The 42,626-nt window shown below is 34.5% G+C and carries 35 protein-coding genes (1 of these 35 cut by a window edge); 17 read left to right on the forward strand and 18 right to left on the reverse strand.

Going from position 1 to position 42,626, the window contains the following annotated elements:
- The 14 genes in view from BKH43_RS03660 to pdxA are tightly spaced (at most 19 nt apart) and all read left to right on the forward strand, a layout consistent with a single transcriptional unit that may run on beyond the window.
- Positions 1-678, forward strand: partial view of an NADH-quinone oxidoreductase subunit C gene (locus tag BKH43_RS03660; protein ID WP_095228680.1) — the 3' portion only. It extends 126 nt beyond the left edge of the window; only the last 678 of its 804 coding nucleotides appear in the window; the start codon falls outside the window, past its left edge; the stop codon is at positions 676-678.
- 9 nt (positions 679-687) lie between these two features.
- Positions 688-1,917: an NADH dehydrogenase (quinone) subunit D gene (gene nuoD / locus BKH43_RS03665; protein WP_095228682.1), complete on the forward strand. Its 1,230-nt coding sequence runs from the start codon at positions 688-690 to the stop codon at positions 1,915-1,917.
- A 19-nt stretch (positions 1,918-1,936) separates the two neighbouring features.
- Positions 1,937-2,164 carry an NADH-ubiquinone oxidoreductase subunit E family protein gene (locus BKH43_RS03670; RefSeq protein WP_095228684.1) on the forward strand — a complete coding sequence of 76 codons (228 nt, stop codon included), beginning with the start codon at positions 1,937-1,939 and terminating at the stop codon, positions 2,162-2,164.
- Positions 2,165-2,174: 10 nt separating this feature from the next.
- Positions 2,175-4,349, forward strand: a complete 2,175-nt coding sequence (locus BKH43_RS03675) for an FAD-dependent oxidoreductase (protein ID WP_095228686.1) — start codon at positions 2,175-2,177, stop codon at positions 4,347-4,349.
- Between the two features lie 16 nt (positions 4,350-4,365).
- Positions 4,366-6,717 carry a 2Fe-2S iron-sulfur cluster-binding protein gene (locus BKH43_RS03680; RefSeq protein ID WP_172402300.1) on the forward strand — a complete coding sequence of 784 codons (2,352 nt, stop codon included), beginning with the start codon at positions 4,366-4,368 and terminating at the stop codon, positions 6,715-6,717.
- On the forward strand, positions 6,714-9,068 hold the full coding sequence (locus BKH43_RS03685; RefSeq protein WP_095228690.1) for a 2Fe-2S iron-sulfur cluster-binding protein: 2,355 nt from the start codon (positions 6,714-6,716) through the stop codon (positions 9,066-9,068). The genes BKH43_RS03680 and BKH43_RS03685 overlap by 4 nt, the downstream gene beginning before the upstream one ends.
- Positions 9,065-10,051, forward strand: a complete 987-nt coding sequence (gene nuoH / locus BKH43_RS03690) for an NADH-quinone oxidoreductase subunit NuoH (RefSeq protein WP_095228692.1) — start codon at positions 9,065-9,067, stop codon at positions 10,049-10,051. Before BKH43_RS03685 ends, nuoH begins: the two co-directional genes overlap by 4 nt.
- Positions 10,052-10,063: 12 nt before the next feature.
- Positions 10,064-10,660 carry an NADH-quinone oxidoreductase subunit NuoI gene (nuoI, locus tag BKH43_RS03695; protein ID WP_095228694.1) on the forward strand — a complete coding sequence of 199 codons (597 nt, stop codon included), beginning with the start codon at positions 10,064-10,066 and terminating at the stop codon, positions 10,658-10,660.
- A 15-nt stretch (positions 10,661-10,675) separates the two neighbouring features.
- Positions 10,676-11,230 carry an NADH-quinone oxidoreductase subunit J gene (locus tag BKH43_RS03700; RefSeq protein WP_095228696.1) on the forward strand — a complete coding sequence of 185 codons (555 nt, stop codon included), beginning with the start codon at positions 10,676-10,678 and terminating at the stop codon, positions 11,228-11,230.
- Complete coding sequence (nuoK, locus tag BKH43_RS03705) at positions 11,227-11,529, forward strand: NADH-quinone oxidoreductase subunit NuoK (protein ID WP_095228698.1); 303 nt, start codon at positions 11,227-11,229, stop codon at positions 11,527-11,529. Before BKH43_RS03700 ends, nuoK begins: the two co-directional genes overlap by 4 nt.
- 9 nt (positions 11,530-11,538) lie before the next feature.
- Positions 11,539-13,428 carry an NADH-quinone oxidoreductase subunit L gene (gene nuoL, locus BKH43_RS03710; protein WP_095228752.1) on the forward strand — a complete coding sequence of 630 codons (1,890 nt, stop codon included), beginning with the start codon at positions 11,539-11,541 and terminating at the stop codon, positions 13,426-13,428.
- A 12-nt stretch (positions 13,429-13,440) separates the two neighbouring features.
- Complete coding sequence (locus BKH43_RS03715) at positions 13,441-15,051, forward strand: NADH-quinone oxidoreductase subunit M (RefSeq protein ID WP_095228700.1); 1,611 nt, start codon at positions 13,441-13,443, stop codon at positions 15,049-15,051.
- Complete coding sequence (gene nuoN / locus BKH43_RS03720; protein ID WP_095228702.1) at positions 15,044-16,540, forward strand: NADH-quinone oxidoreductase subunit NuoN; 1,497 nt, start codon at positions 15,044-15,046, stop codon at positions 16,538-16,540. Before BKH43_RS03715 ends, nuoN begins: the two co-directional genes overlap by 8 nt.
- Before the next feature lie 18 nt (positions 16,541-16,558).
- Complete coding sequence (gene pdxA, locus BKH43_RS03725) at positions 16,559-17,470, forward strand: 4-hydroxythreonine-4-phosphate dehydrogenase (RefSeq protein WP_095228704.1); 912 nt, start codon at positions 16,559-16,561, stop codon at positions 17,468-17,470.
- A gap of 497 nt (positions 17,471-17,967) precedes the next feature.
- On the opposite strand, the gene putP is transcribed toward pdxA, so the two are convergent.
- From putP to folK, 3 genes are all read right to left on the reverse strand, one after another.
- Complete coding sequence (putP, locus tag BKH43_RS03730) at positions 17,968-19,470, reverse strand: sodium/proline symporter PutP (RefSeq protein ID WP_095228706.1); 1,503 nt, start codon at positions 19,468-19,470, stop codon at positions 17,968-17,970.
- A 211-nt stretch (positions 19,471-19,681) separates the two neighbouring features.
- Complete coding sequence (flhF, locus tag BKH43_RS03735; protein ID WP_095228708.1) at positions 19,682-21,157, reverse strand: flagellar biosynthesis protein FlhF; 1,476 nt, start codon at positions 21,155-21,157, stop codon at positions 19,682-19,684.
- Entirely contained in the window at positions 21,157-21,624 is a 468-nt protein-coding gene (gene folK, locus BKH43_RS03740) for a 2-amino-4-hydroxy-6-hydroxymethyldihydropteridine diphosphokinase (protein WP_095228710.1), read from the reverse strand. The genes flhF and folK overlap by 1 nt, the downstream gene beginning before the upstream one ends.
- A 300-nt stretch (positions 21,625-21,924) precedes the next feature.
- Here folK and BKH43_RS08710 point away from each other — a divergent pair, with 300 nt between their 5' ends.
- Positions 21,925-23,214: a methyl-accepting chemotaxis protein gene (locus BKH43_RS08710; protein ID WP_216358489.1), complete on the forward strand. Its 1,290-nt coding sequence runs from the start codon at positions 21,925-21,927 to the stop codon at positions 23,212-23,214.
- A gap of 64 nt (positions 23,215-23,278) precedes the next feature.
- Here BKH43_RS08710 and BKH43_RS03750 read toward each other — a convergent pair whose 3' ends face one another.
- From BKH43_RS03750 to BKH43_RS03815, 14 genes are read right to left on the reverse strand one after another with little or no spacing between them, the layout of a single operon-like run.
- The gene (locus BKH43_RS03750) at positions 23,279-26,353 is read right to left on the reverse strand and encodes a helicase-related protein (protein WP_095228714.1); all 3,075 of its coding nucleotides are present in this window, start codon (positions 26,351-26,353) and stop codon (positions 23,279-23,281) included.
- An 11-nt stretch (positions 26,354-26,364) separates the two neighbouring features.
- A complete protein-coding gene (locus BKH43_RS03755; protein WP_095228716.1) occupies positions 26,365-26,787 on the reverse strand; it encodes a polymer-forming cytoskeletal protein in 423 nt (140 codons plus the stop codon).
- The gene (locus BKH43_RS03760; RefSeq protein ID WP_095228718.1) at positions 26,721-27,665 is read right to left on the reverse strand and encodes a M23 family metallopeptidase; all 945 of its coding nucleotides are present in this window, start codon (positions 27,663-27,665) and stop codon (positions 26,721-26,723) included. The genes BKH43_RS03755 and BKH43_RS03760 overlap by 67 nt, the downstream gene beginning before the upstream one ends.
- On the reverse strand, positions 27,666-28,697 hold the full coding sequence (locus BKH43_RS03765) for a M23 family metallopeptidase (protein WP_095228720.1): 1,032 nt from the start codon (positions 28,695-28,697) through the stop codon (positions 27,666-27,668). It abuts the gene before it with no gap.
- Positions 28,698-28,705: 8 nt separating this feature from the next.
- Complete coding sequence (locus BKH43_RS03770; RefSeq protein WP_095228722.1) at positions 28,706-29,203, reverse strand: acyltransferase; 498 nt, start codon at positions 29,201-29,203, stop codon at positions 28,706-28,708.
- Positions 29,204-29,230: 27 nt separating this feature from the next.
- Positions 29,231-30,346, reverse strand: a complete 1,116-nt coding sequence (locus tag BKH43_RS03775; protein ID WP_095228724.1) for a homoserine O-acetyltransferase — start codon at positions 30,344-30,346, stop codon at positions 29,231-29,233.
- Positions 30,346-30,960: a hypothetical protein gene (locus tag BKH43_RS03780; RefSeq protein ID WP_095228726.1), complete on the reverse strand. Its 615-nt coding sequence runs from the start codon at positions 30,958-30,960 to the stop codon at positions 30,346-30,348. Before BKH43_RS03780 ends, BKH43_RS03775 begins: the two co-directional genes overlap by 1 nt.
- Positions 30,935-31,693: a response regulator gene (locus tag BKH43_RS03785; protein WP_095228728.1), complete on the reverse strand. Its 759-nt coding sequence runs from the start codon at positions 31,691-31,693 to the stop codon at positions 30,935-30,937. The genes BKH43_RS03780 and BKH43_RS03785 overlap by 26 nt, the downstream gene beginning before the upstream one ends.
- A gap of 17 nt (positions 31,694-31,710) precedes the next feature.
- Positions 31,711-32,289: a ferric reductase-like transmembrane domain-containing protein gene (locus BKH43_RS03790; RefSeq protein ID WP_095228730.1), complete on the reverse strand. Its 579-nt coding sequence runs from the start codon at positions 32,287-32,289 to the stop codon at positions 31,711-31,713.
- Entirely contained in the window at positions 32,286-32,624 is a 339-nt protein-coding gene (locus BKH43_RS03795; RefSeq protein ID WP_095228732.1) for a YraN family protein, read from the reverse strand. Before BKH43_RS03795 ends, BKH43_RS03790 begins: the two co-directional genes overlap by 4 nt.
- A 2-nt stretch (positions 32,625-32,626) precedes the next feature.
- Complete coding sequence (gene lnt / locus BKH43_RS03800; RefSeq protein ID WP_095228734.1) at positions 32,627-34,093, reverse strand: apolipoprotein N-acyltransferase; 1,467 nt, start codon at positions 34,091-34,093, stop codon at positions 32,627-32,629.
- 46 nt (positions 34,094-34,139) lie between these two features.
- The gene (locus BKH43_RS03805; protein WP_095228736.1) at positions 34,140-36,167 is read right to left on the reverse strand and encodes a hypothetical protein; all 2,028 of its coding nucleotides are present in this window, start codon (positions 36,165-36,167) and stop codon (positions 34,140-34,142) included.
- Positions 36,164-38,428 carry a hypothetical protein gene (locus tag BKH43_RS03810; protein WP_095228738.1) on the reverse strand — a complete coding sequence of 755 codons (2,265 nt, stop codon included), beginning with the start codon at positions 38,426-38,428 and terminating at the stop codon, positions 36,164-36,166. Before BKH43_RS03810 ends, BKH43_RS03805 begins: the two co-directional genes overlap by 4 nt.
- Before the next feature lie 7 nt (positions 38,429-38,435).
- Positions 38,436-39,578 carry an MFS transporter gene (locus BKH43_RS03815; protein ID WP_095228740.1) on the reverse strand — a complete coding sequence of 381 codons (1,143 nt, stop codon included), beginning with the start codon at positions 39,576-39,578 and terminating at the stop codon, positions 38,436-38,438.
- 180 nt (positions 39,579-39,758) lie between these two features.
- On the opposite strand from BKH43_RS03815, the gene BKH43_RS03820 reads away from it, so the two are divergent.
- Together BKH43_RS03820 and BKH43_RS03825 are read left to right on the forward strand one after the other, a co-directional pair.
- Positions 39,759-40,331 (forward strand): ribonuclease HII, encoded by a 573-nt coding sequence (locus tag BKH43_RS03820; RefSeq protein ID WP_253248037.1) that lies wholly within the window; start codon positions 39,759-39,761, stop codon positions 40,329-40,331.
- Positions 40,332-40,437: 106 nt separating this feature from the next.
- Positions 40,438-41,676: a hypothetical protein gene (locus BKH43_RS03825; protein ID WP_095228742.1), complete on the forward strand. Its 1,239-nt coding sequence runs from the start codon at positions 40,438-40,440 to the stop codon at positions 41,674-41,676.
- 417 nt (positions 41,677-42,093) lie between these two features.
- Here BKH43_RS03825 and BKH43_RS03830 read toward each other — a convergent pair.
- Positions 42,094-42,626, reverse strand: a 533-nt coding sequence (locus BKH43_RS03830) for a methyl-accepting chemotaxis protein (RefSeq protein ID WP_253248038.1), incomplete at its 5' end; no start/stop codon positions are given.

Genomic DNA, 42,626 nt, shown 5'->3' on the forward strand with positions numbered 1-42,626 from the left:
GCCTTAAAGCAAAAAGTAGAAGTAGAAGGTTATGTAGAGCTTAATCAAGCTGTTTTTTATGTAAGCAAAGATGAACTAAGAGAGACTTTAGTAACCTTAAAGTCACTAGGTTATGATGTATTAAGTGAGCTTAGTGCTATAGATAATTTAGCAATTAATAATACCTTAGAGATGTTTTATCAAATACTTTCACTTGATGAAAAAAATAAAGGCAGAAAAAGACTAAGAGTTAAGTGTTCACTTAGTGAAGGCGAAGATATGCCTAGTGTTAGTGATATATATAAGTGTGCTAACTGGAGTGAGAGAGAGTGCTATGATATGCTAGGTATTAGGTTTGAAGGTCATCCTTTTATGAAAAGAATCTTAATGCCAACTGACTGGGTAGGTCACCCTCTAAGAAAAAGTTATCCCTTACAAGGTGATGAAGCTGCTAGTTGGTATGAAGTAGATAAAGTTTTTGGTAGGGAGTATAGAGATATCATAGGACCTGAGCAAAGAGATAGTGCAAGGATAGATAGGGAAGATACAGTGCATTTTGCACGTATAGGCAAGGAAGTCCCAAGAGGTGAAAAGCCAAGCGAGCTAACTACAGAAGTAACTTATCAAGAAGCACATAAGCCTTTAGTTGTAAAAAAACTTAGTCCTAAAAAGACCAAAAAACTAGATAAGAGAAAGTAAGGAGAGGTAGTGGCACAGTTTTATAATAAGCTTCAAACGCAGTTTGAAAACGTTATGTTTGAACAAGATGATAGCCATATGGTCTTAAACTTTGGCCCACAACACCCTAGCGCACACGGTCAGCTAAGACTAGTGCTAGAACTTGATGGAGAAAAAGTTAAAAGAGCACTTCCTGATATAGGCTACCTTCATAGAGGTGTAGAAAAGCTAGCAGAAAATATGATTTATAATGAGTTTATGCCTACTACTGATAGGATGGACTATACAGCAGCAAGTTCTAATAACTTCGCCTTTGCTCATGGTGTTGAAACTTTACTTGGTATAGAAGTACCAAGACGTGCGCACGTTATAAGAGTGTTAATACTTGAGATAAATAGAATCATGTCTCACTTCCTTTTTATAGCAACACATGCACTAGATGTTGGTGCTATGTCAGTTTTCTTATACGCTTTTAAAGGTAGGGAATATCTACTAGACTTGATGGAAGACTACTGTGGGGCTAGGCTTACTCACCATGCCATTAGGATAGGGGGAGTGCCACTAGATATAGATGATAAGTGGATAGATGATGCAAGAGATTGCATGAAGCAAGTTATAGATTCCACTAATCTTGTAAGAGGTCTTTTAGATAAAAACAGAATCTGGCGTTTAAGACTAGAAAACGTGGCAAAGTTTAGCGCTGCTGAAGCTAAAGAGTGGGGACTAAGTGGAGTTATGCTAAGAAGTACTGGCATAAAGCATGATATAAGAAGAGAAGAGCCTTATGCTGTTTATGATGAGTTAGAGTTTGATGTGCCTTATACTAATAGTGGTGATTCTTATGGTAGATATCTACTTTATATGGAAGAGATATATCAGTCTATTAGTATCATAGAACAAGCCCTAAGGCTTTATAAGTACACAGATACACCACTTATGGCACATGCACCAAATTATATATCTTCGCCAAAAGAACAAATCATGACTCAAAACTACTCTTTGATGCAGCACTTTGTTTTAGTAACTCAAGGTATGCGTCCTCCAAAAGGAGAAGTTTACGCACCTACAGAAAGTCCAAAAGGAGAGCTAGGCTTTTTTATAAGTTCACTTGGAGAAGCCTATCCTCATAGGGTTAAAGTAAAAGCACCTAGCTTTTACCATCTTCAGTCTTTGGAACAAAAGCTAGTTGGCCATTACTTAGCAGATGTTGTAACTGCTATAGGTTCATCAAATGTCATCTTTGGTGAGATAGATAGATAACAAGGGAAGGTTTGAGCTAATGAAAAGATATGATTTAAGACATTTGAAGAGTGATTTTTATGGGAAGTTAGAAGAGCTTATGGAAAGTGGCTTAGAGCGTGAAGAAGTTGGAATCTTTTTGTTTGAAAGGGGCGCTTATGAAAACATACAAAAAAGCGCAGACTTTGTAAAAGAAAGAGGCTATATTTTAATGAATTCTTTACAGTTTAACCACGTAGACTGGACCATAGTGGTTAAAAAGCCCTAAGGTAGTAGCTATGATGAAAGATAACCCAAAACTACCTTATAGTGTAAAGGACTTCCCAAAAACCCTTCCTACACTAAAGTACTTTAATACACAAGAACCTAAAAATATTAAAGCTTTTATAGGATGGGATGGGCTAGTTGTATTAGATGAAAGCATAGACTTGTTAGATGCTTTAAAGATGTATGCTAAGCAGTATCAACTTTATGCACAAAGCTGTGGAAGATGTACTCCTGGAAAGTATGGCGGTCGTGTTTTATATGAGATGCTTAATAAGATACAAAACAGCCCTGAAGCAAGTGTAGATGACTTAGCCAAGCTAAAAGAGATATGTAATCTTATGCATAAGACTGCAAAGTGTGAGATAGGCAAAACTACACCTAAGCCTATACTTCAAGCACTAGATACTCATATAGATGTATTTACTAGAAATATAAGTAAAAATAAGCAAAAGCTTAATAAGTCTAATATCATAAAGTATAAAACTCCAAAAGAAGAAGAGGACTTTAAGCTAGAAGGTGAGGCTTCAGATGGAAGCCAAGTCTACTACAAGGCTAATACTTTTGCTAAAGAGATACAATCTCATAATATTAACCCAGACATGCATGATGCTTTTAATGTTTTAGAACGTTTTAAGCTAGCAGTACACTCTCACTCTCATAATCAAACTTATATATCTAAAATAACTGCACCTTGCACTGATATGTGTCCAAGCCATGTAGATATACCCGGATATATAGAAGGTGTTAGGGATAAGCGCTTTTTAGATTCTTTAAGTGCTACAAGAGGGTCCATGCCTCTAGCACAAGTTTGTGGTCGCGTGTGCCCTCACCCTTGTGAGCACGCTTGTAGAAGGGCTATACTTGATGAGCCTATAAGTATTATGGAGTTAAAAAGAGTTGGGGCAAGCTATGAGATGGAGTACAACACTCCTTATATGCACCCAAATTTTATAGAAGCACAAGAAGACTTGAAGAATAAGAAAGTTTGCGTAGTTGGTGCGGGACCTGGAGGTTTAAGTGCGTCTTATTACATGGCATTACAAGGTATAAAAGTAGATGTTTATGAAGCCTTGCCTGTGCTTGGTGGGGCTGTAGCTACTGGCGTTCCTAACTACCGTATGCCTATAGTTGCTTATAACCATGATATAGATATGCTAAAAACTTTAGGTGTTACTTTTCATACTAACTATCCTATAACCAAAGAAAACTTCTTAGATATAGAATCTAAATATGATGCAACAGTGCTTGCAGTTGGCACTAGACTTTCTAAAAAACTAGGCTGCATTAATGAAGACTTTAGCTTAGAAGGCTATCTTCCTGCTATAAAGTTTATGGATCATGTAAACCTAGCTGAAAAGTTTGGCTTAGAAAGTATTCCTGATTTAACTGGGAAAAATGTAGTCTGCATAGGCGGAGGCTTTACTAGTATGGATGTAGTGAGGTGTTGTATAAGATTAAATGCCAAATCTGTCATCATGCTTTATAGAAGAGATGAAGCAACTATTATAAAAAACACTAGTAGTGAAGAGTATCATGAAGCAGTAGAAGAAGGCGTAAAGTTTGATTTTTTAAGTGCTGTCCATGAGATAGTCTCAGAAAATGGAAAAGTAAGGTCTTTAAAAGTAGATAAGTTTGAGCTTAAAAAAGTTGAAGGCTCACCAAAAGGCGAGTTAGTGCCACTTGAAGGTGGTGGTTATACCTTAGAGTGTGACATAGTTATACCTGCTGTTAGTCAAGAGTTAGATGCTAGCTTTTTAGATGAAAGCTTTGGTATAGGGCTAACTAAGCGTCATACTATAGATGCTGATCCTCATAGTTTTTCTACTCCAAGAAAGGGAGTTTTTGCTTGTGGGGATTGTGTAAGTGGTCCTCTAACTATAGTTAATGCAGTAGGGCAAGGCCGCAGGGTTGCAAACGTAGTAAAAAGATATCTACTAGATGGACAGATAAGCTTAAGTGATGATGAGAAAATGGAAGATTTACTAAAAGATGTTGGAGTTTATGATAGCAGTAGAGAGGTTATAGGTTGGATGAAGGGTGATAAGAGAGCCCATAGTGACAAGCTAGAGCCTAGTTTTAGGGCTAAAAACTTTGAAGAAGTAAACTTTGGATTAGATAGGAAAGATGCTATAAAAGAAGCCCAAAGATGCATGAGATGCTATTATATTAGCATGTGTGTTGTGTAGTATGGGAGGTAGAGTTATGGAATCTTTTAACATTAAGATAGATGGTAAAACCTGCCTAGCTTTTGAAGGTGAAAGCATACTAAGCGTAGCAAGAAGAAATCATATCTATATACCCACACTTTGCGATCTTCCTAAGCTTGATCCAGTTGGAGCTTGTAGGATGTGTGTAGTAGAAGAAAGTGATGGTAACGTTATAGCAAGCTGTAAAAGCCTAGCACACAAAGATACAGTAGTTCAAACTAATACTAAAAAACTTCAAGACTATAGAACTGATATCATGCGCTTTTTATGCATTAACCATCCATTAGAATGTGGGGTTTGTGATAAAAGTGGAGAGTGTGAGCTTCAAGATAAAGTCTTTGAGATGAAAGTAGACTTACAGCCTTACTTTTCTCATCAAAAAGAAACTGACTTTGTGCACTTTACTAATAAGATCTATGATGAAAGTCTTTGTATAGTTTGTGAAAGGTGCGCTAGAACTTGTAATGAATACGTGGGTAATAGCGTCTTAAGCGTCTTAAGTGGGGGTTTTGGCTCTAAGATAGGAGTAGACTTTAGTGCCTACTGTGAAGACTGTGATGAGTGTGTGAGTGTGTGTCCAACAGGCGCTATGATATCTACTAGATTCCTTTATACTACTAATGCTTGGGAGTTAGCTAAAAAGCCCTCAGTTTGCACTCAGTGTTCTAGTAACTGTGATATAAACTATGAAGTTAAGACTAACAAAGATGGTATAAAAAAGATTTACAGGGCTAATACTAACTTTCATACCTCCCAACTTTGCCATGCTGGACGACATCGCTACTATGATAATAATATCTCTTTAAAAACTAACGCCTCTTATTTAAATAAGGCCCTTAGTGCTTTTAAAAATGCAAAAGCCTTAAGGCTTTCTACTAAGTCTAGTAATGAAGAAGCACTAATTTTAAGTCTTTTAAGTGAGAAGTTTGGCTTTAAGCTACATTGCGATGAAGCTTACTACTATAAAAGATTTTTAGATTCCACAAACTCTACTTTAGTAAGCGTTGATGAGAGCTTAAAAAATGCAAAAGTAGCTATAGTCTTTGGATCTTATATATATGATGAGTTTCCTAATGTAAGATCTAATCTAGCTAAACATGTCATTAAAAATGATCTAAAAACTATATTTATAAACCCTATCTCTGAAAAAAGATTCCAAAGTGTTTTAGAGCTTAAGTATGAAGTAGATCATGAGCTTTCAGTCGCACTTTTGCTGCTTCAAGCACTTGATTTTAAACATATCCATGAAGAGTACTTTGCTAACTTAGATATGGGAGAAGTTATAGCTGAAAGCAACATTAGCGATCATGAGTTAGAAAGCCTAAAGCGTATATGTTTTAAAGCCCTTTTTAGTAGTGCACATAAAGAGCACAAAGAAGAATCTAGTAAAGATTCTATAGTTATACTGGTAGGACCTGATATCTATACTCACAAAGATGCAAGTACTTTAGCTTATATCTTCAAGCTTTTAAAAGAGATGCTTGATATTACCGTGATACCTCTTCCTTATAACAATACACTAGGTATATTAGGAAGTTGCAAGTTAGAAAAAGATGAGTTTTTGCAAGATTGTATTATAGGTTATAGGAGTGAAGGAAGTTTTATTTTAGATGATGTTATGAGTGTTTTAAGACATGACTTTTTACTTCCTAGTTTTAATCATATAGAATCTACTTTTATAAACTTAAATCTAGAGCTAGTTAAAGCAAGCCCAGCACTTGAGTATGTAGATAGTGAGGGTGAAGACTTATTAGACTTAGCAGATATAGCAAGAGAGCTTTTAGATAATGACAAAGATTATCTAGTTGAGTACACTAAACTTTTAAGTTTTAATAAAACTTCTTATGATGCCCTAGCTAGGAGAACTAAGATAGCACTAAGCCTAAAACCTAGTCTAAGTAATGCAAGTGATTTGACTAAAGACTTACTTCCTTTAGAGTTAGAAGCTAGTGAAGGCAGTGGCAGTTATATCTACCATGCAGGCCAAAGTGGTAATATTAACACTTTTGCGCCTTTTACCTTACTGGTATCTAAACAGTTTTGTATAGCCCATGGCTTAAAAGATAAAGATGAGATAGAGCTAAAACTACAAAGACCTTTTAGTAAGACTAGAGATGAAGAATGTGGCTGCTTTGAAGATGACCAACAAGAAATTAACAAAGATGCCAGTCAAGTTTCTAACAAAGAGGAGTCTATGGAGGATTTGGGGAAAAAGCCTTTACCAAAAAGCGGAGTTTGTGTAAAAGTACAAGTTGAAGGCTATCTAACAGGTATGGTAGCAGTACTAAAAGCTCCTTTAGCTTCATCAAAAAAATATTTTGACTTTGTTAGGATGAGTGATAAATGATAAAGATAACTATAGATTCCATAGAGTTAGAGTGTGAAGAGGGCGAGACAGTATTAGAGATCGCAAGAAAGAACAATATACAGATTCCAAGTATATGTTACTTATCTGAGTGTTCGCCAACTTTAGCTTGTAAGATGTGTATGGTAGAAATTGATGGTAAAAGAACTTATAGCTGTAATGCAAAAGCAAAAGATGGTATGAATATACTAAGCAATACAGAAGAGATAATAAAAGATAGAACTGCCATCATGCAAACTTACTGCGTTAACCACCCACTTGAATGTGGAGTATGTGATAAAAGTGGAGAGTGTGAGCTTCAAGACTTTACACTTTATACTAAAGTACCTACCCAGGAGTATGGCTTAAAAGAAAGCGATAAAAGAGGCTATCGTTTTGCTCAAAGCACTTATGATCCTAATCTTTGCATAATGTGTGAAAGATGTGCTACTACTTGTAAGGATAATATAGGTTATAGCAACCTAAAAGCAGGCAAGGCTAAGCTTTTTACACCTGAGGACTACAAAGAAAGCATGCCTAAAGATCCTTATAGTGTTTGGTCTAAGAGACAAAAGGGCTTAATAGAGTTTGTGGGGACAAGTGAGTGCAAGGACTGTGGGGAGTGCATAAGTGCTTGTCCAGTTGGTGCTATGACTTATACTGGCTTTACTTATACTAGTAATGCCTGGGAGTTAGAAAAGATACCTTCAGCTTGTACCCATTGCCCAAGTGGCTGCTTTATAAGCTATAACATGAAGATTAATAACGCTGAGCGTCATCTAATCTATAGAGTGCAAAATGACTATCATTATAATCCAATCTGCGGGGCAGGGCGCTTTAGTTATGACACTAGTTTTTATGCTACTGCTATGCCAGAAGTTATAGATATAGCACTAGAGCGCTTACAAAAGGCCACTAGTTTGCATATAGGAAGTGATGTTACTAATGAAGAAGCCTATCTTTTTAGCAAGATCGCTACTAGGTTGAATGTGCCTTTATTTAATACTGAAGCTTTTAGGCTTAAAAAAGTTTTAGATTCTATAGAATCTAGTCACTTTGCAAGCTTTGCTGACTTTAAAACTGCTACTTCATTTATAAGTATAAACTCACTTTTTAAGTATGTTAACCCAAGTATAAAATTTAGGATTAACAACAACTTAAAACTAAAAAAGACTACTAAACTTTTAAGCTTTGCACCTTTTATAGATAAGCACCTAGCCACCCTTGGAAAGGGTGTAAAACAAGTTGTAAGTAACTTAGAAGATACTCTATCTATCTTGCTTGCACTTTGTAATGAAAATGGACTTCAATATGCTAATAAAGAAGCTTTGCAAACACTTAGTTTTGAAGGCTTTGGAGAGCTTCCTTTAGAAGAGCTAAAGTTAGAGCCTAAAGGAATCTTACTTTTAGGAGATCATAGCCTAGCTAGTTTGGATGATAAAGCCCTAAGTTTTATGGGCTACCTTTTAAATCTTTTATGTGCTAAGTTGGATTTAAAAGTTATGATTTCAACACTAGGAAGTAACACTTTAGGAGTTGCAAATCTTTGTGATCTTACTAAAGAATCTGAAGTCAAAAAAGACTATGTAGTAGGGCTTAGGGCTAGCGGGGATTATGAGTTTAAGTCTTTAGCTTTAAGAAGCCTAGATAAAGAGCCTAACTTAGAAGCTATTTTCCCACTGCCTTTTAGCACTCAAGTTGATGGAAGCTTTACTAACGTAGAACATAGAGTTTTAAGGCTAAATCCAGGAAGCTACTATGAAGATAGCACTCTTAAAGAAGGCATCTATCTTGATACTATAGCTAATGCCTTTGATATTAAGTGTGATAGTTTAAGTGATCTAACTAGTAAGCTTCACACTTTAAATAAGGCTTATAAAGACTTAGATTACAAAGACTTTAAGCTAGAGATAACAAAGAGCGGGGAAGATGTTAGAGGCTACTTCTTAGATCATAAATCTGTAGATTCTATAAATTTAGAAGTAGATATAACCCTTCCAGAAAAAAAAGCATTTAACGCCCTTTTATTAAATCCAAAAGAGCAGTTTAATATACAAACTAAATATAGCGCCATCCTACAAACTAAGGCAGGAGTTTACATAAGCCCTGAGTTTGCAGCTAAGTTAGAGTTAAAAGAAGGTAAAGAAGTGGTATTTAACATGCAAGTTGATACTCAAAAACTATCTTTTAAAACTAAGGTTTATATAGATTATGACTTAGAAGGTGAGATATTTTTAGTATCACCGCTAATAGATGGTATAGAATCTATTTTTAAACCTAGCCTATTAGCAACCCTAGCTTTAGAACAAGATATGAGCATTAAAGAACAAAAATTAGAAGAGGTACAAGCATGAGTGCATTTATAATAGAAACTATCATAAAAGTATTAATTGTAGTTATAGTATTTGCAGCCTTAGGAGCCTTTGCTACGTATCTTGAAAGAAAGGTTTTAGGGATCTTTCAACGAAGGATAGGCCCTAGTTTTGTAGGACCTTATGGGCTATTACAGCTTGTGGCTGATGCTATAAAGCTTTTTTCTAAAGAAGATGTTATGCCTAAAGGGGCTAATAAGATAATCTTTTCCATAGCCCCAGTTGTAGCCATAGTAACTGCACTTACTTCTATGGCAGCTATCCCTTTCTTTCCAGACTTTCATCTTTTTGGATATGAGATAAAGCCTATCATCTCAGATATAAACGTAGGGCTTTTATATTTTATAGCAGTTGGTGCAGTTGGAATCTATGCGCCTATACTAGCTGGTCTTGGTAGTGGGTCTAAGTGGTCTTTATTAGGGGGAGCTAGGGCTTGTATGCAGATTATTAGCTTTGAAGTAGTTGGAGCTTTATCAATCTTAGGCCCTATTATGATAGTTGGGTCTTTGTCACTAGTTGATATGAATGCTTATCAAGCAGGTGGTATATCACACTGGCTAGTTTGGAAGCAGCCAGTTGCTTTTATAGTTTTTATGATAGCTAGTTATGCTGAGCTTAATAGAACTCCTTTTGACTTACTAGAAGCAGAAGGTGAGATGGTAGCTGGTTTTTGTACTGAGTATAGTGGCCTTAAATGGGGACTTTTCTTTATAGGAGAGTATGCTCATATGTTTGCTTTTGCCTTTGTTATAAGCCTACTTTTCTTAGGTGGATTTAATGATTTTTATTTCATTCCAGGTTGGTTAGCCATCATCATTAAGGTCATAGTATTTATATTCTTCTTTATGTGGGTTAGGGCAACTTACCCTCACGTAAGGCCTGATCAGATGATGTCTATGTGTTGGAAGTTTTTAATGCCTTTAATGCTTATAAGCATAGTAATTACTGGTTTAGTTTTATTATAAGGATAAAAGATAATGCAAAATGATAAAAAAGAAAAAGTATATAGATTTGTAGAAGCTACATCTACACCCCAAAATAACGCAGAGATTTTTTCACGAAGTATAAGAAGAGCTATAGGCATGGATATGTTTGTAGGTCTTTGGTTAACTTTAAAGGAGTTTTTTTCCAAACCAGTTACGGTTAACTACCCTTTAGAGTTTCAGCCTTTAAGTCCTAGATATAGAGCAGTGCACAATCTCCAGCGCATGCTTGAATCTGGAAGTGAACGCTGCATAGGTTGTGGTCTTTGTGAAAAGATATGCACATCAAACTGCATAAGGATAACAACTAGTGTTGGACAAGATGATAGAAAAAAGATAGATGACTACACTATTAATCTAGGGCGCTGTATTTACTGTGGGCTTTGTGCTGAAGTGTGCCCAGAGTTAGCCATAGTTATGGGAACTAGGTTTGAAAACGTAAGTGAGCAAAGAGCACATTTTGGGCTAAAGCAAGATTTCTTAAAAGATATAGAAGATGCTAAGTTTCATAGGCAAAGTGAGTTTGCAGGTTTTGGTTCTATAAGTCCTAATGCTGATAAGCTTATTAAAAAAACACCACTTGAATATTAAGTTAAAGGCAAAGATATGTTTGAAAGTATTGCGTTTTATGTATTTTCTGTTTTAACGCTAGTTTCATTTTGGGTAGTTGTTAGAACTAATAATATTTTGTACGCCCTTGGAGCCTTAGCCTTAGGGATGATATTAATCTCTGGCTTTTTCTTTTTACTAGATGCTGAGTTTTTAGGTGTTGTGCAAATAATGGTTTATACCGGGGCTATAGTTGTGCTTTATGCCTTTGGTATGATGTTTTTTGATATGCAAAAAGATGTTATTGAGCGCTATCAGCATAAGGCCATACTTTGGTTTTTATGCATAGTTGTAGTCATAGTCTTAGTAGTCACTTTAGGTAATCAACAAATACCAGTTTTTGTAGGAAGTCTTGCTAGCAGTTCTGTAGTACCAGATACTAAGCAGCTTGCACATGCCTTATTTAGAGACTACATAGTAGCCTTTGAAGCAGCAGCTATCATGCTTTTAATGGCCATGATAGCAGGCGTTGCTACAGGCTTACAAAAGGTTTACATGTTTAAAGAAGATAAAAAAGATTCTAAAACAGAGCACAAAGGAGATGACAAATGATAGGTTTAAATCACTATTTAATAGTAAGTGCTTTAATGCTTGGCATTGGGATTTATGGTGTTTTAAGACGTAAAAATGTGTTAATGCTTTTGTTTTCCACAGAGATTATGCTTAACGCACTAAACCTAGCTTTTGTGGCTATAGGACATTATATGTTTGATGTTCAAGGGCAGATTTTTGCTCTTTTTGTCATAGCAGTAGCAGCTGCAGAAGCAGCAGTAGGCCTAGGACTAGTTATCATGTGGTATAAGCGTCATAAGACTTTAGACATTGATGTTTTAACCAAGATGAAAGGTTAAGAAATGGATATGTTCTATCAACCACAATATATATACGATAGGCTTTTTGCCCTCTTATTATTCTTGCCACTTGTTGCAGCAGTAATAGGTGGTTTATGGGCTACTTCAAAACCCATTAAGCTTATAGGTTACTTAAACTCTATCCTTTTAAGCATAAGCTTTTTGATAGCGTTATATTTTTTAGTTGTCATCTTAAGATATCCAGATGTGGCCTTAAACTTTACGCTTTGGAACTTTTTAAATATAGGTACGTTTTGGGTGGACTTTTCTTTTTCTATAGATAAGATAAGTATCATCATGATGTTAGTAGTGCTTTTTGTGTCATCTATGGTACATTTTTACTCCATAGGTTATATGAAAGATGATAAGAGTTTTAATCGCTTTTTTGCTTACCTTGGCGGCTTTGTTTTTTCCATGCTCTTATTAGTTGGAAGTGATAACTTCTTGGTACTTTTTGTAGGATGGGAAGGTGTAGGGCTTTGTTCTTACTTGCTTATAGGTTTTTGGTATGAAAGACCTAGAGCAAACTTTGCATCTATTGAATCTTTTGTCATAAACCGTATAGCTGACCTTGGGATGCTACTTGGAATCTTGCTTATATTTGTTCAGTTTGGAACTTTGAAATACACAGAAGTTTTTGAAGCCATGAGTCATGCAAGTACTACATCCCATGTTATCTTAAACTGGATAGGTATCTTACTTTTTATCGGTGCTATGGGCAAGTCAGCTCAGTTTCCACTTCATACATGGCTAGCAGATGCGATGGAAGGTCCTACCCCAGTTTCAGCCTTGATACACGCAGCGACTATGGTTACTGCAGGTGTTTATTTAGTTATAAGAGCAGCCCCACTTTATGACCTAGTGCCAGGAGTTAGCTACTTTATAGCCATATTAGGTGCTTTTGTGGCAGTTTTTGCAGCACTTATGGCTGTGGTTAATAAGGACTTAAAAAGAGTTATAGCTTACTCAACTCTTTCTCAGTTAGGCTATATGTTTGTTGCAGCTGGACTTGGAGCTTACTGGATAGCTTTATTTCACCTATTTACTCATGCTTTCTTTAAGTCACTTCTTTTCTTGTGTGCAGGTAATGTAATGCACGCTATGAAAGATAAGCTTGATATTAGAAAGATGGGTGGTCTTTGGAAATATATGAAAGTTACTGCAGTGTTTATGACACTAGGAACTATAGCTCTTTGTGGTATTTATCCTTTTGCTGGATATTTTTCAAAAGATAAGATTCTAGAAGCTGCTTTTAGTGGCGGTAACTACTATATATGGGCAGCTTTGTTTATAGGTGCTGGTTTAACTGCATTTTATAGCTTTAGACTTTTAGTCTTAGTTTTCTTTGCACCAAAAAATCATGATGAAGAACATCCTCATGAAGGCTCAAAAGTTATGCTTTATGCTATGACTCCTCTAGCTATTTTAAGTGTTATAGCTGGTTTTGTAAGTGCTTGGTTTAGTCCTTTTGTAACTTCTGAGACACCACTTAGACACGCCATGCACCTAGTGCCAACAACTGAGTGGATACTAATAGCTGCTACTATGATTTTTGTCATAGTTATAAGCATCATTTCTATACTTTATTATAAAGATGGCTATAGATTTAAACAAAAATACAACTTTATCCATGTCATTTTGACCAAAGAGTACTATATACCTCAGTTTTACAACCTAGTTTTTGTTAAGACTTACACTGGCCTATCATGGTTTTTCTGGAACATAATAGACCGCTTAATAATAGATAAGATAGTAAACTTCGTGGGTAAATTCTTACTCTTCTTAAGTCATATATTACAGCCTATACAAAATGGAAATATCAGTACATCTTTAAGGCTTATGACTTTTGGTATCGTGCTTTGTATCATCTTTGTATTGCTAATGTTTAGCTCACTGTAGGGAGGGGAAGTAATGGAATATTTATTAACCGTAATAGTACTTTTTCCGGCTATTGCTAGCATTTTTATTTTTATGATGGGCAATAATGTAGCTAAGCCTTTTGGGATAATAATAGCCCTTATAGAGCTATGTCTAGTTGCGCTTTTATGGACACTATTTGATGGTAGTAATCCAGGATTCCAGTTTGTACAAAACGTGCACATAATCACGCACCTTGGTATTAACTACTCTATAGGAGTTGATGGAATCTCGCTTTTCTTAATAGCACTAAACGCAGTCATCATACTTTTAGCTACGTTTTATCTAAACCAGCCTCATGAGAAAAACCACTATATAGTAGCTCTGCTTTGGCTAGAATCTATACTTATGGGTCTTTTTAGCTCTTTAAATATGCTTTTATTCTATGCGTTTTGGGAGCTATCTTTACTACCTATACTTTACATAGTAGGTGTATGGGGCACAGGTGATAGAATCTATGCTGCACTAAAGTTTTTCTTATATACTTTTGCAGCCTCTTTAATCATGCTAGTGGCCATACTTTACACAGCCTACTTGTACAAACTTCAGTTTGGTGTATGGAGTTTTAATGTCATAGATTGGTATCACTTAAGTCTTCCTTTCAGTGTTCAAATCTGGCTTTTCTTGGCCTTTTTCATATCTATAGCTGTAAAGATTCCTATCATACCTTTCCATACGTGGTTACCTTATATATATACGGATGCGCCGACTTTAGGAAGTGTTATCCTTTCAGCTACGCTTTTGAAAATGGGAACTTACGCACTGGTTAGATTCTCTTTGCCATTTTTCCCAGATGCAAGTTATTATTTCTCATTTCCGATTGCGATCTTAGCGCTAATCATGATAGTTTATGGAGGCTTTATAGCCTTTAGGCAAAAAGATATGAAGATGACTATAGCTTATAGCTCTATATCCCACATGGGTATAGTCATACTTGGAATCTTTGCTTTTAACGTAGAGGGTATAGGTGGGTCTATATTTTTAATGGTTGCACACGGGATAGTAAGTGGTGCGCTATTTTTCTTAGTAGGTATGCTATGGCATAGGAGACATACAAGGATGGTTGATGAGTATAGTGGTATAGCATCTGTTATGCCGCATTTTTCAAGTTTCTTTGCGCTTATCATGCTAGCTAATGTTGGGCTTCCTCTAACCGTTGGCTTTGTTGGAGAGTTTTTAAGCTTACTAGGTTATTTCAAAACTAGCCCTGTTATAACTGCCATAGCTGGCACTACTTTAATCATCTCTGCAATTTATATGCTTTATCTTTATAAGAGTGTGTTTTATGGGAAGCTAAAAGATGGCGCTTGTGCTGCTTTAAAAGACTTAAATGCTAGAGAGTATTGGGTTTTAGTTCCTATAGCTGTGTTAGTAATCTTTCTAGGTGTTTATCCAAATGCTATTTTAAAACCCATAGAGACTTCAACTCACTCTTTAATAACTCTTATGAAAGAAAGATCAGTTCTAGAATCTACAAGGATGCATATAGATAAAGTTAGCCTAGAGACTTTTAACTTAAAACCTAGTGCTAACAATAAGGAAGTAGCAAATGCAGTGGATAACAAAAGCATTGCAAAAAATAATATAGGAGCAAGTAATGAATGAGCATGAATTATATTTACTGCATGTGCAAATTAGTCAGATAATAAGTAGCTCAATTACTTTCATACCTTCTCTAATAGCAGTTTTAGGTGGTATAGTGATACTTATTGCTAATGCTTTTACTAAAAATTTCTCTCGTAGCCTAAATGTAGCACTTGGCATGCTATTTCTTATCATAAACTTAGCCTTTACACTAAGTGCTGGGTATATGGGAAAAATTGATGTTTTAACCATAACTTCTCAAGGGATAATACTCGCTGCTTCAATAGTCTTCTTGCTTTTAATCATCTCTAAAAAGAGGTATGCAGAGTTTCAAACTCCAGAGTTTTACACCCTTTATCTAATAATGGTTGCAGGCTTTGAGATCATGGTTACTTCATCTAATCTAATAGTTATATTTATAGGGTTAGAGATAGCAAGCCTTCCACTAGCAAGTATCATCGCGCTAAATAAAGAAAGATATGGGCTAGAAGGCGGTATAAAGTACTTTATAATGGGTGCTTATGCAACAGTGTTTTATATACTAGGTGCTATGTTTATTTACATGTTTACTGGCTCGCTTAATATGCAAACAGTCTTCCACCATTTAATGCTAATAGGAAGACCAGTTGATGCTTCTCTTATAGCCTTGCCTATACTTGGTGTTATATTTATGATAGGTGCTATAGGGTTTAAGATATCTTTAGTTCCATGGCATTCGTGGATGCCTGATGTTTATGAAGGTTCTAACCCAGTCATAGCAGGTTTTATATCTATAGTGCCTAAGATTGCAGGTTTTATGCTAGCTTTTAGAATCTTAGTTCCACTAAGCTCTTATATAGACTATGTGACTAATACTAATATTATGAACATACTTTTCTATGTGCTTATAGTCTTTACTATGTCAGTTCCAAACTTACTAGCCCTTTTACAAAAGGATGTAAAAAGGATGCTAGCTTTTAGTTCTATAAGCCATTCAGGCTACGCGCTAGCTTGTGTTTATTTAAATGCTTTTGCACCACTTTTTATGTATTGGATACTATTTTTGATAACTAATGTGGGTGCTTTTTCCTTACTTTGGGTTTGCAAAAACAAAAAGCATTTTTGGAATGAAAGATATGATCATCCTTATGAAAAGTTTCAAGGTTTAGTAAGATTCCATCCTATCATGGCCATGCTTTTTGCTATCTTCATGTTATCTTTAGCAGGTGTTCCGCCATTTGCAGTATTTTGGGGGAAAATCCTAGTTGTGATGACTGCCTTAGCTGAAGGTCATGTTTGGCTTTCAATTATCATGATGTTAAATAGTGCTGTTGCAGTTTATTACTACTTAAGATTGATAGTTTATATGTTCTTTAAAAAGCCTATAGTCACAGATGGTAGTGTCTATCTAGAAAATCAAAATCTAGCTATAGAGATAGTTATAGGTATAACTGCACTTCTTTGTGTGTTTTCTATCTTTGTGGTTGCTTTTTTCTCAAACTATGTTCCAGTGTTTGCCCACTTAATCTAGTTTGATAAAGTTTTACACATGCAAAAGCAAAAGGTTGTAGTTTCAATAGGCGATATAAATGGAGTAGGCCCACAAATCGCCTTAGAATCTCACCCCAAGCTTTCAGAGATTTGCTCTCCTTTTTATGTCTGTGATCATGCACTTTTAGAAGAAGCAAGTAGACTTTTAGGCTTAAAAAATCCTATCTTAAAAAGTCACTGTCTTTCTTTAAATATGCCTTTTAATATAACTCCAGGTACTATAGATTCTTTAAGTGGTGCTTATAGCTTTACCTCTTTTAAAAAAGCCTTAGAGCTAGGAGATAAGATATTAACCTTGCCTATACATAAAAAAGCTTGGCAGTTAGCAAGAGTTCCTTACGCAGGGCATACTGAGTATTTACGTGAAGTTTTTGGGGATGGCATCATGATGCTAGGTTGTAAAGAGATGTTTGTAGCTCTTTTTAGCGATCATATTCCTTTAAAAGAAGTATCTTCACTTATCACCTTAGAAGGTCTTAAAGACTTTTTATTAAGATTCTACAAAGACTACTTAGAAGGGCGCGATATAAAAGAAGTTTGTGTTTTAGGCTTTAATCCTCACGCTGGTGATGATGGTGTTTTGGGAAATGAAGACTTTGCTATAAAAGATGCCATAACTTTTATGAATGAAACGTTAGGAAGAAAGCAGTTTGTAGGTCCCTATCCACCAGATGCTGCTTTTATACCTAATAACAGGGCTAGGTTTTCTCACTTTATAAGCATGTATCATGATGCAGGACTTATACCTCTTAAAGCACTTTATTTTGATGAAAGCATTAATGTGACTTTAGGACTTCCTATAAAAAGGGCAAGTGTTGATCATGGAGTAGCTTTTGATATAGCCTATAAACCTAATAATAACTTAAGTACTAAAAGTTATATTAACGCAGCTAAATTTCTAGTAGAGTAGTTTTAAGCACTTATAATCTTACACTAGCCACTTTTGCTAGCTAGTAAAAGTCAACTTTTTTGTATGTAAAAACATCGTTTTATATAAGCAGTTTCAATCTCTTTACACTATTAACTAAATCTTTATTCCAACAGTTTCTTTTTCATATTGCTTGTTGTTTGTGTATGTTTTTTAATAAAAAGGGGTTTATCCCCTCCTTAACTCCCGCGTAAAACCTGCAAAAGTGTGCGCTTTCTTGAAAGTACAAGCTTCCTTGAAACTAGTACTAGTTGTTATAAGCAACTAGGGCTTTCTTTTTTTCTTTCTTTTTTTTGGAGAACCTTTTTTTAGTGTGAGCCAAGGGAAGGGTCTTAGCATATATCCGTTTTTAGCAGATTCTAGCAAAACGAAGCTTCCTTGAAAATGTAAGCTTTCTCGAAAAATCACGCATCCAACGCAAAATAACTGCCCATTAAATACGATCTATAAATCACAGCTCTAGATACTTTACCTAGACTTCAAACTCTATAAATCTTAGTTTCTGCGATCATCTCATCATAGCCTTCTAAAACTTGTGGATCAGGTTTTTGTAAAAGGCTAACTACGATTATGGCTATAGCTGCTAGTATAAAGCCTGGGACTATCTCATAGATATGAAAGTACTGATAAGTAAAGTTTTTATGTATAACAACCACAACAGCTCCAACTATCATACCAGCTATGGCGCCACCTACTGTCATCCTTCTCCAAAATAGTGAAAAGAAAACTACGCTTCCAAAGCTTGCACCAAAACCAGCCCAAGCATAAGCCACAACTGAAAGTATGCTAGAATTTTTATCAACTGATAAGAAAAAAGCAACTATCGCAACTACTAAAACTGCTATACGGCTTATTATCATCATGCTTCTTGGGCTTGCATCTTTTTTAAGAATCTTTTTATAAAAGTCTTCAGCTATGCTAGAAGAGCTAACTAAAAGCTGGCTACTAGCAGTACTCATGATAGCAGCTAGTAGGGCTGAAAGTAAGATTCCAGTAATCCATGGGTTAAATAAAAGCTGAGACATAGCTATGAAAACTTTTTCTGGGTCATCTAGACTAAGGTTGAATTTTAAAACATAAGCAAAGCCTAAAAGTCCAACTAAACAAGCTCCAATAAGACTTATAACCATCCAGCTTATACCTATAGCAGTAGCTGCTGGAACATCTTTAACGCGCCTTAAAGACATAAATCTAACTATGATGTGAGGTTGCCCAAAGTATCCTAACCCCCAGGCTAGAGAAGAGATAATCCCAATGACTGTGGCACCATGGGCAAAGGAGAGGTGGTTAACTGAGTGCTTAGTATCGTAGTTTACTATGATATCAAAAGCTTCTTTTATCCCACCTAGATGGTAGATTAAAACTATAGGAAGCACGATTAAAGCTAACATCATAAGTAGGCCTTGCACCAAGTCTGTCCAACACACAGCCATATAGCCACCAAAAAATGTATAAAGCACTATAACTAAAGCGCCAATAACAAGAGCATAGCTATAGTTTAGATGAAAAGTTCCTTCAAAAAGTTTAGCCCCACCTATAAGCCCACTTGATATATAAATAGTAAAAAATACTAAGATAACTATGGCTGAGATTATCCTTAGCGCGTGACTTTTATCATTAAATCTACTAGCAAAATAATCAGGAACAGTTAAAGAATCTGAAACAACACCAGTAAAAATCCTAAGTCTTTTAGCCACAAAACTCCAGTTTAAAAATGCACCAATACTAAGTCCTATGGCTATCCAAGCATCAACAACTCCAGTTGCATAAAGTGCCCCTGGAAGACCCATAAGTAGCCAGCTACTCATATCAGAAGCACCAGCTGAAAGTGCACTTACAGCTGGCCCCATATCTCTTCCACCTAAGAAAAATTGAGAAGAGTTAGTAGTCTTTCTCCAAAAGTAAAATCCAATTGCTAACATGACTAATATATATATTCCAAATGTAGCAAAAATAGCAAAGCTTATACGAACAGTTTCCATGAAGTAATCCTTGAGATATTGGGCTAATGCAAGTAGCAAAAAAAATCTACGAGATGGGAATCAATATAGCAACACAAATGTTAAAAGTAAAGTCTAAATAATAATTTTTATTAAAATGCTTGATAAATTTGATTTTTTGTAGAGTTTATCTACATTTTGCAGCTTTAAAAATGTAGATATAAGAAACAAAAGTCCTAGCTACAGACTAGACTTATTTGTTAGGATTAGTAAAGCCATCTAGTATCCAGTCCGCAAGTGCTTCATTATTAGCCACTATTAGATCAACTGGCACTTCTTGTCCTATAGAAAAGTAACTTATAGGCTTTTTAGTTTCATAGGCTAGCGAAAATATGTTACCTAAAGTCTTACTTTCATCTATCTTGCTAAAGATAAGTGTGTCTATATTTAAGATATTAAATGCTTCATAGATATCACGCAAATCTTCAAGCTTAGTAGTAGCACTCATAACTAGATGTATGCTTATCTTATAGTCATTTTGTAAGAAATTTTTTATCTGGGCAATTTTTTCACTGTCATTTTGTGAGTGACCTGCTGTATCTACTAGTATGTAGTCGCAGTGACGTAAACTATCTAAGGCTTTTAAAAAATCCTCACTTGCCATGACCATTTGTATACTTATCCTCATCCTATCAGCATACCACTGGAGTTGTTCTAGGGCGCCTATCCTATAGCTATCAAGAGTTATGATTCCAACTTTTGCCTTTTTTTCTAGAGAAAAGCGTGCTGCAAGTTTGGCTAAAGCTGTAGTTTTACCAACACCTGTTGGCCCCACTAACATGATAATCTTTTTAGTCATGTCTTTACTTTCAGGACGACAAAGTATCATCTTTCTTAGTACTTCTCTAAAGTAGCGTTTTATAGTTAAGGAGTTTTCTCTCATCTTTAAGGGCATTAGGTCTAAACTAAGCTTCATTATAGAATCTAAATGGGGCTTAGCTATGCCGCTATTTTTGGTTATACGATAGATTTCAGCAAACTCATGAGGGATTTGTAAATTTTCATCATTAGGTCCATTAGCCTCCCAAACCATGTTTTGTATAAGTTTCATCTTGTCGTTTAACTTATCTAGTTCAAGCTTTATACTTCTTACTTCTTCGATTCCAGCAAAGTTTTGTGCACTAGACTTAGCAAGTTGTCTTTCTTGTATCTTAGAATCTATTCTTTCATTTAAGCTTCTTTCATTAATAGTTTTATCATTAAAGTTAGGAGCTTGGTTTAAACTAGTATTTTGACTAAGTGGTTTGCTACCTGGTTTATAGGTCATATCTTTAGCATTTAGTACTTCTTGACCACTGATTTCTGAGATCTCTCTTACTGCGTTACTTAGCATTAAGCTTACGCTATCATCTGAAAAAACTTCCATCTTCTTTTGTAGTTTTTTACGCTCTATCTCTTTTTGAACTATAGCATCTAGCCTTTCTTGCATGGAGTTAGTTTTTTTGATCTGAGGGGTTTCTGGCTCTGTAGGTTGAGGCTTAGGTGTAGGCTTAGAGACTTTTTCACTTTCATCTCTTACTGCTACTACTACTTCATAAAGTCCTGGAGAGTTTATAGTTTGTTTTCTTATCTCTTTGTTTTCAACTACTAAGGCTTCATCGCCATGGTCTGCTTGTGCCTTTTTTAGAGCTTCATTTGGCGTACTGCCACCATATGTATAAAGTTTCATTATTTCCTACCTAGTTGAGCATAAAGTGGTACTAACACACTTTTACGTGTTAAAAAACCTGGATGTGGGAGAGTTAGATGAGGCAGTCTTACTTTTAAGTTATTAAAGAGTAATAAGTCTATATCAAGTGTTCTTGGTGCATTTTTATAAGGTCTTAATCTAGGTCTTTTAAAAAAGCGCTCCATATAAAAGATTAGGCAAAAGACTGCACGTAAGGCAAGGTTAGTACTAAAAATAAGTGTTGCATTATAAAAATCAGGTTGGTTAGTGTTGCCAAAGGCTTTGTTTTTGTATATAAAAGAGGTTGAGTGTATAAGTAAACTTTTATTTTGTTTTAGTTTGAGAAATAAGGCATTAAGCGTAGCTATAGGGTTTTTTATATTAGCACCAAGACCTAGTGTGACTATGTTTTTAAGTACTCTTTTATCTTTTGAAACATATGGAAAATTTTTAGAATGCAATATCAACTTTTTCTCCTAACAAAAACTACTAAAAGCCCTTAAAACCGGAGGTTAGGTATTAATATTTATGGTTTTAATGGGGGCTTAGTGACAGGAGTGATTATAACTTATTTATTAGACGTTATTTAGATTCTAAGATATTTGCTATCTACTAAGTAGATTTTTTAAAGTGTACTTGCATGAATAGATTAGTCTAGGGGTATTTTTGTAACAAGAATAGTGTAAAATAGTAGAATCTAAGTGCTACTTAATTAAGCTTAAAAAAGCAAGATTAAGTCCACATAAATGCAAACAAAGGTATTAACAGTGTTTTCGAAAAAAAACGACCAAATAAAAATTGAATTAGAAAACGAATTAAAAAAAATAAAAGAGGAGTTAAAATTTTATAAAGAGTTAAGCACAGATTTTTCTTCAGAGGTAGTAGTTGGCAAAGTAGGAGATAACATAGTCTTTGAAAATGCTAACGCAAAAGCTTTGCCTCACCTTTCTTTGCTTACAAAGCTTTTAGATCCACAAAGTACTTGCATAGAGTTTGAAAAAACATTTTATATGGTTAGATACAAGCAAATACAAGGCGTTGATACTTACGCCTTACAAGCCACTAAACTAGCAGATATCAAAGAGGGTGTAGACTTATTTAAAAGTCATACCAAAAGCCTCTTTGGCGGGCTTACTAGCTCACAAAGTGCCTTTGTGCATGTGTTAGACACACTAAGAAGTGCAACTGATAGCTCTTTTGAGCTAGCTAAAAACTCTAATACTGGTTTAGATCACACAGTCTCTACTTTATCTAATGTAAATATGTTGCATGAAAAAATGCAGCAGATGGAAAACTTGGCTAATAACTTGCACTCAAGGAGTGATGAGATAACAAGTGTTATATCTTTGATAGATGATGTAGCTGAACAAACTAATCTTTTAGCGCTTAATGCTGCCATTGAAGCAGCGCGCGCTGGGGAGCATGGACGCGGGTTTGCAGTAGTAGCAGATGAAGTAAGAAAGTTAGCAGAAAGAACTCAAAAAGCAACAAAAGATGTAGCTATAGTTGTTAAATCTATGCAGCAAGAAACTAATGACATACAAACTAGTGCTAAAGATACTAGTACTGTTACTAATGAAGTAAGAGATGGTATAGATAACTTAGAAAAGATAATCCACTCTATAAACTCTAAAGCCAGCTTTATGAAGTACACTTTATATAAAGTTTATAACCTTATCTTTTGCTCTCTTGCAAAACTTGATCACTATATCTATAAGGGTAACTTCTATAACTTAGTATTTGACCCAAAAAGTAACTTTGGCATAGTAGATCATAAAAGCTGTAGGCTTGGAAAGTGGTACTTTGAAGGTGATGGCTTTAAGTACTTTAATCATACTCAAGGCTATAAGAATCTAGATATCTATCATAAAGATGTGCATGCGCTAGCAAACCATGTGGCTAATAGCATCTTGCATAATGAATTAAAAAGTAAAGAAGCCTTAGATTCTGAGATAACACAAATTGAACACAGTTCTGAAGGCGTTCAACACGAGATAGATAACATGCTACAAGAAAAAAATGCCGAACTAGATAAGCTAATAAGCAAGATAAAATAAGTCTTAATTTATAGAATCTTTAAAAGATTCTATAAAGTATCTTAGTATTTATGTATATAGGCTTTTAAACTTTAAAATGAGTTTTAAGGGCTGTCATTATACTTTCATCATCCCTTCCTTCTGCAAGTACTAAGTAGCTGTCATTTTCACTTTTTAAAACTATGCTACTTGCATTATTACCTATATAACTTATACCTTGTACTCTTGCTTGAAGCTTAATCTTCATAAGGTCTAAAAACTGCAAGGTATTAGAATCTAGTCTTCCAAAACGCTCTTCTATCTCTACTTCTATGTTGTTTATATCTTCTATACTTTTTGCGTGACTTAGTCTTTGATATAACTCTAGTCTTAGTCTATCTTGTTCTATTAGAGTAGGGCTTAAGTAGGCGTTTATACTAAGTTTTATATCTATCTTAGAATCTTTACTTGAAAGCTCACTTTTAGAGTGTTTAATGCTTTCTATGCACTCTTTTAAAAGACTAGAGTAAAGCCCAAAGCCAACTTGTTTTATATGCCCGCTTTGCTCTTTTCCTAGTAAGTTCCCTCCACCTCTTATCTCTAAGTCTTGATTAGCTAAAGCTGCTCCACTTCCTAGATAGGAGTTTTTTTCCATAGCTAGCAGTCTTTTTGTAGCATCTTCATTTAGACTATCTTCACTTAAAAGATAGCAAAAACTAAAGGCATTACCCCTGCCAACCCTTCCTCTAAGCTGATGAAGATCAGCTAGTCCAAAAGACTTGGCATTATCTATGATTATAGTGTTTGCGTTAGGAAAGTGAAGCCCGCTTTCAACTATTGAAGTGCTTAGTAAAATGTCATATTTTTTTTGCATGAAGTCTAGCATGCCAGCTTCTAGCTCTTTAGGTGGGACTTTAGAGTGAAGACTTAGTATCTTAACATCTGGGAGAAGAGATTCCAAGTAGGAGTGTACTGAAGGCATCTTGTCTATGTTGTTATAGATATAAAAGACTTGTCCACCACGCCTTAACTCTCGGTTTATAACTTCTTTTAATAAGCTATCACTTTTAAGCTTTACAAAAGTTTTAGTAGTGGCCTTATAGCTTGGAGGAGTTTTTAGATAACTTAGGGCTTTAAGATTAGAAAAGGCCATATGTAAGGTTCTAGGTATTGGCGTAGCTGACATACTAAGCATGTGTATGTGACTTCCTTTTTGCTTTAAAAGCTCTTTTTGTTTAACGCCAAATTTATGCTCCTCATCAACTATGATAAGTCCTAGGTTTTCTAGTTCTATGTTGAAGATAGCCTGTGTTCCTACAAGACATATGGGCTTTTTATCAGCTATGCACTCTAAGATTAGATCCTTTTCTTTTTTAGTGGTATTAGAATCTAGTCTAAAAACTAACTCATCTCCTAATCCTTCTTTTTTTAACCTTTCTTTAAGTGAGCTAAAGTGCTGGTAGCTAAGCAAAGTAGTAGGAACTAAAAGGATAGAAGAGTAGCCATTTATCAAAGCTAGTTTTATAAGACTTAAAGCGATCTCAGTTTTACCAAAGCCTACATCGCCATTTAATAACCTATCCATAACTTTGCCACTACTTAGATCTTCCATGCATTCTTTTAAACAAGTGTCTTGATCTAGAGTTAGTGTAAAGTCACGCTTAGCATTAAAGTGCTCCCATGCAAGCTTTTTTTCTTTAGTATCAAGCAAGAACTTTGGTGCTTGTATCAAAGCTCTTTTAGCTTGAAGATCTATTATCTCTCCTGCCATGTGCATCAGATCTTGCTTAACCTTTTGCTTTATGGCAGTAAGCCTCATCTTACCTAGCCTATCAAGCTTTATATTATCTTGGGCTATGTATCTTTCTACCATGTTTAGATTATAAATTGGCAAAAGTAAGAACTCTTCTTTATCGTATTCTATATTTAAGACATCTTGGATTCCACCTTGAAGCTTTATTTGCTTTATGCCACGAAAGCGCCCTATGCCATAGTCTGAGTGAAGCACATAGTCATGTGGCTTTATAGAATCTAAACTTAGAGTGCTTTTTGCTTTGAAGGTGCGTTTGTGTTCTTTTAAAAGCGAGATTACGCAGTGATCTTTGCTATAGATATTAACCACTAGACTTTTTAGGATGTAGTTAGTTTCACTTAGGCCATTAGCCTTTAAAGAAGCTAGGGTTGGAGTTAATATATCAAAGCTTTTTTGGCGCGCTAAGAACTCTTGTAAGTTTTTAAAATCTGGAGTAAAGTCAGAGTAAGTCTTAGCATCACCTAGGATATAAAAGCTTTTTATCTCTTTAACTTCACTTTCAACTTGTATAAGCTCTTTATACTCGCTAAAAGCCTCTTTAGTCCATATGCTTTTTAGCTCTTTTATTAGATCTAGCCCGCCTAAGTTTTCTAACTCCCAAAAGCACTTGCTTTTATAGTCTAACTCAAACTCTTCATACTTTAACTCATCGCTTAAGTCAAGATTGGCATTAAAAAGGGCAGGGTAGATATCTATGCTAGGAATTTCTTCTTTTAAAGAAAGCTGGGTTGTTGGATCAAAGTATCTTATGCTTTCTATCATATCTTCATAAAAGAGGATTCTAAGAGGCATCTTAAGATCTGGCACATAGACATCTAATATGTCCCCACGTAAGCTAAACTCACCTTCTAGCTCTATAATATCCACGCTTTCATAGCCAAAATCTAGTAGTTTTAACTGCAAGGTATCAATACTTAAAATATCACTAATGTTAATTTTAAAGCTATCAAGATGTTTAGGAGCTGGCATGTAGTTTAAAAGCGTTTGAAAAGGTGAGATAAGTATGCTTTCTTGCATACTGCCATAAAACTTAGTTAGCTGGGCCATGCACTCTCTTATTTCTTCATAAAAGCTACTTAATCTATCGCCATAGTGAAGTCTTATATCAGGCAGGGTAAAGATGTGCTTTATATCTAAGTTATGCTTTAAGTTTGCATACTCTAAAACATCTTTTACTTTTAAAACTTCAGAGGCAGAACATAAGATAAGCTTAGGAGGATAGTGCTTAGAATCTAGTTTAGTTATGTTTTTTTTACTTTTAGATTCTATATCAGAATCTATGGCTTTAGGGTTATGTAGGCTTGTGTTTGTTAAAAGAGTGGTGTTTGTTATAAATTCATAGACTTCGCTTTGGATGTTTGAACTCATGTTTTAGATATTTATTTGCCTGCTATCTTTTTGCTAGCATCATCTAGCTTTTTACTTTCATCTAAGAGTTTAGTTTGATTCCCATTTTTACTCTCGCCTATAAAAGTTCCTTTTCTTTCTATAACTAACTCTTCAGTTAGTATCATCCCTTCAAAGCGCCCATGAGACATGATCTCTATAGTCTTAGATTCTGAAGTGCCTATAAACTTACCACTAACTATAAGTTTTTGTGCATAAATCTCCCCTCTTGCAATCCCACCTTTTCCTATCATGACAGTATTTTTTGACTTTAAGATTCCATCAAACTCGCCATCTATGTGTAAGTGGCAGTCTGTGTCTATATCGCCTTTTATCCTAGTACCAGCAGCTATGATAGTGGCGGCTCCGGCGACTTTGTCATTAATCGGTTTATTATCACTAGTAAAGATTGCCATGCTATATTCCTCTCTTTTGTAAAAATATCATCAAAGTTTCCTAAATCCCATCTTATAAAGCCTATAGGGTTAATTGGCTTGCCTAAGAATCTTATCTCATAGTGGAGATGAGGTCCTGTGCTTGCGCCAGTTGTGCCACTATAAGCTATAGTCTGTCCTTTTTTTACAAACTCTCCAGCTTGCACTAAAATCTTACTAAGGTGGGCATAATAGGTTCTAAAACCAAAACTATGAGATATCTTGACTAATTTTCCATAGCCGCCATTATAACCATTATTTGCATAATCCACCACGCCATCAGCTGAGGCATAAACTGGTGTTCCTACCTTAGTGGCAAGATCTATACCAGCATGGAATCTTAGTATGTGTAAGATTGGGTGCATCCTCATACCAAAAGGAGCAGATATCCTGCTGTAGTGCTGCAAAGGCACTCCATTAGGTATAAGTTTTAGCAAAAAGACTTTTTGCAGGGCTGTGATTTGAGCTGTATCTATCCTGCTAACTAGACTAAAATCAGGGCTTTCTACATTGTCTAGATTTTCTAGTTGAGAATCTTTTGGTATACCTATCTTATCTTCTAAATCCTCTATCTTTTCACCAACAAGTATAGTTTCTTCTTTCTTTTGTTCTACTTCGTTGTTTAAGTCTGCATTTTGATTTTGCATCCTTACATACTCCATAGATATAAAAGAGTTTTTATGTCTTATCTCTCTTATCTCACTGTTTATAACTGTGATACTTACATAAGCAAAGATAGTTAAGGTAATAAGTGTTAAGATGACATACATAATGATGTATCTAAACACCATGCTGACATTTATGTACTTAGAGCCATTTTTGTCAGTTATCATGATAACTAGGCGTTTATCAAACTTCATCTATTTTCCATCTTTTGCTTTTTTGCTTGATGTAGTTTGTAAGGGCTTATTAGAGGCTTCTATGCTTTCTTGTTTAGAGTTTTGCAAGGCATCTTTTGTGTAGTGAGTGCTTATAGATTTTAGTTTTAGCAAATCATCCATAGCCCAAAGTAGGCTTTGAAAGTCTATGATAGAGTTATCATCAGCTGTGAATATAGAAGAGAAGTTTTCTGCATTCCACTTTATAAATGAGAGATTATCAAGGCCTCTGCTTAAAAACCTTACTTCATAGTAAAGACTTATCACATTAGGGTTAGTACTAGGTGTGCTATAGCCTATGATTTGTCCTTTACTGACAAACTCACCCCTTTTTACGATTATGGTGCTTAAGTGGGCATAGGCTGAGCTAAAGCCTGAGGTGTGAACTAGCCTTACTATATTTCCATAGCCGTAGCGGTAGTTTTTTCTTACAAACTCTACTAGTCCATCAGCAGTGGCAAAAACTGGTTCTTTTTCTTTGGTGTAGTAGTCATAGCCTTTATTTGTGACATTACCTACTTGATAATCACTTGATTTTATACTTTTATCTTGCTGTCTTTTATGGGAAGTTTCTTGCATCTTTGTGTATTTTTCTAAAGGGGAGCCATTAGGGATGATTTGTAGCATTAAGGCTTTTTGAGGTTTGGTTATGGAATCTAGTTTTATACTTTTCCGCTCAGCATCATCTTTGTTAAAGTGTCTTATGTTTACAACACTTTGTAAGTCATTAATCTTATTGTTTATAACTTCTAGTTCATTGGCTTTATCTTGTATGTTGCTTTTTAGAATCTCATTTTGCTCATAGATTTGATGGTATTCATTTAAAGCATCAACCCTTTTAGATTCTATGTCTTCTAACCTAGAGATGATATTAGCCATCAAGAAGTAGCCTAGGATTAAGATGATGATAAAGATGATGCTGCCATAGATTGCAAGCTTATGTAAGAACTTTGTGATGCTAAATTGCTTAGAGCCATTTTCATCAACTATAGTTATCATCAAATTATCTTGCATGATGCTTTTTAATCCTTACTGCTTTGTATCTTTTTTCCTTGCTTGTTTACAAAGCCTACTATTCTAGCAGGATTACCAAAAGCTAGGGCAAAGGGTGGGATATCTTTAGTTACTACACTACCAGCACCAACTACTGCGTACTTGCCTATCTTTACTGGTGCTATGATAGTTGAGTTTGCTCCTATGCTGGCACCTTTTTTAACCACTATCTTTGCATACTTATAACCTTTAGAATCTGTATTTCGCGGATTTTTAGCGTTAGCAAAGACTACTCCTGAGCCTATAAAAGCCTTATTTTTTAAGACTATGCTTTCATATAAGATAGTATTGTTAGCTAAAGTAACATTGTTTCCTACTTTTACGTTACCTATCATGCATCCTTGTCCTATAAAGCAGTTTTCTCCAATCTGTGCTTGATTAGTTACACGGCAAAAGCAACCTATATCGCTTCCTTTGCCAATTATTGCACCTCTATCAATAACAGTGCTTTCATGTGCCTTATACATCTTCCTTAGTTTCCTTAACTTAAGTTTTTAATCCAGTCTTTCTAATGCCTCTTTTATAATGTGACCATAAAGCTCTACTTCTACTAAAAAGCTATCATGACCATAAGTAGATTCTATAATCTTAAGCTCGCAGTCTTTTTGCAGCCTTTTTAACTCTAAGTATAAAGTCTCATGCTCTTTTAGCGTAAACATACAATCTCCACTAAAGCAAACTAGTAAAATCTTTCTTTGCACATTTGAAAGTGCACTCTGCAAACTATCAAAATGTAAGCTTACATCATAAATATTAAGAGCTTTTAATAAGTAAAGATAACTTAGTGGGTCAAAGTAGCTAGTAAAGTTTTGACCGTTATACTCTAAGTATCTATCTATCTCAAAGCGCCCAAACATATCATAAAAGCCTTCATTACTAACATAGTTTCTTCCAAACTTAGTTTCCATAGTATTGCATGTTAGATACTGAGTAAAACCCAGCATGCGCGCGATTTGAAGACCTTTAAACTCTGGCTTATCTCTCATGCTATAAAGGCCATTTTTAAACTCAGGATCTAAAAGGATGGCTTCTTTCATGACTTTATTTACAGCTATGACCATGGGAGAGGTTTTATAAGTGCAAGATATAGGGATAAAAAGCTTAGCAGCACGCGGATACTCAACTGCATAACTTAGAGTTTGCATGCCACCCATAGAGCCACCTATAACAGCATGAAAAGTTTTTATCTGCAAAGAGGCTATGAGTATATTAATAGCTTTTATCATATCTTGTATGGTTACTACTGGGAACTTAAATCTATAAAAGTTAGTATTATCAAACATAAGGCTTGCTGGACCTGTAGAGCCATAGCATGAGCCTATGACATTAACACAGATTACAAAAAATCTATCTGTATCTATACTCTTACCACTACCTATCATTAAATCCCACCAGCCTTTTTTTCTATCCCCTTCATAGATTCCTGCAGCGTGATGAGAACCAGTTAGGGCGTGCATAACAAGGATGGCATTGGATTTATCTTTATTTAATGTGCCATAGGTTTCATAGACTAGATCGTATGGGTCTATTATCCTACCGCTATCAAGGTACAAAGGATTTTGAAAGTGGGCTTTTTTTGTAGTTAGATTAAGTTGTGTAGAAGTTGGCATTAAAACTTAAACTCATAGTTAAAGCTAAGCCTTGGTTTATACTCAAAATTTTTAGAAAAGATAGCAGCAAGTGACACAGCACTTTTATCATCCATCTCGTAAAAAAATCCACCTTGAGCACGCATACCTTCTAAGATAGGACCGGTAAAAAAAGGCGTTATATCTAGGGCTTGATTTATCCTTTCATAACCTATGCCAGCAAAGGGGTAAAGCTTAAATCTATAAGCTCCTATGTAAAAAAGAGCATCAGCTCCTGCCATCTTATAAGAGTTAGTAAAGTCACCAACAGGTATAAATCCTAGTCCATAACCTAGTTCTATCTTAACTCCCATGACTAAGTTTATACTTGGGAGATTAAGCCTTTGGTCTAGACCTATGCTAGCTTGTATGATAGGAAGGGGGAGGGATTTTAGATTATAAAAGTAAGAGCCTGGTTGTATGCCATTAATTTGCTTTAAAGATGCATCATTTTTTAAAAGACCTACAGACCCACCAGCTTGCACGTAAAATCTAGTATCAGCATAGGCCATGCTAGAAGATACTAGCAGCAAGGCTGCTAGGGCTGTTATATAGTTATATGTATAGGTCTTAGTCTTCTTTTTCACTATCTTCAAAATCTTCTTTACTGGAATCTTGTTCTGATATATTATCATGATCATGTAGACTGTTGGAAAGAGATTCTATATTATTGTGAAGTTTATAGACTTTGTTTTTAACACGTATCAAAAGACCAGTGTCTATTAGCTGCTTGAAAGTTTTTACTATAGTAGGCTTACTTACGTTTAGCTTTTCCATTATGTCTTCGTAGCTTCCATAGAAAATCTTATCTTTATCACAGTTATCTAATAAAAACTTGATGATATCTATCTTTCTTCCGCCTATGAAGGCAGCTATAACATTAATTAGCAAGTTTTTGTACTCTATCTCCATAGCTTGAAGCTTAGGAGTGAGTACTTTTTTCATAGTGTAAAGCACTTCTACCATATCTAGAGGCTTTAATATATAGCCATCACATCTTAACTTTATAGCCTTAAGTAAGTATTCTGAGTTCAAAAAAGCAGTAGTTATTAATACTGGAGTAGCTGGCTTATCGCTTGCTCTTATATCTTCTAAAAGCTCTATGCCACTTTTATATGGCATGATGATATCTGTTATAACTATGTCTACTTTTTGAGAGTTGAAAATATTAAATGCTTCTAGACCATCTCTTGCAACAAGCAAATTTCCTGCGTAGTCTTCTAAGATTTCTATGCTAAGATTTCGAGTGTCATTGTCATCTTCAGCATATAGTATGGTGAGATCCTTCAGGGAATCATAATCACCTGGTGATAAATCTTTACTCTTCATGTGGGGTCCTTTGAGCTTTATTTGATGTTTTTTGGTTTATTAGTTTTTAAATATTTATAGGCCATGTAGACTATAGAGATAATTAGTATTATCTTTGCTTCGAAAGTCACTTGTTTTAAGGAAAGCACAAAATGCATGCTGCTTAAGACAAAAGCCATTTGGAATAAAGGCGAGACCTTAATAAATATCTTAGTGAAACTAAAGATAAATAATATAAGGAAGATAATAAGTGCTAGTAAACCTATTAAGAGGTAGCCTCTATCCCACAGCTCAGCACCTATATTGCCAAATAGCAGATGTTGCTGCAAGATGACATAAGGAAGTATGTGTAGTATGGCATAGACGAAAGCTCCTATGCCTGCTATTTTGTTGATAAATTTAAAAAGGCTAAATGTTATGAGACTTATGAGAGGTTTGGCTATGAGATTAACTATCATTAAGAATATACATAAATAAATGCTTACATCACCTAAAGAGTGTATAAGATATTTATCAATGACAGCCATTTGTAAAGCATTAAAAATAATATAAGCTAGAGGTACAAATAAGATTATTACTAGTATAACTCTTATTAAGTAAAAGCCAAATTTTCTCAATGATATGATCCTCCAAAAGATAAATTTTCGTAAAGATTTATTTTTTCATTATGTATAGCTAACGCATCAATACAAAAGTTATTATCAAGCTCTTTATCTTGTAAGTACAATAAAGCTGACTTAATAACTCTAGACATTTTCGCCTTAGAAAATTTTCTATAAGGATCACTTTTGCTATACTTCACTTCAATGAAGTGCAAAACATCATCCTTCATAGCTATTATATCTATCTCACCATATCTTGTATAGTAATTAGATTCTATGATTTTGAAGCCTTTACCTTCTAAAAACGCCCTGCCAACGGCTTCAAAGTGAAGTCCTAGCTTAAAACTCATGCTTATTTTTTACTCACATCCAGTCCCATATTGGGGGTTATTGTAAAGGCAGGACTGTAATTGGTTGCGTGAAAATTTACTAAGTTATATCTTCTGGCGTAGTATTTCATTATCATTTTTTGAAAATATGGCTCTAAAGAGGGCATAAACCATGCATTATTGCTAGTTGTAATCATATATTTGCCCACTTTTTTATAACTTTTTCCACTTGTAGCTTCATAGCATATGGCATTATTAAAGCTTAAGCCATTAATCTTAAAGCTTTTAAACTCACTTCCAGCACTAAAAGAACTCATACCTAAATGCTTATAAAGTGGCTTTAATATAAACTCTAAAGGAAGAGATTCACCAAAAGGCACTAACTCAACTTTATCTATATAGCTTTCATGTCCTCTATTAAAAATAAAAGTGGTGTTATATACATTTTTGCCCTCAGACCTTAAAGCCCCAGTTACTATAGCTATGTTATGACTTAGGTTTTTAAGAGTTTGTTCAAGCAAGGAATTATTAAGTATAAAGGGAAAAGCACTTTCTGGAAGTATGATAAGGTCTTTTTTGGAATCTATTGCTTCTTGTATCTGCTTTAGATTCTCTTTAGCTATGGCTGGGAAGTTGTTTGGGTTATCTTTATAGGCTTGATTTAGATGAAGATTAGCTACTTTTATATCAAGGTCTGGGAACTTAAAGCTAGGGTTAGTAAACTGCATGCTATAAAGGATTAAGACCATGCTTATAACGCTTGATAACCAGTCTTTGTTTTTTAAAAGTATCACAGCTACGCTTAGTACTATCATAGAGATGATGGCTGGTTTAAAAAATGTATAAGCACTAAAGAAGTTTACATCTAGCCAGTTAAAGCCTAGTGGGTGGATAAGTCCTAGTATGAGTAGGGCTACTATCCTAATGATAGGGTTTTGGAACCAAAGTAAGAAGTAAAAAAGCACGCCTACATATATACCTATAGCTATGATAACTACTGGCATAAAATACTCTAACCCAAAGAATCTAAAACTTAAAGCTATCCAGTAAAGCCCAAGTACGCCAACAAAAAAGCCAAAAGAGATTCTATATTTTCTAGGTATAAGTAAAAACACCCCTAAGCTTACTAGATAAAGCATGCTTAATATCCACTCAAAGAAAGGGAAGTAGTCAAAGTAAGAGCGAAGATAAAAAGGTATAAGTAAGAAAAAGATGATAAGCACTAAGATTCTATAATCTATCTTTTTCTTATAAAGACTATATATAATAAAGACTATAACTGCTATAACTCCTATAGCTATAAAAACTTCAAGATAGAGATGTTTTATATCTACTATCTCTAGCAAGGAAAAAACAGATAAAGGCAGCCAAAAGATAAAGGCAAAAACTAGCCCTATGACTAGGTTTACAAGTATGTTTATGCTTTTATACTTGCTTAGCTTTTTGTTATTTTTAGTATTTCTTTGTACGCTTACTTTGAAACTTGCCATTTTAAAATCTTTACTTTTAGTTTTTATATAAGCTAGCTTTATGTTTTTAGCTTTGGGCTAGTTTGCTTTCTAACTTGCTATCTACTTTTATAGAACAACTTAGAATCTTAAGGGCTTCTTTTGTGCCTTTTCTAAGAGAGTTTACTTCTAAGATCTGTTTATGTATCTTAGTTTTATTGCTTTCTTGTTCATCTTTTAACATGGTCTCTAACATATGTGAATGCATGTTCTTAGATGGGATTTTATCGAGTATCTCTTTTAAGTCTGCTGGGATTAGCGTTTTTAGTATGTTATAGATATATTCTATGTCTATATTTAGCATATCTACTTTTTTACCTTCTCTAACTTGAGTTTTTAGAGCCTTAAGTCTTTCTTCTATGGTATAGATTGTATTTTGTACCATTAAAACTTGCGTTGCTTTTAACCATGACTTTACTTCAAGTAACCTTTGATAAGAGGCTGTGTTTAAGTCATCTAAGATTCTTTCATAGTTTTGAGTTAGGTTTTTATAAACACTTAAATTAAACTCTTGCAAGCTAAAAAAGCTATCCATACTTATAAAACTAGGTCTTTTTTGTAAGATTAAAAGGTGACCTTGTTTTATCCACTCATCTAGCCCATCTTGAAGAGGCATAAGACTTTTTTGTACTGAATCATGAGACTCTAAACTTGCAGAATCTATCTTTGAAAGCACTAGCTTAAAGTTTCTTACAACTATGGAGCGCTCATCTGCTAGCTCATTTAAGATATCTTGCTTGTTTATGATGTAGGTTTCAAAAAGTTTGGTGTTAAATCTCGCAAAAAGTCCAGCATTATAGTTTTTTAGCCTTATAGTTGTTTTGCTTAGATTATCAACAACTGCTTTGGCTATGCTTTTTAGATAGCTTTCTATAGCTATAGAAATATCACTATAAAGAGTTATAGAAAACTGACTTGAAAGATTTATATTATCTAGTATTAAAGTGTCACTTTCTTTTTTGTGCAAGATGTAGAGTTTTTGATAGTGGTTTTGTAAAAGTTTATAACTATCACTAATTAGCTTCATCTTATCATAGAGGGCTTTTAGAATCTTTTCTTCTTTGTTTAGCTTAGCGTTTTGTGAAAGCTTAGCTAAGCTTTCTTTTATATCTGTTAGTTTGTTTGTTTGGAAGTTTTGACTTAACTCTTTTTTTGACTCTTCTTTTAGTAGGTCTTTATTAGAATCTTTGTTAGATTCTAAAATTTGCAAGAGATTATTTTTAGCTTCATCTAGTGCTTTGCTTATCTCTTCTAACTTATTGCACTCATCTCCCTTGCAGCCTTGATAGGTAGTGCAAAACTCAGCAAAGCTCTTTGTGACTTCTAGCCTTTTATCAAGTTTTAGCTCTTTAAAAAGTTCTAATAAACAAACTTCTAATACCTGCAAGCCTTTGAAATTTTTATTTATACTTGCTTTTTTTTGGGCTACCTTTTCTAAAAGCTCTTTTTCATCGTCTAGTTTTTTTGTAGTTAGTATGCAAAGGCTAGGCTTTTTTTTAACTAGCTTACTTAGTTCTAGGTTTTCTTTTAAGGCAGATTCCATACCCTGTAGCCATAGTAAAAGATCGCTATCTTTAGTATCTTTATCTATGCTATCACTAGTTTTTATTAACTCATAGTCTTTTAAAAACTCATGCTCTAAAAACACCTCTATGTATTCAACACCATTAAGTTGGGCCTTGCTTACTTTGTAAGGATTTATGTGAACTTTTTTATCTTTAAAGACAGCATAGACATTACTTGCTGTGTCATGCTTTATAACTATCTTTTTGTTTGCAAAAAGTGGGCTTATAGGAAGTAAAGCTTGGTTAGTAAGACAGCTTATAAATAAAAGCTTATCGCTAGGATTTTCCCCTATGATAGATATCTTTAAACACTCTTTACCTTGCTCTTTTAAAACTTTAAAGATATTTTTTAACTCTAAGGTTGGATGAAACTTTGGATTATTGATAATCTTTTCAACCCTTCTTATCTCTCCTGCAGTGCTGCTATCTTCTAGAAATAAGTCATGATATAAACTATCATACTCTTTTATAAATTTCTGCAGTAAGGTCATTTGTGCTCCAGATTTATCTCATTTAACTCTTTTGTAAAAGGCTTTAGTAAAGATTCTAAGCTAGTGTTTTCATCCTTTGAAGCGATACTTTCAAAAAACGCCACATAAGTTGCATTTAAAACACTAACTATAAATCTTGCTTCAGTGTTAAATCTATCTATTTGCATAGCAAAAGATAGGTCCATATTTTTTTCTAGTATCAAAAAGTAGTACTCAAAGTACTCTCTAACTTTTTTAACTATCTCGCCATCTTTTAGTTCTTGCCATGGTATATTATCAGGTAGTAGCTCATCTAACCTAAAGGCAAATCTATCAGCGATGATGATACTTTTTGAAGTAGAGCTTTCATAGCTTATGATGTTGTTTACTAACTCCTCTGCTAGGCTTAATATCTTTTTATGCACCCCTGTAAAAGCGTACTTAGATAAGGTTTTTAAAGCACTTTTAAACTCTCTAACACTAGTGTTATTTAAAAAGTGATCTGTAAGGATGTCCATAAGTCCTTGCAGGCTTACTTTTATACCTTCTATACTAGAGTTTTTAAGTCTTGCAGTATTAAAAGTAGTTCCCCTTCTTTTTGAAAGAGTAAAGTTAAGCGAGGAGATAAACTGAGAGTAGAGGTTTTCTTTAAGATTTTTTAGTGAAGTATGAAAGTCTGAGTACCTTGAAGGAAGTGTATTAGTAGCACTAACTATCATCAAAGACATAGAATCTAAAAGCTTTTTAACTGCGCTAAGTTCCATTTCACTTGGTAAAGCAAGGCTTTTTTGGTTTTTTTCATAGTTTTTAAGTAGCTCTAAGATATGTTTTAAAAACTGCAATTCATAGTTGCTTATATCAGCATTAACTAGAGAGTTAAAAAGCTCACTTTCAAGCTTTAAGATTCCACTAGTGTTTATATCAAAGCCCTCTTTCATATCTATGTTTTTGCTTCTTAGCTCATGGGCTATGTTTATAGTTATAAAGTGAAATGATAGTTTTTTTAGGATTTTTGTCTTTTTAGTTTTAGGCACAAAAAGCTTAGAATCTATTAGCTCTCTAAAATTATCAAGCTTAAGCTTCATACTTTGAGAGCTTAAGTTTGCTTTATCTATCTTAGTAAAGACTATAAAAACTTGCCTCACACTTGTTCTTTGAACTATGTCTAAGACGTATTTTACATCTTGCATGTTTTCTTCTAAGGAGTTTATTAGATAGATGATAACTTCAGAGTTTTCTATGTAACTATCAGCTTGCAAATGTCTTAAAGTGTTAGTTGGCAAGGAAGGAAGCATGTTAATGCTAGCTATTTTTAAAAAAGGATGCTCACTATAAATGCTTATAGAATCTAAAACGCTTATCCTGCCATCCTTGCTATTTACTAACTCTTCTAGCGTTTGGAGTGGTATAGACTGGGTGGTGCCATCTTTATTAGTATCAAACTTTTTTAGTTTGCTTACATAGTCTTTATTAGGTGAAAGACTTAAGATATCAATTTGCTCTTTTAAAAGATACTTTATGTTTATATCTTTCTTGCCACTTTTATAAAGTATAGGCACTACTGGGTTTATATGAGTTTTTATGTAGTCAAAAAGAAGTAAGGGCATAAGAGAAGACTTGCCACTATCTTTGCGCCCTAAAATGCTAACTTGTTGCAAGCACTCACAAGCACTAAACGCTATATCCTTACTAAAAGGAAGCTTACTTAGTATAACTTTTAATCTTTTCATATTTGCTAGCAAGTTATCATAACTACTAGCTTCATAGTTAAAGCCACTTAGACTTAGGCTTTTAGTCTCACTAACTTTTGTCTTAATCTTTTTAGTTTTATAAGCATCAAATACAGCAATGATGCATCTTTCATCATGAAAGGTTATAAGGCCTTTTTTTCTTAAAAGTTTTATTTCACTAAGCACTGCTTTTAAGTCTTTTTGCTCTATGTAGTGAAGTAAGCTAGCTTGGAGGATCTGTAAAAAGATAAGGCTTAGATTCCCTAATGTATTAAAGCTAGAATCTACTTTTAAGCAAAGATTATTAAAAACACTTAGCTTAGTAAAGATTTCAAAGTTTTGTTGGTTACATGCTAGAAAGAGAGTGCAGATATCTATCTTGTCTTTATCTTTTAAGAGGTTATCTATAACTTCTTTTGGAAAAAGAAAGATGATGTGTACATTTATATAGAAAAGATCACAAAAGATGCTAGTAGGCTCATTCATAGATTCTAAAGGTATAAGCTTTATCTTCTTGCTTAAGGCTACTTGCTGGCTTTTGTGTTTTTGCATATTTTTCCTAGCGGTACATCTTTATTCTAAAGGCAAAGGATATCAGATTTAGCGCTAATAGTATAAAGAAAAGTATACTGACTGCTCCAAAAGAGTAACTTTCATAGATAAAAGTTGGGATGATGGAGCCTATAAAACCACCTGTATAGTAAAAAGTTAGATAAAGACCATTTACAACAGCCCTTTTATTACTTCCTAAAGTGTTGATAGTTGAGCTTAGCACTGAGTGTATGATAAAACCACCTATACAAACTAGTACCATGGCTGCTATTAGGTTATAGAAGTTTGAGTTAAACATCATAGCTACAGATATTATCATGATCACAAAACCAAACATTACAGCTTTAGCGCGCCCTCTAAATAGCCTAACGATATTACTTGAGTAAAAGCTAACTATCATACCAACTACGTAACCTAGATAGAGTAAAGATATCTGAGCTTGGGTTACTTTGCTAGGGCCATGTTCTGCGACAAAAGGTATTAAAGTTAGAGTTCCTTGGAAGACAAAAAACATCCCAAAAGTTCCTATTAGTATCCACATGTACCTCATATCAGCTAAGAATGGAAGCACTTCTTTAGGTTTGATTTTAGGACCTTGACTTTTAAAGCTAGGAAGTTTAAAAGATAAGATAAGGCCTATTATTAAAAGCACGCCTAGTATTAAGAAAGCTATCTCCCAATTCCATATATCTGTAAAGACACTGCTTAATATCCTACCTATCAAACCACCAGCTATGGTAGAAGTGACATAGATTCCTACATTCTTACCCATATCTTTTTCACTAGCTTCTAGTCTAGTAAGCATGGCAAGTAGTGAAGTTTGTATGGCAGGAAAAAATAAAGCTTGGATAAATCTAAAAACTACAAATACATAGTAGTTGGTTAGAAAAATTTGAACTATTTGTATGATGATAACTATAGAGAGTGAAAATATTAATACCGTTTTAGCGTTTGCATTTTCTAATATATAGCCATAAATTATAGGGGCAAATGCCATAGGCAAAAGAGTTGTTCCAACTATGATTGAAGCTTGATAAGAGCTTATATGCAAACTAGTCATCAAAGCGCCCTGGATGGGCTGGGGCGCATAAATTAAAGCAATAGTAGTGATGGCTAAATACATGATTGAATATTTCATATAAGAGTTCACTAATTGTCCTTTATATAAAGTTGTTGTTTAAGGCAAATAAGGCAAAGTTTGTAAAAAATGTAAGTTTAGTTAAAAAATGAAAGTTTAGTACAATTTTGCAAAAACTAAAAAAGCTAATTAGAATTACCAAACAAAAATATTTATTAAGCTCATGTTGGCCATTTGTCAAAAAGGATTATTTTGAATTTGTTTGAGTGCGGTATAGATGAAGCAGGGAGAGGGTGTATTGCCGGGAGTATGTTTGTAGTTGGTGTAGTTGGAGATTTTAAAACTTTAGAATCTTTAGGTGTAAGAGATTCTAAGGCTTTAAGTTCAAAAAGAAGAAATGCCTTAGCCTTAAAGCTTTTAGATTCTCAAGAAGTCTTTTACTACGTCTATAAGGCTAGTGCTACTGATATAGATACTAAAGGGCTTAGTGCTTGTTTAAAAGAGGCATTAGGTGAGATAAAAGTTTACTTTAGCCTAACTATTGATATTAAGACTTTTGTGTTTGATGGGAATTGTAATTATGGAGTAGAGGGGATAAAAACTCTAGTAAAAGGAGATAGTTTACATCCTTGTATAAAGGCTGCTTCCATACTTGCTAAGTACTATAAAGATGAAGAAAGTAAGTTTTTAGATAGGTGCTACCCACGCTATAAGCTAGCTAAGAATAAAGGCTATGTGACAAAAGAGCATGTTATGTTAATAAAAACTTATGGTCTAACAAAGGCGCATAGAACAAGTTATAAGATTAAAAGTTTGGAAGAGTAGGGGGGAGAGAAAAAATTAAAAGTAGTTAATTAAAGGTTGGTTTTTTTACGTTTGTGATAGAATTTTCCTTACTATTAATAACTTTTCTACATAAGGAACATTACACATGACAAGATATTTAAAAAAAGGCTTACTGCTAGGTGCTGTTGGGCTAAGCACGCTGGGTTTTCTTGGTGCAAAAGAAGGCCCACTTATAACTATGAAAAACGAAGGCCATCTAGCAGCCTTTTTAAACACTAACTTTAATCCTACTTTTTTAGGCTTGAATGCACAACTTAGAACAGTTTTTGGTATAGGCGATCATTGGCATGTTGGTATTGGTGCTATAGGTGGGTGGAGTATAATCCCTTACAGTTCAGTTCTAGGCTCTGGTGGACAGTATCTTGATAGAGGTGATGTATCAGATGCTTATGTTCAATACACTGCTAATGGCTTAAATATAGCAGCAGGTAGATACTATCTTAATAAAGTTGGCTTAAAAGCGACTGATTTTATAAATGGTCCTATACAAGGTGTGTCAGTTAACTATAACACTAGATATATGAACTACTACTTCCACTATATAAACTCTTTTTTAAATACAGGCTATTTACCAGGTAGGATAGGATCAAACCTTAGCTACATAGGTGGATACAACCCAACTACAAAACAAACTTTAGTAGGTGGAGAGATCTTTAACTTTGGTGTAGACTTTGCAAGAACGTGGAATAAGCTTACTTTTTATATAAGCCCATGGGTTTTATTTAACACAAGCAACCCTTATTCAAGCGTATCTGGCTACTTTAAACCTATAGCGCAAGTTGGAGCTAAGGTTAAGTTTGGTGTTCAGTTTACTCCTATATTTGATTCAAGCATTATCTTTAATGGAGGCTTCCAGTACTCAAACTTTACAGATACAACTTTAGCTGATAACTTTGCTGGTCTTTTAACTTTAGAATCTTTTAACACCTATAAATCAGGTGCTTGGAAATATAACTTTGGTCTTGGGATCTTTAGTGTAGTTGGCTCTCCAGTTGGAGGTAACCGCTTTTATACTATAAGTGATAACACAAGATTTTATGGGCGCTATCTAAATGGCGGTATAGGAGCTGCAAGCTACTTTGCTGGCGGTAGTGTTATAGGTTATGCTTTTGGTGGACTTGACTATAAGCGTTTAAGCTTAGATTTAGTAGCAGGTGGTGGAACTTATAATGAAGTAAGTGCAGTTGGAGCTTATAAGGTTTATGTAAGATATGTCAATAAAAAAGAATATCTAGGATTCCAAGTTGGTCTTGGCTACTCTTTTGTTAATCAACAAGGTGCAAGCTCAAATGCTTTAATGGCCTTTGGTAAGCTTTACTACTAGTTTCTAACTTCTTTATACACTAAGCATTTTAAAGATTCTATATTTATATAGAATCCATTCTATGCTTAGCTTCTTTAACTTCTATCTTTTTAGTATTTGTTATAACTAAAATTTATATTATTAAATATGATATTTTCAATATGACATTGCATGTTAGAAAGATGGTTTGTGTTTATATAATTTTTATCATTGTGAGTTTGATTTTACAAGCGTGGTAATTATAAGATTTTTTTATTTTAGAAAAAGCAGTATGCAAGGGATTAGACGTAATATTTTATAGATAAAAGCTAGGGAGATAAAGAGAGTATCTAACTAATAAGCCTCTTAATTCCTTACTAAAATAAACTAAGTCTATTTTTTCTTTAGGTTCTTTAAAAAAGGAGGAGGTCCCTCCCCCATCCTAATCAATCCCTCCCCTCACACCTTCTTCCTATTAGCATCACTCATTATCTCATCTGCTATATGAGTTACATTACTAGATATCTTAGTAGCATCATCAGCTATATTTACATTACCTTGAGTAGATTGTTCTAATAAAGATATAGCATCATTTATTTGAGTTATACCATTAGCTTGTTCTTTTATAGATTCAGCCATATCATTAATTGATTGAACTAAGATATTAGTATTAGATTCTATTTCTCCTAAAGACTTTTGAGTTCTTTCTGCTAGTTTTCTTACTTCATCTGCTACTACTGCAAAGCCTCTTCCATGTTCTCCTGCACGTGCAGCTTCTATAGCTGCATTAAGAGCTAAGAGATTTATTTGATCTGCTATGTCTTTAATAATAACAGTAACACTTTTAATATCTTCAGATTGAGAGATTACTTCATTAGTCTTATTAGATACATTTTGCATAGACTGAGTTATTTCTTCTATAGCAGTAGCAGATTGTTCTAAAGAGCTAGCTTGTGCATTAGAACTTTGAGATAAGTTAGTAATAGAAGTAT

The organism is Helicobacter sp. 13S00401-1 (assembly GCF_002272925.1).
Classification (GTDB): domain Bacteria; phylum Campylobacterota; class Campylobacteria; order Campylobacterales; family Helicobacteraceae; genus Helicobacter_I.

Bases quoted from the DNA above. Each gene is read 5' to 3' on its own strand.
- BKH43_RS03675 (WP_095228686.1), top strand. From the start codon at position 2,175: ATGATGAAAGATAACCCAAAACTACCTTATAGTGTAAAGGACTTCCCA.
- BKH43_RS03700 (WP_095228696.1), top strand. From the start codon at position 10,676: ATGTTTGAAAGTATTGCGTTTTATGTATTTTCTGTTTTAACGCTAGTT.
- nuoN (WP_095228702.1), top strand. From the start codon at position 15,044: ATGAATGAGCATGAATTATATTTACTGCATGTGCAAATTAGTCAGATA.
- BKH43_RS03770 (WP_095228722.1), bottom strand. From the start codon at position 29,203: ATGTATAAGGCACATGAAAGCACTGTTATTGATAGAGGTGCAATAATT.
- lnt (WP_095228734.1), bottom strand. From the start codon at position 34,093: ATGGCAAGTTTCAAAGTAAGCGTACAAAGAAATACTAAAAATAACAAA.
- putP (WP_095228706.1), bottom strand. From the start codon at position 19,470: ATGGAAACTGTTCGTATAAGCTTTGCTATTTTTGCTACATTTGGAATA.
- BKH43_RS03685 (WP_095228690.1), top strand. From the start codon at position 6,714: ATGATAAAGATAACTATAGATTCCATAGAGTTAGAGTGTGAAGAGGGC.
- BKH43_RS03785 (WP_095228728.1), bottom strand. From the start codon at position 31,693: ATGAAGAGTAAAGATTTATCACCAGGTGATTATGATTCCCTGAAGGAT.
- pdxA (WP_095228704.1), top strand. From the start codon at position 16,559: ATGCAAAAGCAAAAGGTTGTAGTTTCAATAGGCGATATAAATGGAGTA.
- nuoK (WP_095228698.1), top strand. From the start codon at position 11,227: ATGATAGGTTTAAATCACTATTTAATAGTAAGTGCTTTAATGCTTGGC.
- flhF (WP_095228708.1), bottom strand. From the start codon at position 21,157: ATGAAACTTTATACATATGGTGGCAGTACGCCAAATGAAGCTCTAAAA.
- BKH43_RS03765 (WP_095228720.1), bottom strand. From the start codon at position 28,697: ATGCAAGATAATTTGATGATAACTATAGTTGATGAAAATGGCTCTAAG.
- BKH43_RS03775 (WP_095228724.1), bottom strand. From the start codon at position 30,346: ATGCCAACTTCTACACAACTTAATCTAACTACAAAAAAAGCCCACTTT.
- BKH43_RS03805 (WP_095228736.1), bottom strand. From the start codon at position 36,167: ATGACCTTACTGCAGAAATTTATAAAAGAGTATGATAGTTTATATCAT.
- BKH43_RS03825 (WP_095228742.1), top strand. From the start codon at position 40,438: ATGACAAGATATTTAAAAAAAGGCTTACTGCTAGGTGCTGTTGGGCTA.
- nuoL (WP_095228752.1), top strand. From the start codon at position 11,539: ATGTTCTATCAACCACAATATATATACGATAGGCTTTTTGCCCTCTTA.
- BKH43_RS03810 (WP_095228738.1), bottom strand. From the start codon at position 38,428: ATGCAAAAACACAAAAGCCAGCAAGTAGCCTTAAGCAAGAAGATAAAG.
- BKH43_RS03795 (WP_095228732.1), bottom strand. From the start codon at position 32,624: ATGAGTTTTAAGCTAGGACTTCACTTTGAAGCCGTTGGCAGGGCGTTT.
- nuoH (WP_095228692.1), top strand. From the start codon at position 9,065: ATGAGTGCATTTATAATAGAAACTATCATAAAAGTATTAATTGTAGTT.
- BKH43_RS03750 (WP_095228714.1), bottom strand. From the start codon at position 26,353: ATGAGTTCAAACATCCAAAGCGAAGTCTATGAATTTATAACAAACACC.
- BKH43_RS03680 (WP_172402300.1), top strand. From the start codon at position 4,366: ATGGAATCTTTTAACATTAAGATAGATGGTAAAACCTGCCTAGCTTTT.
- BKH43_RS03715 (WP_095228700.1), top strand. From the start codon at position 13,441: ATGGAATATTTATTAACCGTAATAGTACTTTTTCCGGCTATTGCTAGC.
- nuoI (WP_095228694.1), top strand. From the start codon at position 10,064: ATGCAAAATGATAAAAAAGAAAAAGTATATAGATTTGTAGAAGCTACA.
- BKH43_RS03760 (WP_095228718.1), bottom strand. From the start codon at position 27,665: ATGAAGTTTGATAAACGCCTAGTTATCATGATAACTGACAAAAATGGC.
- BKH43_RS03755 (WP_095228716.1), bottom strand. From the start codon at position 26,787: ATGGCAATCTTTACTAGTGATAATAAACCGATTAATGACAAAGTCGCC.
- BKH43_RS03670 (WP_095228684.1), top strand. From the start codon at position 1,937: ATGAAAAGATATGATTTAAGACATTTGAAGAGTGATTTTTATGGGAAG.